Raw genomic sequence first — 57671 nt, 5'->3', positions numbered from 1 at the left:
TCTCGGTGCTGGTGGTCGCAACGTGCGGGCTGATCTACGAACTGCTCGCGGGCACCCTCGCCAGCTACCTGCTGGGCGACAGCGTCACGCAGTTCTCGACGGTGATCGGCACCTATCTGTTCGCCATGGGCGTGGGCAGTTGGCTGTCCCGCCACGTCAGGCGCGACGAGATGGGCGTCTTCGTCCGTGTCGAGATCCTGATCGCCGCGCTCGGCGGATGGTCGGCGGCAGGGTTGTTCCTGCTCTTCCCGCTGGTAGGGGATTTCCGCATCGCGCTCTACGCGCTGGTGCTGGCGATCGGCGTGTTGGTGGGGCTGGAGATTCCCCTCCTGATCCGCATCCTGCGCCACCGCTTCGCCTTTCGCGAACTGGTCTCCAACGTCCTGACCTACGACTACGTCGGCGCGCTCATCGCATCGCTGCTGTTCCCGCTGGTGCTGGTGCCCTGGCTGGGAATGATGCGCACGGGGTTCGTCTTCGGTCTCGCCAATGTCGCCGTGGCCCTCGCCCTGCTGGTCGCGCTGCGCGGGCAGCGCCGGATCGCGGTGGACGTCATCGCCGCGCTGGCCGTGGCCGCCAGCCTCGTTGCCGGACTTCTCGCCGCCGACCGGATGCAGCGCTGGTCCGAGGTCGCCTTCTACAGCGAGCCGGTGATCTATGCCCGCTCGACACCTTACCAGCGCATGGTGCTGACCCGGCGGGGAGAGGACCTGCGGCTGTACCTCAACGGCAACCTGCAGTTCTCCACCCGCGACGAGTACCGCTACCACGAGGCGCTGGTCTGGCCGGTGCTCGGCCGCGTCGCCCGCCCGAGCGCCGTTCTGATCCTCGGCGGCGGCGACGGTCTTGCCGCCCGCGAAGTGCTGCGCGACCCGCGCGTGCGGCATGTCACTCTCGTCGATCTCGACCCGGAGATGACGCGCCTGTTCCGCGACACGCCGCAACTGGCTGCGCTGAACGCCGGGTCGCTGTCCTCGCCCCGGATGCACGTCCACAATGCCGACGCGTTCCGCTGGGTTCGCGAGGCGCGCGGCACGTATGACGCAGTAATCGTGGACTTTCCCGATCCGACCGAATTCTCGCTGGGCAAGCTCTATACGGAGAGCTTCTACCGCGAAGTCGCCCGGCTGCTCGCGCCGGACGGCGTGATGACGGTGCAGAGCACCTCGCCGCTGATCGCGCCCGAATCCTACTGGACGGTCGCCACCACACTGGAAGCCGCAGGGCTGCGTGCGCGAGGCTACCACGCCTATGTTCCCAGCTTCGGCGAATGGGGCTTCACCCTTGCCGCGCATCGCCCCCTTGCCGAAGCCGTGCGCCTGCCGCCGCGCCTGCGCTTCCTGACCCCATCGAGCGAACGCGCGATGTTCGATTTCCCGCCCGACATGGCGCGCCGCCCGACCCCGGTGAACCGGCTCGACAACCAGGCGCTGGTGCGCAGCTTCGCGCGCGAATGGGGCCATTATGAAGGTTGATGCCAGTCGGCGCGCGGTTCTTGCAGGCGGCTCGGCGGCCGTTGGTGCCTCGCTGCTCAGCGGCTGCGCCCGGCCCGTGATGGCCGGAACCCTGGGCGGCGCCGACTGGCAGCGCGGCCACCGCCTTCGCGACGGCGCGTTTCCCGCGCCGGAAGGCCCGGTCGAGGACATCGACGTCGTCATCGCAGGCGGCGGCGTCGCCGGTCTGGCGGCGGGCTGGCGGCTGGCGGAAGCGGGTTTCGGCGACTTCGCCGTTTTCGAACTGGAGGAGCACACCGGCGGCAATGCCCGGTCGGGCCGCAATGCGGTCAGCGCCTATCCGCTTGGCGCCCATTACCTGCCGGTCCCGAATCGCGAGGCGAAGGCGCTGCGCCACATGCTGCGCGGCTTCGGCATGATCGTGGGCGATACGGCCGACGGCCCGGTCTACGATCCCTATCAGCTTTGCGCCGACCTTGAGGAACGCCTGCTCTGGCGAGGCGAGTGGCAGGAGGGCCTCTTCCCGCAAACCGGCCTCCCTCCCGCGCAGCAGGCACAACGCCGCGCGTTCGAACGGCGCATGGCGGACTTTCGCGGCGCTGTGGGCGCGGACGGACGGCCTGCCTTTGCCGTACCCTCCCCCCTGTCGAGCACCGACCCGCGCTTCACCGCGCTCGATCGGCATAACTTCGCCGAATGGCTCGACGCCGAAGGTTTCACCGCCCCGGCCCTGCGCGTATACTTGCGCTATTGCTGCCGCGACGACTACGGAGCCGAGCCGGAGCATGTCTCGGCCTGGGCGGGCATCCACTACTTCGCCGCACGGCGCGGCTGGGCCGCGAACGGCGACGGTGACCGCGAACTCACCTGGCCCGAAGGCAACGACCGGCTGGCGAGCCTGATGGCAGCGCGTATCCGGGCAAACCTGCGCCCGGCCTGCAGCGTGTTCCGCGTTGCCGCCACCACCGAGGGCGGCGCCGAACTGGACGTCTTCGACCACGCCGCAGGCCGCAGTCGGCGCCTGCGCGCGAAAGTCGCGATCCTCGCCATGCCGCATTTCGTCGCCGCGCGCGTGGCACCGACACTGTGCGCGAGCGGCGGTTTCTCCTACGCGCCTTGGGTCGTCGCCAACGTCACCCTTTCGCGGCCACCGGCGGGCAAGGGCGTATCCCTCGCATGGGACAATGTCTCGACCGCCAGCGACGCGCTCGGCTACGTGGTCGCCACGCATCAGACCGCCAGCGCCGCTGCGGGACCGACGGTGCTGACATGGTACATGCCCTTATCGCGCGAAACGCCCGAGGAGGCCCGCAAGATCATGATGACCCGCTCGCTGGAACGCTGGCAGGACATCGTGCGCGACGACCTGCTGGCCATGAACCCCGACCTCGACGGCGCGATCGAGAGCATCGACGTGTGGCGCTGGGGCCATGCCATGATCCGGCCCACACCGGGCTTCCTGTCCGACCCGGAGCGCCTTGCCGCCCGCGCCGCGCGGCCGCCGGTGCTGTTCGCGCATTCCGACCTCAGCGGCCTGTCGCTGTTCGAAGAAGCCCATCACCACGGCGTGACCGCCGCCGAAACGGCGCTGGCCCACCTTGGCCATGCCTTCCAGAGCATCGCCTGACCATGACTCACCGCGCCGGAACGAGCGTCCATCTCATCGCCGACCTAGTCGCAGCCGACGGCCTGGACGACGTCGAGCGGGTGGAACATGCCCTACGCGAAGCCGCTGCGGCAGCGCGGCTGACCGTCCTCGACGTGCGGCTGCATCACTTCGGCGCGGGCATGGGCGTCACCGGAGTGGCGCTGCTCGCCGAATCGCACATCTCGATCCACACCTGGCCCGAGGATGGCCTCGCCGCCGTCGACCTGTTCGTCTGCGGAGAGGAAGCCGATCCCGAGGCGGCCTTGCGTGTCATCTGCGCCCGTTTTCAGGCGAGCGTGCGCGAACGGCGGCTCATTCCCCGCCTGCGCCCGGCCGTCGCCGTCAATGGAGTTTCAGGCGAGGTCTCACCACGCGATTGACGTGGCCTACCGCGATCAGTGCGGTGCCTTTCAGCCAGCCATGGATCGCGATCAGATGCATGCGGTACAGCGACAGGTAGATCATGCGGGCAAGCCGCCCCTCCACCGCCATGCGCCCGCCGACGAGGTTGCCCATCAGCGTACCCACTGTCGAGAACCGGCTGAGCGACACCAGCGAACCACGGTCCCTGTAATCGAAATCCCTGAGCGGCTTGCCGTCCATCAGCCGCCTGAGGTTGTCGAACGCGGTCGCCGCCATCTGGTGCGCGGCCTGCGCGCGCGGCGGAATGGGGCGGTCGCGGCCGGGCAGCATGCAGAACGCGCAGTCCCCCAGCGCGAAAATTTTCGGATCGGTCACGCTCTGCAGGGTTGGGGAGACCACCACCTGCCCGGAGCGTGACAGTTCGAGGCCGTCGAGCCCGCCGGTGATCGGCTTGGCCTTGACGCCTGCGGCCCATACTTGGAGGTCGGCCTCGATCAGTTCGCCGTCGCCCGTGATCATGCCTGCGCTGGTGCTTTCGACGATGGGCGTCGCCGTGCGGACGCGCACGCCCAGGTTCTGCAGCTCGTCCCGTGCCGACTCGGCGAGTCGTTCAGGCAGCGCGGGCAGGATTCGCGGTCCCGCCTCGACCAGCGTGACCTTGAGGCGGCCACGGTCGAACACCTCCAGCCCGTAGTAGCCCAGCGCGTCGGCGGCATTGAAAAGTTCGGCGGCGAGTTCGACACCGGTGGCGCCGCCGCCTACGATCGAGACGCGCACCCGCGCGTCGCTCGCCTCGTCAACCAGCATCGCCCGCGAGACGCGCAGGCACTGGTCCAGCAGCCGGTCGCGGAAGCGGTCGGCATCGGCGCGGCGGTCCAGGAACATGCAGTTCTCCCGAACCCCCGGCGTGCCGAAATCGTTCGTCACCGAACCATAGGCGAGCACCAGGTAATCGTAGCGAAGTTGCTGAGCGCCAACGACTTCGTTGCCGCGATCGTCGAGGATCGGGGCCAGGTCGATGCGCTGCGCGGCTCGGTCGATCCCCGCCAGCGTGCCCTTGAAATAGCGGTAGCCCCACTTGTGGCAGTGGCCGCGATAGCCGACCTCGTCGAGGTTCGCATCGAGCGACCCGGCCGCCACTTCATGCAGCAGCGGCTTCCAGATATGCGTCCGGTTCTCGTCTACGAGGATGATGTCGTGGTGGGCGCGGCCATAGCGGGCACCCAGCCGGGTGGCGAGTTCGAGCCCGGCGGCGCCGCCGCCGACGATGACGATCTGGGTCTTCTGAGATTGCACGTGCGGTCCTTCATTCGGGGCATCTTGCCGCGCGAAATGTTATGTACTAACTGGTACACACGTTGAGCGGTTGTGTCACCGCCCGATTTTCCTGTCGCTCCAGGGTAACCTCAAGCCGATCGCGATTGCATTGGGCAAAGGGTCCCAGAGATGAAAAATTCGAGGAGAAGCCGCATGTCCGGCTCGATTGAAGGGGGCAACCTGCTTAGCCGCATATGGCTGGCGGTGCTCGGTATAGTGATCCTGGCCGCGGGCCTTTTCTTCGTCGTCGGCGGCGCGCGACTCGTGAGCCTGGGGGGTAGCTTCTACTTCCTGCTCGCAGGGCTGGCGCTCGTGGTGTCCGGCTTCCTCATCGCCCGCCGTCGCCCGACCGGCGCCGTGCTGTTCGGCGCGGTCTTCCTTGCCACGATCCTGTGGTCGCTGTGGGAAGTGGGCTTCGCGTTCTGGCCGCTGATCTCGCGCCTGCTGGCGCTGGGCGTCGGCATGACGGTGGTGGCGCTTTCCCTGCCGCTGATGCGCAAAGCGCAGGGCATGGTCCCCGCATGGCGCCCGGCACTGGGCACCGCCGCCATCGTCGGCATCGCCTCTGCAGCCGGTTTCGCCGCGATGTTTTCGCCGCACCCGACCGTGCCCTTCGCGGGCGTCGAAGCGGCGCTCACCCCGGTCGATGCCGCCGGCGAGCAGAAGAACTGGGCAGCTTACGGCAACACCGCCGGCGGCAGCCGCTTCGTCGCGCTGGACCAGATCACCCGCGACAACGTGAAGAACCTGCAGGTCGCCTGGACCTACCGCACCGGCGACGTCGCCGAGAGCGATGGCAATGGCGCCGAGGACCAGGACACCCCGCTGCAGGTGGGTGACACCGTCTACATCTGCACACCCCACAACAACGTCATCGCGCTCGATGCCGACACCGGCAAGCAGAAGTGGAAGGCCGAAGTCAACGCTTATGCCTCCGTCTGGATGCGCTGCCGCGGCCTCGCCTACTTCGATGCGAAGGCTCCGCTGCAGCAGCCCAGCCTGCCGGGCTCCACCCCGGTGACTGCGGCGACGCTGCCCGAGGGCGCGCCGTGCGAACGCCGCATCCTGATGAACACCATCGACGGCAAGCTGATGGCCTTCGACGCCGATACCGGCAAAGTCTGCACCGGCTTCGGCACCGATGGCCGCGTCGATCTGCTCGCGGGCCTCGGCAATGCGCCCGATCCGCAGTACCAGCTCACCGCCGCGCCGACGCTGGCGGGCACCACCATCGTCATCGGCGGCCGCGTGGCCGACAACGTCCAGATCGACATGCCCGGCGGGGTGATCCGCGGCTTCGACGTCATCACCGGCAAGCTGCGCTGGGCCTTCGACCCGGGCAACCCCGCCATCACCGGCATGCCCGCCAAGGGCCAGACCTACACGCGCTCGACCCCGAACGTGTGGTCGGCGATGTCGTATGATGCGGCATCCAACACCGTGTTCATGCCGGTAGGCAGCTCGTCGGTCGACCTGTTCGGCGTGCCGCGCACCCCGCTCGACCACAAGTACGGCGCCTCGGTGCTCGCCCTCGACGCGACCACCGGCAAGGAGAAGTGGCACTACCAGACGGTCCACAACGACTTGTGGGACTTCGACCTGCCGATGCAGCCCAGCCTGATCGACTTCCCGGTCAAGGGTCGCGGCAAGGTTCCCGCCGTCGTCATCGGCACCAAGGCGGGCCAACTCTACGTGCTCGACCGGCAGACAGGCAAGCCGCTCACCAAGGTCGTCGAGACCCCGGTGAAGGCCGCCAACATCCCCGGCGAGCCCTATTCGCCGACCCAGCCCAGGTCGGTCGAGATGCCGCAGATCGGCGCGCAGACGCTGACCGAGGCGGACATGTGGGGCGCCACTCCGTTCGACCAGCTGATGTGCCGCATCGCCTTCAAGGGCATGCGCTACGAAGGGCTCTACACCGCGCCGGGCACCGACAAGTCGCTGGCCTTCCCCGGCTCGCTGGGCGGCATGAACTGGGGCAGCCTGTCGATCGACCCCACCACCAATACCGTCTTCGCCAACGACATGCGCCTCGGCCTGTGGGTACAGATGTTCCCGCAGACCAAGGCCCAGCAGGGCAAGGCCGGCGCCGCGGGCGAGGCCGTCAACACCGGCATGGGCTCGGTTCCGCTCAAGGGCACGCCCTACTCGGTGACCAAGGACCGCTTCCTCTCGGCACTGGGCATTCCGTGCCAGGCTCCGCCGTTCGGCACCCTGACCGCCATCGACATGAACACCCGCAAGGTGAAGTGGCAGGTCCCGGTCGGCACCGTGGAAGACACCGGCCCGATGGGCATCCGCATGGGCCTGCCGATCCCGATCGGCATGCCGACGCTGGGCGGCACGCTCGCCACGCAGGGCGGCCTCGTCTTCATCGCCGGCACCCAGGACTTCTACCTGCGCGCCTTCGATTCGGGCAGCGGCAAGGAGCTGTGGAAGGGTCGCCTGCCCGTCGGCAGCCAAGGCGGACCGATGAGCTACAAGTCGCCGAAGACCGGCAAGCAGTACATCGTCATCACCGCCGGTGGTGCCCGACAATCCAAGCAGCGCGGCGACTACGTGGTCGCTTACAAGCTGCCCTGACCTGATGGGGGGCGGGCCGGTGGCCTGCCCCCCAATTCCAACGACCAGACAAAGCTGCCCCGCGCCGGAACTCGCCGCGCGCGGGAGCAGCAGCAGGAGGGGGCCATGGGCCGTCGCATCCATTCTCTCGCAGCGCTCGCCGCAGGCTGCGCATTCACTTTCCCGATGACCGCTCTGGCAGAAGACGCCGAGGCGGGCACCGCAACCAACGTCGTCGTGACCGGCGCCACCGCAACTGCAGGCACCGCGCAGGACCATCGGCCGACTTCCACGCAGGGCGCCTCCACCGCCAGACCTCTGCACGCGCCGCATCCGCGCGAGACGCTGACCGGCGACTGGGGCGGCGTGCGCACCGACCTGAAGGACGCGGGCGTCACCGTGCGCGCCGACTACGTCTCGGAAACCTTCTCCAACGTCGACGGCGGCCAGCGCCGGGGCACCGCCTATGTCCAGCAGATCCGCGCGGGCGTCGATCTCGACATGGACAAGATCGCCGGGATCGACGGCGGCGCCATTCACCTGACCATCAACGACCGGCGCGGCATCGGCATCTCGTCGGACTTCGTGGGCAACCGCCTGCCGATCCAGGAAGCAGCGGGCGGCTACTATGCACGCCTGAGCGAACTGACCTGGGAACAGAATTTCGATGGCGGCCGCCTGAACCTGCGCGCGGGCTTCTTTGCGATGGGCAATGACCTCGGCGGCCTGTCGATCGGCTGCAACCTCGTCAACGCGGCATTCTGCGCGCACCCGCTGTCCGAAAGCGGCAGCACCGGCTGGTATAACTATCCCAACGCCCGCTGGGGGCTGGCGGTGCGCTACAAGCTGCGCCCCGACCTGATCGTGCGCACCGGCGTCTACCAGACCAACCCCGACCTCGGGCTGGAGAAGAACGCCTTCAAACCGTTCGCAGGCAAGACTACCGGTGTCGTCCTGCCGCTGGAACTGGAGTACGATCCCGGCGCCACGCCCGGTAGTCACGTGATGCCCGGCCACTACAAGGTGGGCTTCTACTACGACACCGCCAATGCCGACCGGCAGGGCACCCCGGGCCGCGTGACCGGTCGCTTCGGCGGCTATGTGCTGGGCGACCAGATGATCCTGCGCGACAAGGGCGGCAACGGCAAGCGCGGCCTCTCGATCTTCGGCCACTTCACCGCCAACCCGGAGCAGTCGGCGCAGATCACCCGCTGGTACGCGGCCGGTTTCCTCAAGCTGGGCACCTTCAAAGGCCGCGACGCCGACACCCTCGCGCTGGGCGTGATCCACGCGCAGGTCAACGAGCGCCTGCGCGCGCTTCACGCCGAATTCCTCGGCCTCGCGGACGGCTACACCGCCCTGCCCGAAGGCGAGACGGCGATCGAGATGAGCTACGGCCTGCAGTTGACGCCTTGGCTCAATATCCGTCCCGACGTGCAGTACATCGTCGATCCGGGCGCCTTCTCCTACCGAACCACGCACGATGCGCTGGCACTCGGCGTGCAGGTCAAGATGCAGATCTGATTGTTAAAAAGGGGCTGAGGGCATTGCGCCCCCGGCCCTCGAAAGGCCATAGGGCGCGCCATGCAGGATGACGGCTTCACCGAACGCAACCGGCGAGAGATCATCGCGATCGCCACAGCCCATTTCGCGGACAAGGGCTTCGCAGGCGCCCGCGTGGACGAGATCGCCGCCGCGACCGCCACGTCGAAGCGGATGATCTACTATCACTTCGGCAGCAAGGAAGCGCTCTATCGCGCGGTCCTCACTGAAGCCTATCGCGGCATACGCTCGGCCGAACTCGCCGCCGGGCTGGACGACATGCCCGCGATCGATGCCCTGGCGCGGCTGACGGAACTGACGTTCGACTACCACTACGAGCACCCGGAACTCGTGCGACTGGTGATGGACGAGAACATGCGACACGCCCCGCATGTCGGCGAAGTGGTCGAGACGTACAACGAAACGGTACTGCCCGGCACCCGCGCCCTTATCGAACGCGGCGTCGCCGAGGGCACGTTCCGCCCGGGGCTGGACCCGGTCGACCTGCATATGACGATCAGCGCGCTGTCGTTCTACTTCGTGTCCAACCGCTATACGTTTGCGACCATCTTCAAGGTCGATACCACCAGCCCGGCGGCTGCGGCGAAGCGTCGCGAGCAGGTGGTCGCCAACGTCATCGCCTACTGCCGGGCCAGCTAACGCCTGGCTCGCCGGAAGAACGGGCGGAAGACAAAGCCTCCGCCCGTCGATCAGACCGCGATCACGCGCTCGCCATCTGCCCGGCTTCCTCGAGCAGGGCAGCGACTTCCTCCGGGTCGCCGAGGACGACGCCGATGCGCTGGTGGAGGCCGGTCGGCTTGGCATCCATGATGCGCGCCTCGCCGTCGATGGCGGTGCCGCCGGCCTGCTCGATGAGGAAGCTCATCGGATTGGCTTCGTAAAGCAGGCGCAGGCGCGCCTTGCCGGGCTTGCGGTGGTCGGAAGGGTAGAGGAACACGCCGCCGCGCTTGAGAATGCGGTGGATGTCCGCCACCATCGAGCCCGTCCAGCGCATGTTGTACTCACCCGCCAGCGGGCCTTCCTCGCAGCCGACGCGGGCATCGACGTAGCGCCGGATGGCCGGTGACCACTGCGCGCGGCGGGCCATGTTGATGGCGACTTCCTTGTTGCCGGATGCGATCTTCAGCGGGCCGTCGGTCATGCGCCAGGCGCCCATTTCACGGTCCAGCGTGAATTCGTAGACGCCCGCCCCCAGCGTCAGCACCAACAGCGTCTGCGGGCCGTAGATCGCGTAGCCCGAGGCCACCTGCTCGCTGCCCGGCTGGAGGAAGTCCTCCTCCGTCACCTCGCGCCCGGCCGAATTCTCCGGCGCGCGCAGGACCGAGAAGATGGTGCCGACCGACAGATCGACATCGACGTTGCTCGACCCATCGATCGGATCGAACAGCAGCAGGTATTCGCCCTTGGGATAGCGGTTCGGGATGCGATGGATAGTCTCCATCTCCTCCGACGCCATGGCCGCAAGGTGGCCGCCCCATTCGTTCGCGTCGAGCAGTATCTCGTTGGCGATGACGTCGAGCTTCTTCTGCACTTCGCCCTGCACGTTCTCCGAGCCGAGCGTGCCCAGCACGTCGCCGAGCGCGCCCTTGGAGATCGCGAAAGTCACCGACTTGCAGGCCCGGGCGACCGTCTCGATGAGGAGGCGCAGTTCGGAAGGGCAGGCGCTGTCCTCGCGCCGCTGCTGTTCGATGAGGAAGCGGGTCAGTGTGATCGGTTGCATCTTGGCCTTTCGCATGGCGCTGCGCCGGGACGGCGTATCTGAAGGTGCATGAAGACCGGCAGGGATGCGCCGTCACGCCTCCCCCGTTTCTCCGCGACGCGGCGACCATGCGCGAAACTTGCGCAAAACGCTACTTCAACCGCACCGGGTCACGATCCGACGGAGGCAATTCGCCGCAGCGACAACGTTGTCCTGTCCGGTTTTCCGGTGTTCGCGGATGCGCAAAAGAAAAGCGCGGCGGATCACCGCCGCGCGAAGATGTCTTCATAGCAGGCCCGTTCCGGCGCGCCCCCGCGAATCGGAGCGCATCACCGGCCGGGCAACTTCGCTCAGCGGGCGCTGGCGAGTTGCACGCGCGAGGGGGTGGAAGCCGTTGCCATGCGCGCTTCGATGCGGGTGCGGATGTCCGCCTTCACCGCCGCGCGGCAGTCCTGCGCCTTGCGTTCGGCCATGAGGTGGACGCGGGCCATACCCTCGCCGCAGACCGAGCGGGCAGCCTGGTCCATGCGGATCGCAAGGCGCTGCTGGCCATCGGTTGTGGCAAGGTCGAGACCCTTGAGGTCAAGCATGACCTGATCGCGGGCAAAGGGGTTTTCGTCGGTCGCTGCCGAAGCCGAACCGGCAACGGTAAGGGCACAGGCGGCGAGCGCCATCAGGCCAATCTTCATCATCATCTCCTGCACACATGTCGAGGACCACTCTGACGGCGGCCGCATACGTCATAGCGCTCTGCAGGGGAACTGACAATCTACCGATATTGGCCGGATTCAGCGGCCGCGTACCACCAGTGCGAGTTCGGTGACGTGGCCGAGCAGACCGATAGGCAGGTCGGCCTGCTGGGTGCCGGGCGCGTCGGCATCGCTCACGCTGACGGCGATGGTCCGCGCGATAGGGGCGGACCAGACTCGCACCGTCTGCAAGGGCAGCACGACCTTCCACGCCTTGCCACCCTCGACAGTCACAGGACGGCCGTTGATGTGCACCGGGGAAGAAGGATCGGAGCGGTGGCCGGAAACTTGCAGGCAGCTACTTTCACCGCACGGCACCAGCTTCGTGGCCGGGCCGGAGGCTGCCATGGCGTTGGAGGTGCCGATCGTAAAAGACGCCGCTGCCACCATCATGATGGCCATGCGGCGACGGTTTTCTGCGGAGAACACCTCCCGCCGCATCACGAATGCCCCTTGGGACGCGATGCGGGAACGGAACCTACTGCCTGCGCGCGTGCCGCGATGCCGTCCCGCAGCAACCTGAGAACCGCCGCGCCCATACTGGAAGGGCGGATTTCCTTGGCTCGAAACTGGAACTTCGTGGCTTTACGCATGCTCGGCAGTCACCTTTTCCCCAGGGAAACAAAGGTGACGCGCCGCCGATCGTCACGGCAGACACAAATTTGCAATGAAGGGCATAGATTTCATCTATGCGCGAGGAATCGCCCGAATGCGGCGGAAAACCTCGTCGATGAACAGTTGCGTGGCGGTATCCCGCTCCGGCTCCGCGCGGGCGAGGAGGAAGATTTCGTACGACGGCTCGAAGTCCGCGTGCAGCAGAGGCCAGAGCAGCCCCCGCTCGATCTCCGCGCGCACCGCCGGGACAGGCAGGAAGCCGATGCCCACGCCGCAGACTATCAGCCGCCGCGCCTCGTTGATGTCCTGCGCAAGTCCCGTCACGCGCGCACCCAGCCCGTAGCGGCGGCGCAAGTGGGTGACGATCTCGATCTCGTCCTCGCCGCCGAGGACGAACGCCTCGTCCTTCAACTCGCGCGGCTGGCTGATGCGATAGCCGAACATCGGGTGGCTGCGACCGCAGTAAAGCTGCTGGCACTCAACGAACAGAGGCTCGTAGACCAGCCCGCCGCGCACGCTGTTGTCATAGCCGATGCCGACCTCCACCTCGCCGCGTTCCAGCGCATCGAGCACCTGCCGCCAGGAGGAGACGCGGATTTCGATGCGAATGCCGGGATGGCGGCGGTGGAAGCTGGCGATGGCCTCGTCGAACTCGGCCGAGACGATGGCCGAAACGATCTGGATGCGCACGATCCCCTCGACCCGGCGGATGGCCTGCGCGATCTGGTGCGGCACGAGGCGCGCGGATGCCAGCATGTCCTCGCACAGCGCCATCATCGCCTTGCCCGCCGCCGTCATCTCGACGCCGTTCGCCGAGCGGACCAGCAAGGTGGTGCCGACGTGGTCCTCGAGCCGCTTGAGCGCGGCCGATATGCTCGGCTGCTGCTTGTTGAGTTCCCTTGCCGCCGCGCCGATCCCCCCGGCGCGCACGATGTCGACGAATGTGCGCATGAGGTTCCAGTCCACCCGGCTGGCGAATTTACGGTCGGTCAGCGGGGTGTCGTCGCTCATGGCAACAGGGGTAGCCGGTCCGAAAGCCGGGTCATAGATGCAATTTATGAAGCGTCCCTGATTGGATGGCACCCAGACGGTACTTAACGGCACCTAAGGGCACTCTACGCCTGATCACTCTCAATTGTATTGCTGTCATCGACCCATCTTATGACCGTCCAACAGGCGAGGTCTGGAGATGGATTCCCGCCTTCGCGGAAATGACGGCGAGTGTTCAGATCAAGCAAGATCACGGGCTACCTGGCCCCCTTGCACTACTTCGCGCGCAGTACCGCGTTCGACCACCATGTCAGCGTGTGCTCGTCATGCGCGGAGGTCCAGACGCCCTTGGGGGTCCAGCGCAGCGCCCCGCTGCCCGCCGCCTTGCCCTTGCGCGCGGCGACCGTCATCGCCTTCGGGTCGATCACCGCGAAGACCTGGTCGTCGGTGGTCCGCAGCCAGACTTTGCCCGCGCCGGTATCGACGTCGCCCCACTTGAGGTTTTCGCCGACCTTGATGCGGCCTGCCAGCGCATTGGTCGCGGGGTCGATCCGTGCGAGGGTGCCGTCGCCCTGCTCCTGCACCCAGACACCGCCCTCGCCCGCGGCGAGGAAGCCCGGCTCCTTGCCGAGTGGGATCTTCGCGGTGACGGTGTTGGTGGCGGTGTCGATGCGCTGGAGGGACTGCTTCGCGGCGCTCACCGCCCATACCGCGCCGAAGCCGTAAGTCAGATACCACGTGCCCGGATCGACCGGGACCGAGGCGATCACCGCGTTGGTCGCCGGATCGATGCGGGCGACGAGGCCCCCACGGTCGTCGGCGCCGTTGTCGCTGGCCACCCAGACCGAGCCTTCGCCCGCGACCACGTTGAGTTCGCCGCTCGAGGCGATGCCGGTGGGGATGGTGGCGACGATCTTCGCGGTCTTCACGTCGATGCGCTTGACCGCCTTTTCCTCGCAATCGGCGACCCACAGCGAGCCAGCGGTGATCGCCATCGCGCCGCAGGGGTGCGCCATCGCGACTTCGGCGAGCTTGCCCCCCTTACCGCCAGCGCGGGACCACTGCTCGACGCGGCCCTTGTTGGTCGCCCAGACGGTCTTGCCGTCCACCGCGAGGAAATCCGCGAAGCCCGGGACCTGAATGACCTCGGGTTCTTTTGCGTGCGCAAAGGCGGGAAATGCCGCCGTGGCAGCCAGAAGCATCAGACCGAACTTGCGCATGGATTTTGCCCCTTTGGTTGCTTGGAGCCCTCTCCCCTTCAGGGGAGAGGGTTGGGAGAGGGGAATGCTCCCGCGCTGGCCCCTCTCAACTGCGGCTAGCGGGACAAGCCCGCAAGCCTTCGTATCTCTCCCCGCAAGCGGGGAGAGAGGCTTATACCTTGCTCGCGATGAAGGCGCGCCAACCACCCAGATGCGTGATGTCCTCCGCCCCGGTCAGCGCGCGCGGTTCGGAGACGAAGCCCTTGACCGTGGTGCCGTCCGCCAGCGTCACGTTGCCGATGGCGAGCGGCGCGGGCACGTCGACGGTGAAGCTGCCGAACTCGGCGACGCCCAGTTCATAGACCTCGACCTTGATCGCGGCGCCCGCTTCATCATGCACCAGCGCGGGCTTGGGCGGCACGCTGTCGGCGATGGCGTAGAGCTTGTAGCTGGGCGCGGTCTCGAAGGCGCCGACGAACTCGGCATCGCGGCTGGTCAGCTGCCAGTGCAGCGGCATGTCCTTCAGATGGGCGCCGACGACGGCGAGCTTCACGGTCTGCATCTTTCCCTCCAGATCGAGTGGCGGTGGCGCGGGCAAGTCCGCGACCGCAAGGTAGGCGTCGGCCGCGTCCAGCAGGGCGCGGTCGGTGTCGGCCGGGCCGATCAGGGTGATCCCAAATCCGGTGGCATTGGCGCGGATACCGGCGGGAACGGCCAGCGCGGCCATGTCCAGCAGGTTCACGAAATTGGTGTAGAGCCCCAGGTTGCTGTTGAGCGCGATGGGCGCGGCCAGCATCTCGGAGACACGGTAGGTGGTGCCGGTGGTGGGGAAGGCCATCATGTCGATGTCGGCCCACAGGAGGTCGGCGTGGCGCTTGAGGTCGGCCATGCGGTAGATGCCGTTGAACAGTTCGACCGCGCTCATCGCCTTGCCGGGCTCGACCACCGCACGCACGGTGGGATCGACCGCGAGCGGGTTGGCGGCGAGGATACCCTCCATCGCGGCGGTCCGCTCGGCCACCCAAGGGCCGCCGTAGAGCAGCTGTGCGGCTTCGAGCAGCGGGGCAAGGTCGATCTCGACGAGTTCGCCCAGCGTCGCCAGCCTGGCGAGCGCCTTGTCGTAGAGGTATTCGGACTCGCCGTCGCCGAAGAACACGCGCTGTTCGCGGCGCGGCACACCGATGCGCCTCACGGCGAGAGGCTGGTCCGCGAGCGGCTTGGAGTAGGGATCGGCCACATCGAAGGCGGCGACCACGCCGTCCACCAGCCGGGCATCGGCGGTGTCGTCGGTGAAGACGGTGATGCAGTCGATGGTGCGGCAGGCAGGGACGAGGCCGCGCGTGGACCAGCGGCCCTTGGTGGGCTTCATGCCGATCAGGTGGTTGAACGCGGCAGGCACGCGGCCCGATCCGGCGGTGTCGGTGCCGAGTGAGAAGGCCACCAGCCCCGCCGCCACCGCGACCGAGGAGCCGGAGCTGGACCCACCGCTGACGTAGTTCAGGTTCGAGGCATTGCGCGGTATCCCGTAAGGGCTGCGCGATCCGTTGAGGCCGGTGGCGAACTGGTCGAGGTTGGTCTTGCCCACGCAGACCGCGCCCGCCGCCAGCAGCCGCTCGATCACGCCGGCATCGTCCTCGGGCTCGTAAGCGAAGGCGGGACAGGCCGCCGTCGTCTCGAACCCGGCGACGTCGATATTGTCCTTTACCGCGAAGGGCACGCCTGCCAGCGGCAGGTCCTCGCCCGCCGCGATGCGCGCGTCCACCGCAGCGGCGGCGTCGAGCAGTTCGCTGCGGGTGGCGCGGCTGATCCAGATCTGCGGCTGGACGGCATTGTAGGCCTCGACGCGGGCGAAAGTGTCCTCGGCCACGGCGACGGCGGTGGTCTCACCGGCCCTGACGGCGGCGGCGATACGGGTGGCGCTCAAACGGGTCATGCATGTTTCCTCAGGGCGAGCATCGGGGCGCCGGGCTGCAGCGACTGGCCTTCGCGCATGTAGAGCGCCGAAACCGTGCCGCTGCCCGGGCTTTCCACCGCGCATTCCATCTTCATCGCTTCAAGGACCGCGATCTTGTCTCCCGCCGCGACGGTATCGCCCGGCTGCACCAGCAGGCGGGTGACGCTGCCGCCATAAGGCGCCTCGACCAAGTCGGAGCCCTCGGGCAGTTCGATCGCCTCCTCGGCGGGCAGGTCCGCATCGGCGAGATCGGCGGCGTGGTCGAATTCGCCGAGGCGCTCCCACTCGGCGCGTTCCTCGTCAAAGGCGGCCTTGCGGCGTTGTTCGAACTCGGTGATCCCGGCGGCGTTCTCGGCCAAGTAAGCGCGGTAGTCGGCGAGGCGGAATTCGCTCGGCTCGATCCTGAGCGCGCGGCGACCGGCGGGGAATTCGCGGCGCCAGTCGGCCAGTTCCTCCGCGCTGACGGGGTAGAAGCGGATCTGGTCGAAGAAGCGCAGCAGCCAGGGCTTGCCTTCGGTGAAGGCTTCGGTCTGGCGATAGGTGTTCCAGACCTGCACGGTGCGCCCGAACAGCTGATAGCCGCCCGGCCCCTCCATGCCGTAGATGCACATATAGGCGCCGCCGATGCCCACGACGTTGGGCGGCGTCCAGGTGCGCGCGGGGTTGTACTTGGTGGTGACGAGGCGATGGCGCGGGTCCACCGGCGTCGCGACCGGCGCGCCGAGATAGACGTCGCCCAGCCCCATGACGAGGTAGTTCGCCTCGAAGATCAGGTTCTCGACCGCGGCCTGATCGGGCAGGCCATTGATGCGGCGGATGAACTCGATATTGTCCGGGCACCACGGCGCATCATCGCGCACGGTGGCCATGTACTTCTCGATCGTCTCGACGATCGCCGGATCGCGCCAGCTGAGCGGCAGGTGGACCACGCGCGAGGGGATCGTGAAGTCCTCGAGGTCGCCAAGCCGCTCCTCGGCGGCGATCAGCATGGCGAGCGCCGCCTTCTGGTCCATCTCCGTGCCGTCGAAATGCAGCTGGAGCGAGCGGATGCCGGGCACGATGTCGATGATGCCGGGCGCGGCAAGGCGTTCCAGCTCGGTCATCAGCGCATGGACGCGGATGCGCAGCTCGATGTCGAGCACGATCGGGCCGTATTCGACGAGGATGTTGCGGTCGCCCTGCTGGCGGTAGACCGTGCGGGGACGGCCGGGGGCCCCAGAATTCTCGGCCGGAATTTCCGCGAGGATCGGTGTCAGCGTCTCCACGCCGCGCGCCGGGGTGGCTGCGGGCACCGCGCCGGTCGCCACGAAATTGCGCTGGGCGGCGTCGGCGGCTGCGGCGTCCTCGATGGTCACCGGGGCGAAGCGCAGCTTGTCGCCGGGAGCGAGCTGGCCGATCTTCCAGCGGTCCGCCGCGATCACCACGAAGGGGCACACGAACCCGCCGAGCGACGGCCCATCGAGGCCGAGGATGATCGGCATGTCGCCGGTGAAGTCCACCGCGCCGATGGCGTAGGGGTTGTCGTGGATGTTGGAGGGGTGCAGGCCCGCCTCGCCGCCGTCAGTGCGTGCCCAGCGCGGCTTGGGGCCGATCAGGCGCACGCCGGTGCGGTTGGAGTTGTAGTGGATCTTCCACTCGGCATTGATGACCATTTCCACGTCTTCGGGCGTGAAGAAGTCCGGCGCGCCGTGCGGGCCGTAGAGGACGCGCAGGGTCCATTCGTTGCCGATCGCGGGCAACGTGACGGCGGCCAAGGCCGCCTCGGTCGGGTCGGAGCCAAGGTGGATCGTGTCGCCCGCCAGCAGACGGCGCGCGGCGTGGCCGCCGAACTGGCCAAGCTCGAAAGTGGCGCGGCTGTCGAGGTAGGGCGCGATATCGAGCCCGCCAGCGAACAGGATGTAGCCCCGGAAGCCGCCGGAGGAGGAGCGGCCCATCGCGAGGGTCTGTCCGGCGGCGACGTCGATTGCGACGCCGCGCTCCACCGGCACGCCGTCGAGCGTCGCGCCGAAATCCGCGCCGGTCAGGCAGATGCGCGCGTCGGAGACGAAGGCCAGCGTCGGGCCGGTGACGGTGGCTTCGAGGCCGACCGTGCCCTCCGGATTGCCGAGCAGCCGGTTGCCGAGGCGGAACGACTGGTCGTCCATCGGTCCCGAAGGCGGCACGCCCACGGCCCACAAGTGCTGGCGGCCGGGCCAGTCCTGCACGGTCGTCGCGGTGCCGCCGCTGACGACGCGGAAGGCGCGCGGGGTGAACACCACGCCGTCGAGCACCTTGGTCGAGACTTCGCCGCTGGTGAAAGCCGGGGTGCGCACCACGTCGCGCAGCCAGCGCACGTTCGTCTCGATGCCGTCCACGCGGGTGGCGTCGATCGCGCGCCGGGCGGCTTCCACCGCTTCCTCGCGGGTGGGCGCGTGGACGATCAGCTTGGCCAGCATCGGGTCGTACCACGCGCTGACGGTGCTGCCCGCCGAGCACCACGTCTCGACGCGGATGTCCTCGGGGAATTCCAGCGCGGTCAGCGTGCCCGAAGTCGGGCGATAATCGAGCGAAGGGTCTTCGGCGTAGAGACGCATCTGCACCGAATGGCCCTTCATCGTCGGCGCGGGCGCATCGAGGAAGGCGAAATCGCCCGCCGCGCCGCGCACCATCCATTCGACGAGGTCGATGCCCATCACCATCTCGGTGACGCCGTGCTCCACCTGCAGGCGGGTGTTCATCTCGAGGAAAAAGAACTCGGCGCGGTCGGCGTCGTAGAGGAACTCCACGGTGCCTGCCGAGCGGTACTTGGCAGCCTCGCCCAGACGCACGGCGGCGGCGTAGAGCGCGGTGCGCACCGCATCCGGCAGCAAGGGCGCGGGCGCTTCCTCGACGACCTTCTGGTTGCGGCGCTGGAGCGAACAGTCGCGCTCGCCCAGAGCCATGACGCGGCCCTCGCCGTCGCCGAACAGCTGCACCTCGATGTGGCGCGCGCGGCCGATGTAGCGTTCGAGGAAGACCCCGGCATCGCCGAAGTTGCTCTGCCCCTGCCGCTTCACGGTGGCGAAACCGTCGCGCAGTTGCGCCTCGTCGGTGCAGACGCGCATGCCGATGCCGCCGCCGCCTGCGGTGGCCTTGAGCATGACCGGGTAGCCGATCGACGCGGCGGCGCTGACAGCCTCCTCCTCGTCGGTCAGCAGGTCGGTGCCCGGCGCCAGCGGCACCTCGTGCGCGGCCGCCAGCGCGCGGGCGCTGTGCTTGAGGCCGAAGGTACGGATGTTGTCGGTGGTCGGGCCGACGAAGACGATGCCCTCCGCCGCGCAGGCCTCGGCGAACTCGACGTTCTCGGCCAGGAAGCCGTAGCCGGGATGGATCGCCCCTGCCCCGGTCTCCTTCGCCGCGGCGATGATGGCGGGAATGTTGAGGTAGCTTTCCGAAGCCTTCGCCCCGCCGATGAACACGGCTTCGTCGGCTTCGGATACGTGGTTGGAGTTCTCGTCCGCCTCGGAATAGACCGCGACGGATTTCAGGCCCATCCTGCGCAGCGTGCGGATGATGCGGGTGGCGATCGCGCCCCGGTTCGCGATCAGGACGGTGTCGAAGCTCATGCGGTGACGATCATCCGGACTGGAGTGGGGTTGAAGCCGTTGCAGGGGTTGTTGACCTGCGGGCAGTTGGACACGACGACGATCACGTCCATCTCCGCCCGCAGGTCCACGGTCAGGCCCGGCGCGGATATTCCGTCGACGATGCCCAGCGACCCGTCGGGTTCGACAGGAACGTTCATGAAGAAGTTGATGTTGGAGACGATGTCCCGCTTGCCGCGCCCTTCGAGGAGGTTGGCCTCCAGGAAGTTCTCGACGCAGGCGTGTTCAGATTTTGTGTGATGACCGTAGCGCAAGGTATTGGATTCGCAAGAGCACGCGCCGCCGATGGTGTCGTGGTAGTCGACCGAGGTAGCGGCGATGGTCATCAGCGCATTGCCCTCGTTCGAAAGCAGCTTCGTGCCTTCGCGCAGGAACAGGTTGCCCTGCGCCGCGACGGTATCCTGCGCGGAGTAGCGCTCGGCATCGTCGGCGGCGGAATAGAGCAGGAAATCGACCGCCTGATTGCCTTCGAGGTCGACGATGCGCAGCGTCTGCCCGGCCTTGACGTGATGCAGCCAGGGCGCGCGGGCGGGGACGACGATGTCGTGGATGACGGTGCCGGTGAGGCCGGACATGTGAGGATCGGTGCTCATGATCGCGTGTCCCTTGTTCAGCGGCGGAAGTAGTCTTCGACGTTCTCGAAGGCGCGCAGGCCTTCGGGCGTCGCGGAGCGGACGGGGTCGTCCTCGCCCGTCACCGGACCGCGCCATGCCGAGGCGCGCAGCGGCGTCACGGTGTATTCGGGGCGCGGATCGAGGACGTGGGGGACGTTGGCGATCACCACGATCACGTCCATCTCGGCACGCAGGATCACGGAGCGGCCGGGCTCGAAGGGGCCGACCTCAGGCGTAATCGCGCCGTCCGCCTCGATCCGCGCGCCTTTGAACAGCGTCACGCAGGGATGGACATCACGGCGGCCGAGCCCATGCTTGGCGGCGCCGAGAAGGAAGCGGTCGCGGCCGCTCGGGAAGGCACCGGAGTTGCGGCCCTCGCCGTACTTGGCGAGGTTGATCGCGGGGTTGGAGGTGCCGCAGAAGGTATCGTGCGTGCCGGCGTCGTCAGCGACGATGCTCATCATCACGCGGCCCATGTCGGAGAGCAGCAGCCTGCCTTCGCCGAGATAGGCGTTCCACTGGACCTTCACCGTGTCCGCCACGTTGAGGCGCTCGGTTGGCATCTCGGCATTGAACAGCAGGATCGAGGCGCAGGCGTCGCCCTTTCCGTCGATCAGCCGCAACCGGGAGCCGCGCGTCAGGCGCCGCGTGGCGTAACCGCCCGCCGCGATCGTTTCCTCCCACACGAGGTCATTGGCGCCGACATCTGCAGGCAGGTCGTCGGCCACGGGAGGCAGCACCGGCATGCTCTCGACCACGGTGCCGCCCTGGGCACGCGCATGGTCTCGGGCTGCGAGCGGATCGGCCAATGTTTCGGTCATGAATGCGCTCCGATATTCTTGAAGTCGTCTCCGCTCTGGTCGTAGAGCGGCGGCAGGAGGGCGGTGGTGGTGACCAGCTCAAGCTGCTGCACCCCGCGCACCCGGCGGATGGCGTCGCACAGTTCCTTCAGCCGCACGGCCGGACCCTGCACGAGAAGAACTTCGAGGGACTGGTCGTCCTCCAGCACGACATGCTGCGAGGAGATCACTTCCTTCAGGTAACTGGCTTGCGTCTGGGAGAGCTGGTGCCGCACGCGGCCCCGCTCGCTGCGGTAGACGAGGGTGATGGTGCCCGCGAGCATCTCCTCGGGCCGCATCAGCGAACCGTGCTCGGCCAGAGCATGGCGGATCAGTTCGGCGATGAGCTGGGAGCGGGAAGGCAGGCCGCGTTCCGCCACCATCATGTCGAGCTGTCTGAAGAGGTCTGCCGGAAGGCTCATGCTGAGCCGAGCCAGGCTTGCGGAGTCTGTGCCCATGCCCATTCTCTTTTCAGGTATTACGATTTACGTCAATCGTAATATTTAAACTAATTGCATTCTTTCTTTTCCGTCATCCCCGCGAAGGCGGGGACCCATCTGATGACTGTGCAACAGGCACCTTCAGGAGATGGATTCCCGCCTTCGCGGGGATGACGGAAAAGGGGGTAGACGCGATCACCCGGCAGTCTCCTCTTCCGTCTCTTCCGCCCGCTCGCGCATGGGCAGGTCGTAGACGACCGTGGCTCCAAAGCGGTGCGGCGCGTGCGGATCGTGCCGGCGCTTGTCGAGCGCAAGGACGCGCGTGCCCAGCGAGAATGCCTCGCGAATGTCGTGCGTCACCATCACGATCGTCAGCGAATACTTGCGCCACAGATTGCGGATGAGCGCGTGCATGTCGGCACGAATACCGGGGTCGAGCGCGCCGAACGGCTCATCGAGCAACAGGATGCGCGGCCGCTTGACCAGCGCCTGCGCGATGGCAAGGCGCTGCTGCATGCCGCCCGACATCTGCGCGGGGTAGAGGTCGAGGCTATGGCCGAGGCCCACCGCCGTCAGCATCTCGGTCGCCTCTTCGACGGCGGCGCGGCGGGCGCTGCCGAACAGGCGGCCGAGCACCGGGGCCTTCTCGCATTCCAGCCCGAGGATCGTGTTGCGCAGCGCGGTCAGGTGCGGAAACACCGAATAGCGCTGGAACACGACGCCGCGATCCGGTCCGCATTCGGGTTTGAGCGGCGTGTCGTCGAGGGTTATGACGCCCCGGCTCGGCCCTTCCTGCCCCAGTATCAGGCGCAGGAAACTGCTCTTGCCCGCGCCGGATGGGCCGACGATCGAGACGAAGGCGCCTTGCTCGATGTCGAGGTTCAGCTTTTCGATGATGATCCGGTCGCCGTATTCGACCCAGACGTCGCGGAAGCTCAGGAGGGTGCTCAATGGCTTTCTCCATGTGCCCAGGGAAACAGCCGGTGGCTGAGGAAAGTCAGCGCCATGTCCATCGCGATGGCCAGCAGCGCGATCCACGCGACGTAAGGCAGGATCACGTCCATCGAGAGGTAGCGGCGCACAAGGAAGATGCGGTAGCCGAGCCCCACGTCGGACGCGATCGCCTCGGCCGAGATCAGGAACACCCAGGCCGGGCCGAGTGCGAGGCGGATGGCGTGAAGCAGGCGCGGCATGGCTTGCGGCAGGGCGACGCGGATCATCACCTGCCAACTGTTGGCGCCCAGCGTCAGCGCCTTGATCACCTGCTCCCGGGGAAGCGCGGAGACGTGGGCGGCGATGTCGCGGATCATGACCGGCGCGATGCCGATGACGATCAGCGCGACCTTGGAGGTTTCGCCGAGGCCCAGCGCGATGAACAGGATCGGCAGGAGCGCGATCGGCGGGATGACCGCGATGCCGGTGACCAGTGGGCCGAACGTCGCGCGCACCGGCGGCAAGACGCCGAGCGCAAGGCCCACCACCAGCGCCATCAGCGTCGAGATGCCAAGGCCGATGCCAAGGCGCTGCAGGCTCGCGAGGGTGTCCGCCCAGAACACCAGCTGGCCGGTGAGCTGGTCGGGCACGAAAAGCAGCGCCGACATGCTCTCGGCCATGGAGCCTGGCAGCGGCAGGATCTTGTCGGCCGGGTTCACCGCATGGCGGCTCGCGGCCATGACGATGTAGACCAGCAGGAGCAGCAGGATCGGAACCGCGCCGAGAAGCACCCGCCCCCCTCGCCCGACCTGACGATTCACCCAGCGCATTGTCGTGATCCCACCTGTGGAGTGTTGTTTTTATCCCGCCTCACCACCGCGACCCTCGCGCGGTAACGGACGGTTCTAGAGCTTGCCGTCGGCGGCCATCTTCATGAAGCTGTCGTCGAAACGCAGCGTCACGCGCTGCGCATCGCCCAGCGTCTTGCCGCCGGGGAAGGACATGCCCACCGCATCGGCCGAACTGGCGCCCTTGAACAGCCCCTTGGAGAAGCTGAAGTCCCGCACGCGGGTCATCGTGGTGACGAGCGCGGGCGCGTCGGTCGCGGCGACGGCAGCCTTGGCGTCGGAATAGAGGAAGGTCGTGCTGAGCTGGCTGTCGAACGCTTCCGGCGTGGCGCCCGCGAGCTTGGCCATCGCCGCGCGGGCGGCCTTGCCCTCGGCGTCCTGACGCGTCATCAGCGCGGTCGTCTCGTACCAGATGCCCGCCAGCGCCTTGCCGAGATTGGGGTTGGCTTTCAGCGTGGCGGTATCTACGCAGAGCAAGTCGAGGATTTCGCCCGGAATATCTGCCGAGCTGAACACCAGCTTCGCGCCCGGCTGCGCCTTCATCGCATTGAGTTGCGGGTTCCACGCCACCGCGACCTTGACGTCGGGGCTGGCGAAGGCGCCGACGATGTCGGCATCGCCGGTGTTGACCGTCTTCACGTCCCTGAGCTGCATGCCGACCGAGTTCAGCCCGCGCGCCAGCAGGTAGTGCGACACCGAAAGCTCGACGAGGTTGACCGACTGGCCCTTGATCGCCTTGAGGTCGCCGCCCTTCATCAGGATGCCGTCATTGCCGTTGGAATAGTCACCGACGATGATCGCGCTGGTGTCCTTGCCGCCTGCTGCCGGAATCGTCAGCGCATCCATGTTGGCGACGGTGACGCCGTCCAGCTTGCCCGCCGTGTACTGATTGACCGACTCGACGTAGTCGTTGACCTGGACGATGTTGATCTTGAGCCCGTACTTGTCGGCCCACTTCTTCACGATGCCGGCCTGCTGGGCATAGGGCCAGGGCATCCAGCCCGCGTAGATCGACCATCCGATGTTGAATTCGGTACGCTTGGGCGCTTCGCTCGGCGCCTGCGAGCAGGCGGCGGTGAGAAGTACTGCCGGCATCGCGGTGGCCATCAACGCGGCCTTGGCAATGCTGCGGATCGATACGATCATGACTCGGTCCCCTTTCGCAGTGCAACATTGCTGCGATTCGGATCGTTGTCCATCAAAAATTATTACGGTGCGCGATTTTTGTAATACTTGCTCGCACCATTGCCCTTGTGCATCATGCGCGAGTCTTCAGGCCGCCACTTCGTCCTTGGGCTCCTGCTTGCGCGGGGTTTCGGCAACCTTTGCGGCGACTTCGTCCTGCTCGTGAAGCGGCGGCAGGAGCGCGGTGGTGGTGACCAGCTGCAGCTGGTGAACGCCGCGAATGGCGCGCAGGGCGTCGCACAGTTCCTTCAGCCGCTCGGCCGGGCCCTGCACCAGCAGGACTTCCATCGACTGGTCGTCCTCGAGGAAGACGTGCTGCGAGGAGATCACTTCCTTCAGGTACTCCGCCTGGCTCTGCGCCAGCTGGTGGCGCACCCGCCCCTTGTCGCCCCGGTAGACCAGCGTGATCGTTCCCGCGAGCATCTCTTCCGGCCGGGTCAAAGCCTCATGCTCGGCAAGGGCGTGGCGGATCAGTTCGGCAATCAGCTGCGAGCGCGAGGGCAGCCCGCGCTCCTCCACCATGGCATCCAGCTGGCGGAACAGGTCTGCGGGAAGGCTCATGGAGAGCCGGGCAAGACTGGCGGGATCGGTGCTCAAGCGGCGCCCTTTCTGGAACAACAACAGCCCTCCCCTATACCAACCTTGCCGCCGATGACAGCAGCAGTTGGAGGCGCAGTCGGCTGTGGAGTGATACTCTCATCGCACAAAAATAATACCGTTGTCACGTTTCGTAATATCGATAAGCTGACCCGAGATCGAGCCGGTGTTCACCCGCTCGCAGCCAGTGTGGGGGCATTTCTTGGCACAGAGTCCTACCCGTAGCACGGGGTTTTCCGGCAGTTCGCAGGCCGCCACCGGGCGCGCCTATCCCAACGGCAACCCGGCGCTGGGGTACAATCCACCCGGCGTGCGTAATACCGACAGCGCCGTGCCGCTCCATCGCAGCAAGCCGGTCATGCACGACTATGCCTGCGATGGCCCCGCGGCGGGCAGCCTGTCGTTCCGCTGGACTTACGGCTCCAACGTCGCGGCGAAGAACCGCGACCCGCGCGTGCAGGTGGTGCAGTACAACGAAGATACCTTCGTGCTGCGCCAGAACGTGTGCGTCCACTGGGAGGCGCCGTTCACGTACCTGCTGTTCGGCAACAAGGGCGCGCTGCTGATCGACACCGGCGCCACCGCCAACGCCGGGCATTACCCCCTGCGTGAGACGGTGGATGCGATCATCGCGCGCTGGGCAAAGGCGCGCGGGCGCAGCAAGGTGCCGCTGACCGTCGCGCTCACCTCGGCCGAGGACATCGCGCAGAACCAGGGCCTCGTGCAGTTCGCCGACCGGCCGGACACCACGATCGTCCCCAAGCCGCTGGCGCTGATGCAGAAGACCTACGGCATCGCGAACTGGCCTTCGGGCACTGGCAGGATCGACCTCGGCGATCGCGTGATCACGGTCGTCCCGACCCCCGGCACGCACAAGGACGGGGTCAGCTTCTACGATCCCTACTGCGACCTGCTGTTCACCGGCGACCTGCTGTTCCCCGGCAAGATCAACATCGGCAACGACACCGATTTCGTCGCCTCGCTGGAAAGGCTCAAGGCTTTCGCCGCCGCCAATTCGGTGAAGTGGCTGCTGGGTGGACACATCGAGATGATGTTCGTGCCGGGCAAGTATTATGCCCGCTTCACCACCTATAAGCCTTACGAGCGGGTGCTGGAAATGACGCCCGACCTGATCGACGACGCGCTGCAGCACGCGCGCGAGATCAAGGGCAAGGACATGATGCTAATCCGCCCGGACTTCGCGCTGTTCAACGGCGTCAGTCCCGACCAGCGTACTTCGGTCTGGCCGGAAGGCGTGCCGAACATCAACCCGCCCCGCCCGTTCTGAGTTAAGGAAACCGCACCGTGGATCGCCGCTCTTTCCTGACCTACAACGCCGCCATCGCCGCCGTGCCGCTGACCGGTGCCGCGCTGACCGGGCTGTCCGACGCCGCCTCCGCCGCGACACGCCCGCCGCCGATCGACTTCAAGGCCAACCTGCCCGCGACCGGCACTTTCCCGGACAAGTGGATCTGCGGCTCGTCGTCCTGCATGGACAACACCGATCCGCCGGTGCAGGTCCACTGGTACAACCCGCACACCGCGATCCTGCGCCAGAACAAGGCCTATAGCTACGAGGCACCCTTCGCGCCGCTCTACTTCGGCAACGACCGGGTGCTGTTGCTCGACGAGGGCTTCGTGCAGTTGCGCAACGACTGGGACCTGCGCGGCGTCGTAGACCAGTGCATCGACGAGTGGTGCGCCCGCAACGGCCGCGATCCGGCCAGCCTCGAACTGCTGGTGGCGTTCAGCCATCTTCACGCCGACCACTACGCCGCGACCAACCAGTTCGCCGACCGCCCCAATACCCGCTACATGGGCCTCACGCACGAGGAGATGGTCGGCTTCTGGGGCATGACCAATTTCCCCGAGGAGCGCGTGACCCTCGACCTCGGCGGGCGCGAGATACTGATCTGGGGCTCGCCGGGGCACGTCGTTTCCGAGTTCGCGTACTACGACAGCTACACGCAGATCCTCTATACCGGCGACATGTTCTATCGCGGCCGCTGCTACATCAGCTTCTGGGAACCGTGGTACGACAGCATGAAGCGCCTGATCCAGTTCTGCGACACGCACCCCGTCACGCACGTCATGGGTTGCCACGTCGAGATCAGCAAGGACGGCGAGGACTACGCCTACGGCATGACGTACCAGCCCGACGAGGCCCCCGTGCAAATGACCGTGCAGCAACTGCGCGAGGCCTGGGCCTACGCGCAGAAGATCACCGAGCCCGGCATCTACTTCACCGGCACCGTCTTCCTGTGCAACCAGACGCGCGGGACGACTACCATCGACAAGAATCCCTACCGCTACTGACGGCGACCCGAATCGGCGGCGCGCCGGGTACGCGCCGCCGAGCGCATCTGCGGACGACAAGCGTGTTACGCAGATGCACAAAAACCACGCTACAGCGTGATTTTTCGCCTCACGTCGTCAAAACGCACGACCCTCAATTAATACGCTTGACGAGAAACGTAATATCCATAGCTTGTATCACATCGCCGGTCAGAGCGAAGAAACGGGGAGAGAGAATCTTGTAACAGCAGGCCGGTCCACCGGTCTGGATGGGGGGTTTCGATGGAACAACTGCCAGTCCGCAACACGGTTCTCTCGAACGATGCGGCTGCCTTCGCGCCTGATGCCACGGTGGCTGACGGGGGCGTGAAGCAGAAGATCTTCAACCTCGTGCCCCCGGCGTTTGTCGCCGTGATCGTCGCGTTCTGGGCCTTCGCGCCCAAGGCGCTGACCGACAACGGCTGGTCAATCATCGTCACCTCCGCACTGATCACCCTCGTCGTGCTGGGCCTCGAGTTCGTGCACGAGCGGCACGCCGGATGGCGCATGAACTGGCGCGAGTTCTTCACCGACCTGTTCTACGTCGTGCTGAGCGCCACCGTCATCTCCTGGACCGCGACCGCGCTGGCCGAGGAGCCGCTGCAGGCGGTCAAGACATCGCTCGGCATCACCACGCAGTGGGCGATGCACATGCCCTGGCTGCTGCAGGTGGCGCTGGTGGTCTTCATCATGGAGTTCGGCCAGTACTGGATGCATCGCCTGATGCACAATTCGACGCCGTTCTGGCTGACCCACGCGCCGCACCACCACATCACCCAGCTCAACGCCGCCAAAGGCGCGGTCGGCAATCCGATCGAGCTGTTCCTGATCAGCCTGAGCGTGCTGGCGCTGTTCGACCTCTCGCCGACCGCGCTGTTCTGCGGCTTCAACATCCTGAACGTGGTATCGACCTTCGCGCACGCCAACGTGCGCTCCGATCCGCCGCTGTTCTATTCCTTCTTCTTCACCACGATCCGGCATCACAGCCTGCATCACTCGACCGATTACGAGAGCACGCGCTGCAACTACGGCAATTCGCTGATCCTGCTCGATCGCATCTTCGGCACCTACAAGGAGGGTGAAGCCAGCGTCGTCGGGCAAGACGATCTCAGGCGCCTGTCCATCCGGGAGCAGTTCCTGTTCCCGTTCCAGCCCCTGATCGAACGGATCAGGGCAGGACGCGGCGAAACCGCACAGCCTGCCAACTGAAAACGGCCGACCGAGCCGCAGTAATAATTCAACGCATCACGGGAGCGAACACCTCGGCGGCATTCACGGCCGAGGGCAGTGCAAGCGCGTCGGCACGACATCCGCAAAGCGATGGCCGGCGTACGAATGAGGGTCCTCACATACACACCCACCGGGCGCGACCAAGGAGCGGGCCGGGACCGGGGCACGTCAACCGAAACTGGGGAAGCACATGACTTATCGCGCGAAATTGAGAGCAGGGCTTCTGTCCGCAACCATGATTACGAGCACCGTGCTCGCGATGCCCGCCGTGGCGCAGGAAGCGCCTGCCGCTTCCGGTGCCGCTTCCGATGAAGGCGACGCCATCATCGTCACCGGCACCCGCCGCGCCACCACGATCATGGACACGCCGATCAACATTTCGGCCATCGGCGCGGACCAGATCGCCCGCCAGCGCATCAACGACGTGCGCGGCCTGGCGGACTTCACCCCCGGCCTGACCATCTCCGACACCGGCCCGCGCGGCACCGGCACGATCGTCATGCGCGGCCTCAACGCGTCGGACACCCAGCCCGACGGCGCCAGCTACGACAACGCCATGGGCATCTACCTCGGCGAAGTTCCGCTCTACTACGACTTCAAGCTGCTCGACATCCAGCGAGTCGAGACCCTGCTCGGCCCGCAAGGCACGCTCTATGGCCTGGGCACCATGGCGGGCGCGATCCGCTACATCCCCAACCGTCCGAACACGGAGGAATGGGAAGGCGAGGCGCACGGCCGCACTTACGTCAAGTCGCACGCCTCCAAGCTCGGCTACCAGGTCGACGGGATGATCAATATCCCGATCGTGAAGGACCACATCGCCTTCCGTTCGTCGACCGGATACTATTACGACCCCGGCTTCATCGACTATCCGTTCCTGCTGAACGAGCCGGGCGTATCCGATCCGCAGCCGAACGGCACCGCTCGCCCGACCGGCGCGGCTTATGACCCGAACCTGCACAAGGGCAAGGATCTCAACTTCGAGAAGACCTTCACCACCCGCAACCAGCTGCTCTTCCAGACCGACGACGACTTCAAGGTCATCTTCACTTACGCCTTCCAGCGCACGAAGACCGAGGGCTCGCAGGCCAACAACGCAGGCGTCCTGGGTTCGGGCAAGTACGAGAGCGCCGCGCGCTACGCTGAGCCGATGAACCGCCGCGCGCACCTCCTGAGCATGGAGATCAACGCCAACGTCTTCGACATCGCCGACCTCGTCTGGACGAGCGCCTACACCAACGTGAAGTCGAAATCGCGCGCCGACAACACCGACCTGCTGCTCGACCTCGACTACGACTACGAACTGTTCCCTGCGTTCTCCAGCTGGAACGAGAGCTACAGCCGCCGCCAGCAGGTCAACCAGGAAGTGCGCCTCGTCTCCACGCACGGCGGCCCGTTCAACTGGGTTCTCGGCGGGTTCTACAACGAGCAGAAATTGCAGCGCGATTACGCCGAGCACGTCCCCGGCCACCCCTGGGTAAATCTGGCGAAGAATCCGGACGAACTGGAATACGTCTCCTACACCCGGTCGACGGTCAAAGAGCAGGCGATCTTCGGCGAAGGCACCTTCCACGTCACGCCGGAATGGCAGGTTACCGGCGGCGCACGCTACTTCAAATACAGCTCGGAGATTTCGGGCGCGCAGACCCTCCCTCTGCTGCGCAATCAACCGCTCAGCCCTTACGACAAGACTCCCTCGGGCGGAAAGGCCGGTCAGGACGGCTGGGTGTGGAAGTTCAACTCTTCCTACAACTTTACGCGCGATCTGATGGTCTATGCCACCTACAGCAAGGGCTATCGCATCGGCGGACCGAACACGGTCGCGCCTTGCGACAACCCGCTGCCGCCGGGCCAGAACATCTGCGCCCTGCCCGACGAGCTGCAGTACGGGCCGGACTCGACCAAGACCATCGAGGTCGGTTTCCGCGCCCAGTTGTTCGACCGCAAGGTGACGTTCAACATCGACGCCTACAGCACCAAGTGGACCGGCCTGCAGGTTGCCTCGGCAACCGTTAACGGCGCCACCGGCATCATCGTCAACGGCGGCCGCGCCTTGTCGAAGGGCATCGAAACCTCGTTCCAGATCAAGCCCGTCCCGGCACTGACGATCCAGGGCAATTATGCCTACAACGATGCCCACCTGACCGAAGACATCCCCGGTGTCCTCACCATCCGCGAGGTGCCGAACGACTACAGCTTCCGCTTCGTCCAGCTCGATGCGCTGTCCGGCGACCGTCTGCCGAACTCGGCCAAGAACTCGGGCAGCCTGGGCGCCACTTACACGGTGCCGATGGGCAACGGCGAACTGTCGGCCAACTGGACGGCGACCTATCGCGGCAGCATCGTCAGCCGTCTCGGCTGGGACCGTGCCTATGGCGACAAGCTCAGCGGCTACGTCCTGCACCGCGCCTCGTTGTCCTATGACACCGACAAGTTCGGGGTCAGCGTGTTCGCGAACAACATCTTCGACAAGTACGCCGTGGTCTCGGTCGGCAACGACCGTTCGCGCATCGGCGTCAACGACGGGGTGGCGGTTCGCTACTACAGCCAGACCGTACTGACGCCGCGCGTCGTCGGCGTGGAGGCCCACATCAAGTATTGAGCATTCGTAGAGGCGCTTTCCCACAAAAGGAGAGCGCCTCTACGACCAGATTCCGCCGGTTTCTTTGTTGCGCCGCAGCGCAATTTTTCTGTAGGCGGACGGGCGATCCGGCGCTAGTCCACCGGGCATGACAGAACCGGCGCGGGGCTCTCCGACGCCGCGAAAGGACCGCCTGATGAAGACTCGCATTCTTGCCGCGCTGCTGCTGTGCGCCGCGCCCTTCGCCATCGCCGCCACCGATCCGGCCCCCGCAGGCATCGACGAAACCGCGATGTATACCTCGGTGAAGCCGGGCGACGAGTTCTACCTCTTCTCGAACGGCGCTTGGCTGGCCAAGGCCGAAATCCCCGCCGACCGCAGCCGCATCGGCTCCCACACCGTCGCCGCCGACGAGACCGAGCGCCAGCAGATCGCACTCATCCAGAAGATCCTCGGCGCCAGGCAGAAGCCCGGCAGCGACGAGGCGAAGATCGGCGACTACTGGCGCGCCTACCTTGACACCGCGACGATCGACAAGCTGGGTATCGCCCCGCTCAAGGCCGACCTGACGCGCTACGCGGCGATCAAGGACAAGGCCGCGCTGGTCAAGGTGCTGGGCGACCAGACCGAGGCCGACCTCGACCTGTTCAACAACAACAACGACATGTCGACCGAGAACCTGTTCGGCCTGTTCATCACCAAGGCGCTCAAGAGCGACGAGGTCGTGCCCTACCTGTTCCAGGGCGGCATCGCCCTGCCCGACCGCGAATACTACGTCTCGGCCGAACCGCGCATGGTCAAGATCAGGGCCGACTACCTCAAGTATATCGCCGACCTTCTGCGCCTGTCCGGCCTCGACCAGCCCGAGGCGCGCGCCGCGCGCATCCTCGCGCTCGAAACCAAGATCGCGCAGGCCCACCCGAGCAAGGCGGAAACCGCCGACTTCACGCAAGGCGGCACCCTGTGGACCCGCGCCGAGTTCGCCGCGAAGGCCCCCGGTATGGACTGGGACGCCTACTTCACCGCCGCGCACATGCCCTCGCAGCAGACCTTCGACGTCTACAGCCCCGGCGCGATCACCGGCCTCGCCGCCCTCGTCGCTTCCGAGCCGCTGGCCGCGTGGAAGGACTGGCTGGCCTTCCACCGCATCAATACGCAGACAGATGTGCTGCCCACGAAGTTCGACGCGCTGCACTTTGCGTTCTTCGACACCAACCTTTCGGGCACCCCGGAGCAGAAGACGCGCGAAAAGCGGGCGCTGGCTTCGATCAACAGCGACCTCGGCATGCCCTTTGGCAAGCTCTACGTGCGCGAATACTTCCCGCCGGCCGCCAAGGCGCAGGTGGAGGACATGTCCGCCCGCATCAAGCAGGCTTTCGCCCGCCGCATCGACGCGCTCGACTGGATGAGCCCGGCGACGCGTACCGAGGCCAAGGCCAAGCTGGAAGGCATGGTCGTCGCGGTCGGCTATCCCGACGTGTGGCCCGACACCTCCATGATCATCATCAAGCCGGGGCAGGCCTACGCCAACCGCATGTCGGCGATCCACGGCTACACGCTCCAGCAGATTTCCAAGCTAGGCAAGCCGCAGGACCGGGGCGAGTGGTGGATGACGCCGCAGCTCGTCAACGCGGTGAACCTGCCCGTGCAGAACGCGCTGAACTTCCCCGCCGCGATCCTGCAGAAGCCGTTCTTCGATCCGGCCGCCGACCTTGCTTCCAACTACGGCGCAATCGGCGCGGTGATCGGGCACGAGATCAGCCACAGCTTCGACGCCAGCGGCGCGGCGGTGGACGGCAACGGCATCCTGCGCGACTGGTGGACCAAGGAAGACCTCGCCCACTTCGAGGCGCAGACGCAGGCTCTGGTCGTGCAGTACGACGCCTATCAGCCGTTCCCCGACCTGCGCCTCAACGGCAAGCTGGAACTGGGTGAGAACGGCGCCGACGTCGCCGGCCTCGCCGCCGCTTACGATGCCTACCGCGAAGCGCTGGGCGGCAAGGAACTGCCGGTGATCGACGGCTACACCGGCGACCAGCGCTTCTTCATCGCCTTCGCCCAGAGCTGGGGCGACAAGACCCGCGAAGGCGCGCTGCGCCGTCAGGTCATCGGCAACCCTCACGCCCCGGGCCAGTACCGCGCGCTGACCGTGCGCAACATCGATGCCTGGTACAAGGCGTTCGACATCAAGCCGGGCGACAAGCTGTACCTGCCGCCCGAAAAGCGCGTGAAGCTGTGGTGATGTGAAAAGGGCGGGAGTGGAAACAAACACCCCGCCCGCTTTATCCGTCATCCCCGCGAAGGCGGGGACCCATCTGATGCTGGTGCAACTTGCGATGTCGTCAGATGGGTTCACGCCTTCGCGGGAATGACAAGGAAAAGGTTCAGAGCCAGCGGTTCCTAAACCCCGCGCGGGGCGTGCTGGCGGTGGATGTTGCGGAACGAGCGGCTCTTGAACAGCCACTTGCCGTCGATCTTGACGCAAGTGTCCTCATAGACGCCGCGATCGCGCATGGTGATCCCGTCCTGGTCGTAGACCTCGGAGGTGTAGCTGCGCATCACCGCGCTATCGCCGCTGACCTCGACCGAGCCGGGCCATGCCTCGAACATGATGCCGGGATAAGCCTTCATCGCCTCTATCCACATCGCGACGATCGCCGGACGGCCCTTGGTGGTGCCGAGTTCCGGATAGTCCGGCAGCGACCATTCCGCATCTTCGGCCCATGTCGCGCCCCAGGTTTCGGCATCACGGCGGGTCACCGCATCGGCATAAGTCTCAAGCAGTTCACGAATGGCGAGGCGGTCCTCGGACGGGCCGGTGAAGGGCATTTCAGTATTCTCCCAAATCGTTTCAGGCAGATGCTAGCCCCTGCTCCGGCGCGCGAAACTATGCCTTGTGCGAGTAATTACGCCCCCACCGGCCGTTCGTTCGGCCCCGGCGCCTCGTCCGGCACGGCCACCTCGATCATCCCGCCCTCGATCCGCAGCGGGAACACGCGCAGGTCCGCGTAGGCGCCGCCGATGCAGCGTCCGGTCGCGGCTTCGAAGCGCGCGCCGTGCAGCGGGCACATGATCGCCCCGCGGCGCACGCGGCCGGGCGAGAGCAGCGCCGCCTGATGGGTGCAGCGGTCGTTCACGGCGCGAAAGCCGTCCTCGACCTTGACGATCAGCACGCTCCAGCCGCCCAGCATGATCGCCGCCTTGCCTTCCTCGGGAAAGTCGGCCTCGGCGATGACGGAGTGGAAGGTTTCGCTCATGGTAGCCATCGTATCCAGAACTCAGATGCAAACCAGCGTCTTGCCGATGGTACGGCCGGACATGAGGTCGATGAAGGCGGCGGGCAGGTTCTCGAACCCGTCGCGCAGATTGGCGAGAGGGCGCAGCTTTCCTTCGGCCACCCACTGGTCCAGCTCCGCCTGCGCCTCGGCCAGTACCTGCGGATAATCGTACGTGATGAAGCCCTGCATCTTGATGCGGTTCACCACCAGTTGCCACAGCGTCTTGACGCCGTAAGGGTGATCGGCATCATTGTACTGGCCGATCATGCCGCACACCGCGACGCGCCCGTGGAGGCGCATCAGCGGCAGGATCGCTTCCAGCATCTCGCCGCCGACGTTGTCGAAATAGACGTCGATCCCCTCGGGCGCGACTTTCGCGATCTCGGCGGCGATGTCGGGCGTGGCGCGATAGTCGATCGCGGCGTCGAAACCGAGTTCGCGGATGACTTCGGCCTTCTCCGGAGAACCGACGATGCCGATCACCCGGCATCCCTTGGCCTTGGCGATCTGACCCACCGTCGAACCCGTCGCCCCGGCGGCGGCGCTGACCAGCACGGTCTCGCCCGCCTTGGCCTCACCCACCGCGAAGAGGCCCACCCACGCGGTCAGGCCGACCGGGCCGAGGGCGCCCATGTAGTGGTGAAGATCCGTGCCCGGCTGCTGGTGCACCGTCTCCAGCCCCCAGCTCTCGCCCGAGAGGATATAGTGATCCTGCCACGTGGCGAAGGCGCGCACAAACGTCCCGACCGGGTAATCCGCATTGTTGGACTGCACGACCTCGCCAAGCGACATGCCGTTGATCGGCGCACCCAGCGCGACCGGCTCGATGTAGCTGGGCCGGTCGTCGAGGAAGCCGCGGATCGCCGGGTCCACCGACCCGACCCGCATGGCCACCAGGAACTCACCGTCACCCGGCTCGGGCATCTCCGCCTCCGCGAGTGTGAAGTCCTCGGGCACCGGCATCCCGTCGGGGCGCCGCGCCAGCAATATCTGTCTTACCTTTCCCATCCCCCTTGCTTACCCGCGCCGGGCCCGAGCGGAAGGCTGTTCTAAACGCTAGGTTCGTGTCTCGAGACCGGGAGGCAAACTCCCGGGCAAACAGATGTGGAGCAGGATTCATGAGCATGTCCCCCGAAGCGATCGCCGAGCTTGTCGATGCCCTCTACGCTGCCGCAGGCGCCGGCGATTGGGAGACGGCGAACGCGATGCTCACCGACGACTTCGTGGCTTATGAGGCCGATGCCCTGCCGATGGCAGGCGCCTATCGCGGCAAGAACGGCCTCAAGGACCTGTTCGCGAAGGCGATGGGCATGGCCGACGTCGTCGGGCTCGACCGCAGCGACCTGCTGACCGGCAAGGACAGCGCGATCGCGGTGCTGACGATGCGCTTTGCCGATCCCTCGCTCAAGCCCGCCGAACTGTGCGAGATGTTCCGCTTCCGCGACGGCAAGTGCTGCGAGATCAAGCCCTATTACTATGACCCCGCCGCCTTCCACGCCGCAGCGGCAGCCAAGGCGGAAACCGCCTGACGTCTGGTCAAGAGCGGTCAGCATGAGCCTGCCCCCGTATGAAGTGGTCGCCGATGGCTACGACTTCATCGAGGCGCCGCGCGTCTCGGCGGATGGAACGGTCTGGTTTGCGGATCTCACCGCTACGGGCGTGTACCGCAAGCGGCCGGGATACGCGACAGAACTGATGCTGCCGGGCCGTCTGTGGGTGGGCGGGATCGTGTTCGACGACGGCGGAGACGTGCTGTGCAGCGGGCGCGGCGGCATCGTCGCGCTCGATCCGGCGACCGGCACCACGCGCGATGTCCTCACGCGGATCGAGGGCGCGCCCCTCGTCGCGGTCAACGACATGGAGGGCGATGGACGCGGCGGCCTTTTCGCGGGCACCATCGATTTCGAGGCGATCTTCGAAACCGGCAAGAAGCCTTCCCCCGGCCTGTTCTTCCACTTGTCCGGCGACGGTGAAGTCACGGTGCTGCGCCGCGACGTCGTCGCATCCAACGGCATCGCGGCAAGCCCTTGCGGGACATGGCTCTATCACATGGAAACCACGCGCGGCATCTGGCGCTACCCGCTGCTACCGAGCGGACTGCCCGGACCTGGCGTGTTGCTCGTCGAACTGGAGGACGGCGACGGGCTGACGCTGGATGCCGCCGGAAACCTCTGGGCGGCTTGCTGGAGCACCGGCCGCCTGCTGCGTTTCGCCCCCGATGGGACGCAAACCGCAGAAATGCGGCTGCCGTATCCGCACGTGGTCAGCGTCGCTTTCGGCAGCGCGGACCCGGACTGGCTCTACGTGAGCACCGGCGGCAATGCCGACGCGCCTCGCTCCGGCGCGGTTTTGCGCATCAAGGTGGAAGGCCCCGGCCTGCCCGGACCGACGACGCGGCTGCGCATGCTTTGCAGGGAACCCTGAACGGCCAGGTGCGCCATCACGCATTTTCCCGCCAGTCCGGCAACCGTGTCGCCCGCGCCGCATAAGCAAGCACGGGGGCATGCATGCGCGCCAGCCAATAGGCCGCACGGCGAAAGGCAGGGGACTCCAGCCCGTTCTGGAGCACTGTGGCACGGATGATCTGGCGGCCGGTCTGGCCCGCCAGCAACCTGTGATAGGTCCCCGCGTCACGGCCCGCCAACACGCAGCGCGCCGCAAGGAAGCCGCTGCGCAAGGCGATCGCCATGCCGTCGCCGGTCAGCGAAGGGGTCATCGCCCACCGATCACCCAGCAACATGGCCGTGCCCGTGGCATGCCCTCGGGGCGGCGGGCCATAGCTTAGGTTGGCAATGGCAAGCGGCCGCTCGAACAACGGCTGCGCGTCGGCGAGAACCCGTTGGAGGAACCCGGTGCCCTCCAGCCATGCTCGCACGCCCTGCCAGTCGCCGCCAAGCTGCGCGAAGGCATCGGCGCGCAGCACCAGACACAAGTTGGCCCGGCCGTCTTCGATCAGTTGAAGGCCCGCATAGCCGCCCTCCAGCAGCACCAGCACGATCGCTCCCGCCAGATGCTGCATCGCGGCCGGAGAGAGGCGATAGTGCATCTTGAAACCCACATGCCCGTTCGCGATGCGCGCGGCAGGTCTTTCGCCCCGGATCGGCAGCTTGCCGGTGGCGACCAGAACATGGCGCCCATGATGCTCACCGACGCTGGTGCGGGCCGTGTGCCCATCCAGCCCCGTCACGCGCACCCCGCGTTCGATGCGCGCCCCGCTTGCCGCAGCCCGGCCGATCAGCGCTTCATCGAGGGCATGGCGACTGAGGCCCAGCGCAGCGAACGGCAGCGCAGTCTCTACCGCGCGGTCGCCCCACACAAGGCGCATGCGCTGGATCGGCACTGCGCCCAGATCCAGCGGCTCGACTCCAAGCTGCCGCAGATGGGCCACGGCCTCGACCGACAGGAATTCGCCGCAGACCTTGTGGTGCGCCCCGGTCTCGCGCTCGAGCAGAAGCACGTCGCCTCCCCCGCGCGCGATCAGGCAGGCGGCGGCGCTGCCCGCCAGCCCGCCGCCGAGGATCAGGGCATCGGTCATCTTAACCCTCGATCGTGAAGCGGAAGCTCTCCGCCGCCATTCCCGGACCGAAGGCCAGCGCCAGACCCGGCCCCTGCGCGCCGCTGGACAGCATCTGCGCCAGAATGAACATCAGCGTCGCGGACGACATGTTGCCCCGATCACGCAGCACCGATCGCGAAGGCGCGAGCGCTTCGGCGCCGAGGCCGAACCCCTGCTCCACCGCGTCGAGAACGGTGCGCCCGCCCGCATGGACCGCCCACAGCGCGAAGTCGTCCGGCGATCCGCCGCGCAAAAGGCCGTGCGTGTCCCCACGCTTCACTTCGGAAGCAAGCGCGGCCGCGATGCGGGCGGGCACTTCCCCGCCCAGATGCATGTCGAACCCCTGATCGCGAATGTTCCAGGTGATGGCATCGGTCGTGCCCGGGATAGTGACTGCCCGGAAGTCCCGTAAAGCGATGCCGCCTCCTTCCGCCGTCACCAGCGCCGCAGCGGCGCCATCGCCGAATAGCAGCATGGAGAGCAGGCTCGGCAGGTCGTCGCTGCGCTGGAAATGAATGCTGCACAGTTCCAGCGTCACCACGAGGACGCGCGCGACAGGCTCGGACCGGACGATGTGATGCGCCAGCCGCAGCGCATTCACCGCCGCATAGCAGCCCATGAAGCCAACCACGGTGCGCTCCACGCCGGGATCGAGCCCCGCCCCCGCGACGATGGCCTGGTCGAGGCCGGGCGCCATGAACCCGGTGCACGAAGCGACGATCAGATGGGTGATACCCTCCCGCGCGATATCGAGGCCGAGCGCCGCAATGGCATCGAGCGCAAGGCGCGGCGCATCGCGCTCGTAACGCTCCATGCGACTGCCGGTCGATGGCCATGGGCCGCTGCCGTAGAAGCCTTCCGTGTCCGTGACGGTGCCGTCCTGCAGCGTCACCGGCTCGAGGAAGGAAAAGCGGCGCTCGATCCCCGAACGCGCGGCCATGCGTTCGAACACCTGGCGCGTGCGCTCGTCCGCGATGCCGGATATGACGAAGCGCAGGAAGGCGTCGTGCACCTCGAACGGCGGATTGGCGGTGCCGATGCGATTGATGCGGGCGATCGTTGTGGTCATGCGCGGCGGCCCACCAACACGGCGTTGAGCCCGCCAAAGGCGAAGCTGCTCGATACCAGAACCTCCGGCGCGAACGCCTGCGCTGCAAGGACGAGCGGTAGGTCGCAGTCGGGATCGGGACCGAGGTGATTGAGCACGGGAGGGGCGATTCCTTCGTTAAGCGCGACAAGGCCGAGCAGGAACTCGATGGCTCCGGTGGCGCCGATCATGTGGCCGTGGGCAGATTTCGTCGCGATGACCCGGTGATGCGCCAGCGCCGGGCCGTAGACCCGGTGCATCGCGGCCGCTTCGGCGGGGTCGTTCAGCGCGGTGCCGGTGCCGTGCGCGGAAACGAGCGCTGAAGTGTCGAATCCGATACCGGCGTCCTCATGCGCGGCGCGGATGGCGGCGGCGATGCCCTCCACGTCCGGCGCGGTCATGTGGGAGGCGTCGCTCGATGCGCCGTAGCCCGCCAGTTCGCCATGGATCCGGGCGCCGCGCTCCAGCGCGTGGCGTTCGCTCTCCAGCACCAGCACCGCGGCGCCCTCGCCCAGCACCATGCCGCGCCGATCGCGCGAGAAGGGGCGGCACGTATCGGACGCCAGCACGCCGAGAGACTGCCAGCCCGTGAGGGAACCGCGCGTCAGGCACGCCTCTGCGCCGCCAGCGATGACGACGTCCGCTCGCCCGGCACGGATCATGTGCATCGCCTCGCCAAGCGCCTGCGCCGAGGAGGCGCAGGCGCCGGAGAACGTCAGCACCGGCCCATGCACGCCGAGCAGCATGGACAGTTGCGCAGCCGGCGCCGCCACCATGGAACTGGGTATCGTCTGTGGATGGACCTTGCGCTGCCCCGCCCCGAACAGCCGCTCGTAGGCGGTCTCGATCGTGGCGTTCCCGCCGCTGCCGCAGCCGAGGAGGATGGCGCTTCGCCGCGCCAGCGACGGGTGTTCGAGCAGGCCCGCATCGGCCACCGCCTCAAGTCCCGCCTCGAGCGCGAAGGCGGAAAGCCGGTCGAGCTTCCCCAGCCGCCGCAACCGCTCCGGATCGACGGTGCCGAGCAGGGAGGGTGCGCCGGTCTCATCATCCGCCCATGCCGCGATGCCGTCGGGCGCGGGCGGCTGGAGTGGGCGGATCGCACCGTCGCCTTGCCGCACGCGCTCCCAGTTTGCAGCAACGCCGCGCCCGAGCCCGCTCACGCAGCCCAAGCCGGTTACCAGCACGCGGGTTCTCATTGCGCGGCCGTCATTGAGGCAGGGGAACACCGATGCGGTCGAACAACTGCCGCAAGGTCATCTCCCGTGTGAGTTCCTCCGGCTGAAGTTCGATCCCGTAACGGTCCTCAAGTTCGAAGAGCATGGAAACCAGATCGATGGAGGAAATGTCGAGCGTGCCCAGCGTCTCGTCAGGCTGAAGCCGTTCGATCGGAAGTCCTGTTTCCTGCGCGATCAGGGCCAGAATATCGTCGCAGGTCATCCACGTTTCTCCTTGATGCAGGTTCAGTCGCGGCGTGAAGGTTTGGCTGGCTCTGGAGTGCCGGCCCCACGCGATATCTTCGTGAGACTGCGCGCTTTTTCCAGCCCCGGCAAGTCTCGAAAGACAACAGCGATATCGCTTCAATCCGGCCTCGAAAGGTGAGATACTCGACCGGCTTTCCGGAGATGGGAACATGATCGCCTTTCGCATGACCGATGTTCGTCTGGTCGCCGTCGCCATCCTGATGCTGGCGCCGCTGGAAGCGGCATCGCAAGGTGGTCCGCCCGCAGCAGACTGGAGCCATGCCGAGACGCTGGCCGTCGAGCTTTCCAGCTTCAAGTTCGCGCCTTCCACCATCACGATGAAGCAGGGCCAGACCTACGACCTGCACCTGACGAACGTGTCGTCGGGCGGCCATGATTTCGCGGCCCGGGAATTCTTCGCGGCCGCGCAGGTCATGGACGGCGACCGGGCCAGGATCACCGGCGGCAAGGTATCGCTCGATGCCGGCCAGAGCATCGACGTCCATCTCGTCGCGCCCGCCGCCGGCAGCTACAAGGTGCGCTGCACCCACCTCATGCACAGCACGTTCGGCATGACCGGCGAGATCGTGGTTCAGTGAACGACCTGTCCACCCGGTCACGCCGGGAAGAGCAAATGGATGCATCGGACCTCGACCCGCTCATATATGCCGAGGTGCTGCGCGATCTGGCGCGGGTCAACCGCTGGACCTTCACCACCCGTTCGACGACCGCGTTCCTGAACCGCGCCCTCGGCGAGGCCCGCTCGTTCAGCCTGCTCGACGTCGGTTTCGGCCATGGCGACCTGCTGCGCACGGTGGCGAAATGGGCGGCCGGGCGGGGGATCACCGCGACGCTCGTGGGCGTGGACCTCAATCCCGCCAGCGAGGGTCTCGCCCGCGCAGCGACACCGGCGGGGCTGAGCGTAGAGTACCGCACCGGCGACTATGCCGACCAGCCGGAGAGCTTCGATTTCATCGTCAGCAGCCAGGTCGCCCATCACATGAGCGACGATCAGCTTGGCCGCTTCCTGCGCCACATGGAAATCAGGGCGCGCAGGGGATGGCTGATCTGCGATCTCCATCGCCACCGCTTCGCCTATTACGGCTTCCCGCTGCTGGCCCGTGTCATGGGCGTCCACCGCATCGTGCGCGAGGACGGGCAGCTTTCCATCGCCCGCTCGATGCGGCCCGGCGAATGGCCCGCCAGGCTCGCCGAAGCGGGTCTGGACCCGCAGCAGGTGCGCATCGTCCGGCGTGCGCCCTTCCGCATCGCGATCGAGCGCACCTTTCAGCCCGGTGTCGGACGGCTACCGGAAGGCGAGACACAATGATCACGCGCGCTCGCACGGCGCCCTGTGCATTCCGATAAATCGGGAGAGAAAACTATGCTCTCGATACCAATACAATCAATCCCAAGTCCTGCAAATCGGCCATTGTTTACAATAACGCAGTAATACTAATGCCGCGCCCATCTGGACGCCGGTTGCCGCATATGATGTATTTTCCTGCACAGGAGGCCCAACCTCACATTCCCGGCCTCACATTCTGGAAATCGTATGCCGACGCTTTCGATTTGCATTCCCACCTACAATCGCTCTGCCTGCCTGGCGGAACTGCTCGACAGCATCCTCGCAGAGAACAGCGCGGACGTGGAAGTGGTGGTCGGCGACGATGCCTCTCCCGACGATACCGAGGCGGTGGCTGCGACTTATGCCGACCGCCTCGCCCGCTTCACGTACTTCCGCCACCCCGTCAACGTCGGGGTGGACGGCAACATCGCCGCCGTGGCCGCCCGCGCGACGGGAGACTACGTCTGGCTGATGGGTGACGACGACCGGATCGAGCGAGGCGGCATCCGACGCGTGCTCTCCGCGCTGTCGGCATGGCCGGATGCCATCGCCCTCACCGTCGGCGTGGTCGACTACGACGTGACGATGCGCCGTATGACGGGCATCAGGAAGATGCCGCGGACCCAGTGCTTCACTGGGGTCGGACCGGCATTCAGCCATCTGGCGGAACTGCTCGGCTTCATCTCGGCGACGCTGATCAGGCGCACCCATTGGGCGGCGGCGGCCGCCGATCCGCGTGCCAGGGCGATGACGAACCTCTACTCGCAAGTCTACATCGCGGGCCTTGCGGTCGGCGCGAGAGGCCGCTGGGGCGTGGTCGAGGAGCCCTGCGTGGGCTTCCGGTCGGGCAACGACCAGCTCAAGCGCCGGGTCGGATGGCTGGAGCGGCTGAAAGTCGATGTGCGCGCCTATGACGAGATCGCGCAGCTCCTGTTCCCTGACGATGCCCGCGTCCGCCGCGCCATGGCCCGGCGAATCTTCGACACACATGTCATTGCTCGCATCGTCAATGCCAAGACCGAAGGCACGACAGCGCGCGACGCTCTGCTGGCGGGGCTCTACCTGCTGCGCCGATACTTCGCGCTGCCGCGCTTCTGGGCTTTCGCGGTGCCGCTGCTGGTCACCCCGGGCGCAGCGGTCAGGGCGATCCGCCGCGCATACCAGGGCACGATCCGCGAATCCGGCAGCGGCCGTGCCCGCCAGTTCGCGCTCAACCCGGCAGTACGGCCGTAACGGACAAAACAGGGAGATACCGTCATCGGCCTTTTCAAGCCCATCGCGCTCAGTGCGCCCGTGGTCGACGATCCCGATGTGCCGGGGGATTTCGGTCCCTTGCGCATGATCGACGCCGCCGCGCCGGACGCGCTTTCCCATCGGCTGACGGCGTTCGCGCCCAAAGGGCGCCGGCGCCTGCTGGCCTATGAACCGCGCCTGCCCACGACCGATGCGGTGGCGCCCTATCTGCGCCAGATCGACCAGGCCCGCATGTATTCCAACCAGGGACCGCTGGTCAGGTCGTTGCAGACGCGCCTGCAATCGTCCTTCGGGCTGGTCGACGGCAGCGTCGTCACCGCCAGTTCCGGCACTGCGGCGCTCGTCGCCGCGATCATGGCGCATGCAGGGACCGCGACCGCGGAGCGCCCTTACGCCGTATGCCCGGCCTATACGTTCGTGGCGACGGCGGCGGGGGCGAGCCAGTGCGGCTACCAGCCCTATCTTGCCGACGTCTGCGAAGAGAGCTGGACGCTCGACCCGGACCGGCTGGCCGATCACCCTCTGCTCGAACGGTTCGGCGTGGTGATCCCGGTCAGCGCCTATGGCCGCGCGATCGACGTGGCGCGCTGGGCGCAGTTCCAGCGCGATACCGGCGTGAAGGTGGTCATCGACGCCGCCGCCGCTATCGAGGCCGTCGCCGACGGCGCGATGACATGCGACGCAAGAGTACCGCTCGCGCTCAGTTTCCATGCCACCAAGGCTTTCGGCTGCGGCGAAGGAGGCTGCGTCCTGTGGCCCGATCCGGCTTTGGCCGCCAAGGCATCGCAGGCGACCAACTTCGGCTTCATGGGATCGCGCAACAGTCAGAGCGCCAGCCTGAACGGCAAGATGAGCGAGTATCACGCTGCCGTAGCCCTCGCCGAACTCGACGGCTGGTCGGCCAAGCGCGCCGATTTCGGGCGCGCCGCAAGGGCCTATCAGGCAGCGTTCGCACAGGCCGGGCTGCCCGCCGAAGACCTGCTGACGACGCCGCATGTCGCATCGAACTACGTGATCCACCGCTGCACCGATGCGGCAACGGCCGAAGCCCTGCAATCGGCAACGGACCTAGCGGGCGTCGAGACGCGGTTCTGGTACGGTCGCGGCCTGCACCTGCACGACCACCTCGCCGATGCCCCCCGCGACGCATTGCCGGTCACCGAAAGCCTTTCCGGCTCACTGCTCGGACTGCCCATGGGTTCCGGGCTGGCATCGGCGGAAATCGCCCGCGTGGTGGCGGTGATCAAGACGGAACGGCTCCGCACGGCAGCCGTGGAGGATGTCCCGTTCCCGGACTGCGCTTCGGTGCCCGCTACGGCCTGAACCCGGTCAGACTGAGACGGCGACGGAGCCTTGAAACTCCGCCGCCGCCACCGTGGCCCCACCCCCCAAGGCCCGGTCCGCAAGACAATTCGCGCCCAGTGCCGCGACGCAGATCAAGGCCGCCTGATCCTGCCAGCATCGACGCTGCGCCATCATATGTCCGGCTGCGATCGCGCGGTCTCGCCACGCGGAATCCGGCAGCACACTGCGCACCGCACGCAGCATGGAATCGACCGACAGCGGGTCGCAATAGGTCATCCCCCGCCCGCAGCGCTCCCACATCGAGGGGATGTTGGAGACCACCACCGGACAGCCGAAATGCGCGGCCTCGACTGGCGGCAGCGGGCACGCTTCGTAAAGCGAAGGGAACAGCAGGAAACGCGCGTCACGGTAGATCAGCGCAAGACTGGCGGCATCGTTGACCTGGCCCACGAAGTGGATCTGGCCCGCGACATCGGCAGGCACTTCGCATCGCGGCCGGCGCAGCACCCTGCCCGACGAGCCGACGAAGACGAAATGCAGCCCGTCCTCACGCGCAAGGCGAATGGCGGCCTCCAGCGTGCGCGCGAAATTCTTCCGGTGCGACAGCGAGCCGACGTAGAGCCCGTAGCCAGGCGGCGGCATTACTTTCCCCTGACCGGAGGATGGCACGACATCGGCGCTCCAGCCACCATTGGGCGCGACGCTTATCCTCGGCGCCGCAGCCGGAGCCAGCCGTGCCAGCCGCTCGCGCTCGGTTTCCGAAACCGTGACGATGGCGCGCGCGCCGCGCATCAGCAGCGGCAGTATCAACCGGTGACCCACACGGTACGTGAGTTTGTAGGCATGCGGATGGTCGAGAAACGAGACGTCATGGATCATCACCACCACGTCGGCCTCGCGCCCGATCAGCGCCAGCGCTGGCGCGCTGTTGCCCAGGCACAGCAGAGTACCGCTACGGGCATGGCGAGGCAGGTCGAGTTGCTCCCACTGCACCCCGGTGTGGCGACCGACCGTCTCGACCCTGATGTGATCCAGGGAAAGGGGCTGGACCCATGGTCCCGGCGGCACCAGCAGCGTGACGTCGGCGACGATACCCCCGCTGCCCAGCATCCGGTCCAGCGCGACCGTGATCTCGCGGGCCGCGCGCTGTACCCCGGTCGCCTGCTGGACGAGGAAGCGGCCATTGATGAACAGGCGGCGCGCCGGTGCCGCGCCGCGCGATCGCGGAGCATGGGAAACGCCGATGCCTGGATTTGCGTCGATCAATGCCTGGCTCGCCACTACATGCCCCCATGTTGCCGCCTTGTGTCTGGCCAGACAAAATCGCGCATCCGGGCGACTGCTCCAATTGCACCATTGGGATTACCCCCAATTTGCGCAGCCGAAGCTGCTCGCAATTTCTCGAGTGAGAATGCCGAGATTAGTTTGTGATTTGTCCAAATGCCAAACCCGCTATCCGATCGGATTAATCAATCATGTCCATTTGCGAGGCCGACAGAACTATGGAAACTTTCCTAAGCAATTCATTTCATCGACTTGCGGTACTTCGACAAGGATGCACACATCGTGGACAGGTCCGGACCGAAGATCGTCCCTCACTTCGTAAATAGCGTAGCCGCGCCGGACACGGGCACGCCTGCATGACCAGGCTGCAAACGCAGGTCCGCGCGGAAGATATCGCCGGTCATCACTTCGATACGGTCGTCATCGGTTCCGGCTTCGGCTCCGGCTTCTTTCTCCACGAAGCGCTGCGCCACGCGCGCACGGGTAGGGTTCTGGTGCTGGAATGGGGCGAGATCCGCAGCCATGCGGACCAGTGGGAAGACGGCAGACAAAGCCGTATCGCGCCCGGGTCGACCTTCGCCAATACCGGCGATCACCCGTGGAACTTCACGATCGGCTTCGGCGGGGGCACCAACTGCTGGTTCGCGCAAACGCCCCGCTTCCACCCGAGCGACTTTCGGCTGCACTCGCTGTACGGGACGGCACGCGACTGGCCGTTCGACTACGCGCAGCTCGAACCGTTCTACTGCGAGGCGGAGGAGATCATGGCCATCTCCGGCGACGAGGCGATGGGCCGGGTCCTGCCCCGCTCGCGGCCCTTCCCCCAGCCGCCGCATCATCCCTCGACGCCGGACGCCCGGCTGAAACGTGCCCGGCCCGATCTCCACTTCGTCATGCCGACCGCCCGCGCCCGCGTGGCGACGGCGACCCGGCCGTCCTGCTGCGCCAACCATCGCTGCTCGCTGTGTCCGGTCGATGCGAAGTTCACCGCCAACAACGGGCTGATGGACACTTTCCAGCACGCCTCCGTCACAGTCTGCCCCGGCGCCGAGGTCACCCATCTAGACGCTTCCGGCGGGGTGGTGCGCTCGGCGCAGTTCCGCTCCGGGGGACGGGAGTTCACGGTGCACGGCGACCTTTTCGTGCTGGGCGCCAACGCCATCCACTCGCCCGCCATCCTGCTGCGATCCGGAATCGAGCAGGGGCCGGTCGGCAAGGGCCTGCATGAAGCCTACGGCATCGAGGTGGAAGCCATGCTCGACGGGATCGACAACTTCGATGGCAGCACGATCACCACGGGCTTGGACTATGGCGCCTACGACGGCCCGTTCCGCAAGACGTCCGGCGCGGCGCTGCTCTATTTCGAGAATCGCTGGAAATTCGGCTTCAGGACGGAGCCGGGCCGCTGGCGTCAGAGCTTGCCGATCGTCATCGTCGCCGAGGAACTGCCGGACGAAAGATGCGCGGTCGAGATCGATACTGACGGACGGGCCAAGGTCGTCGGCGGCGAACCTGGAGCCTATGCAGTGGCGGGCGCCGAGCGGGCCTTCGAACAACTCCCCGATATCCTGTCCGGCATTCCGGTGGAGCGCATAGAGCGCCGCTCCGTCCGGCCGACTGAAAGCCATCTGCAAGGCAGCTTGCGCATGGGCACCGACCCGGGCGATTCCGTGGTCGATGGCGGACAGGTCCATCACACGCTGCGCAATCTCGTCGTCGTGGGATCGAGCGTATTTCCGACCTGTTCGGCCAGCAACCCCAGCCTGACGGTCGCCGCCATGTCGATCCGCGCCGCGCGGCAGGTGCTGGCATGACCGAAATCACGCGCCGCACCGCGCTGGCAGGCATAGGCATTGCGGGCGTCGGCATCACCGGCGGGGTCGCGGGGCTCGTCGCCCGCGGCGGTAGCGGCGCTGCGCTGCGCGCCGTCCTCCACCGCCTGGCCGGCCCCTTCACCATGAGCGACGCCGACTTCGCCCTTTTCGCGAAGGATTTCGGCGCCCGCCACGGGTATCTGGGCTACATGGAAGCCGGAGCGCTGCACCTGCTGGAAGTCTTCGGCGGCGCCAGGTGGTTCGCGCTGCGGCAACCCGGGATCGCGGAGCGCTTCGATGCTTTCGACCGCAAGCTGCTGACGGAGTTCGTCCTCGCCACCAGGCACGACGGGTCCGACGATCCCGGCCATCTGGAGTACCACGGGCTCTTCGCGGACAACCCCTGCAGCAACCCTTTCGCGCAGTTGGGGTAAACCGTCTCCCTCCAAAGGGTTAGTGCGATGCCTCGGGCGGCGCGAAATGATGACGACTTCATAGAATTGGCTTCGGACAATTGATGACCCGATACAACGCAGTGGGCGCAGCTACGCGGCGCGTCCCTTGGTTTTCCGATTCACAAGACGGATTTTCGAAGGGGTCGATATGCACGATACTTCAAAAACCGAGCGCGACACCGTCAGGGACTGCCTTGATCGCCTCGCGCGTACCAGCGCCGACATCGACTACCGCGACTTCGCGCCCGTGTCGCACCAGCTCGCCGCCACTTACGCGCGACTGGCGGAGCGCGGGCTGCCTGCCAGCACCGTCGCGGTCGCCATGCTGGGCGCTACGGTGAACTTCTACGAGTGCTTCGGACTGTCCGCCGAACTGCCCGAGCAGCTACGCGCGCTGGCCGATCTGGTAGAATACGGCAGGCCGTTGTCCTGACCATCCGCACACCGTGCCCCGCCCTACCCCTTCGGTAGCCCCCCATTCGCACCTCTTCGCCAGAGCGCTGCGATTTCATACTCTTGGCCTTGTTGCAGTGCAGTCGCGGTCGTCCGATCCGCGCCGCGGGATGCAGTCTGTCCGCAACCGGAAACAGGATCGTCCATGGAAGCCGCCGAACGATTGATGCTCGACGATCCGCGCGACGCTCAACACCTCTCGAATCCGCCAGACACCCCCGATCAGCCGGAGGAAACCATCGACCATTCCGCCGATGAAACCCCTGCGGCCGCCCGCGTCGCCATACTGAACGTCAAGTACAGCCCGAACCTGGGCGACGGGATCATCGCGGAATGCCTGGAAGGCGAATTGCGCCGCGCCCGGCCGCGCATGGAGCCGGTTTCGATCGACCTCGCCGGGCGCACCCGCTTCAGCGCCGCTCATGGGCGCCGCCGTACGACTGCACTATCGATCATCGAGCGCCTCCCGGCCGGTCTGCGTGCCCTGCTCGTTCCCGCTCTGCTGCTGGTGCTGGTACGCTATCGCCTTGCGCCGCGCTGGAAGACGGCGCTGGCCGCCTGCGACGGCGTGATCATCGGCGGCGGTGCGCTGTTCCAGGATGTCGACCAGAACTTTCCGGTAAAGATCGCCGAAGCCCTCAAGCTGACCAATGCCCGCCGACTGCCGGTGGCGATCGCAAGCGTCGGCGTCTCTGCGGAATGGTCCACCGCCGGACGCACACGGCTGGCCGAGCAACTGCGGGCGGCGCGTCTGCTGCACATATCGGTTCGCGACGACCTCTCCGCCGAAACCTGGCGCGCGACCATGGGCACCCAAGGCATCGGACCGGCCACGATCGCACCGGACCCCGGCCTTCTCAGCGCCCGACATTACGGTACACCGAGAATATCCGGGCCGCCGCGCGTCGGGCTCTGCGTGACGGCCCCTATCGCCCTGCGCCTTCATCACGAGGGTGCCCACGACGACGGGCAGTTGGAAGCATGGATGCGCGCCGTGGCGCGCCAATTGACGGCGCTTCGGCGCGACGTCGTCCTGTTCACCAACGGCAGTCCGGAGGACCGCCTGTTCCGCGACCGCCTGAAGGCCCGGATCGGCCGCGAGCCGGGCATCGACTTCGCCCCCGACTTCGCCGAGCCGCGTGAACTTGCCCATGCCCTGTCCGGTTTCGACTGCGTGCTCGCCCATCGCCTCCATGCCTGCATCGTCGCCTATTCCTACCGGGTGCCGACGATAGGTTTTGCCTGGGACAGCAAGCTGCGCAGCTTCTTCCAACTGACCGGACGCGGCGCCTTCGTCATCGACCCGCGTGAGACGAGCCCGATGCACGTCGCCGACCTTGCGGTGACGGCCATCGAGCAGGGCGTCGACGAGAAAGTCCATACCGACCTGCTGCAAGGCGCGACCGATGCCATTCATGCGCTGACCGGCCAGCTTGCGGTGGCCGGATGATCGACCGCATCGTCATCATCAACGACCTTGCCCACGCCAAGGGCGGCGCTTCGCAGCTTGCGCTGGAGGCAGCGGTGCAGTTCGCGCGGCGCGGACAGAAGGTGACGCTGCTGTGCGGCTCCGGCGGCAACCCCGATCTCGAGGCCGATGGCATCGAGGTCGTCGCCCTCGGCCATGGACGGCTGCTGGAGGGCAGCCGAGCCAAGGCAATGGTACACGGCCTCTACAATCGCCCCGCAGCGGCAATGGTGGCCCAATGGATCGCCAGCCACGACACCCCGCGAACGGTCTATCATATCCACGGCTGGTCGCAGATCCTCTCGCCCGCGCTGTTCGCAGCGATGCGGCCAGTCCGCGAGCGCATGCTGGTCCACGCGCACGACTTCTTCCTCACCTGCCCCAACGGCGCGATGTTCCATTTCGGCCGGGACGCGCCCTGCCCCGCCACGCCGATGAGCGCGGCCTGCCTTACCTCCGCCTGCGACCGGCGCGGCAAAGTCTCGAAGCTGTGGCGCAGCGCCCGGCAGGGCATCCAGAACGGCGTCATCGGTGACCAGCCGCCTCCCGTGCTGCTGATCCACGGCGGCATGGCCGGATTTTTCGCGCGCTCCGGTCTGACGGAGCGCGACATGGCGGTACTGCCCAATCCGGTCGTCCCGTGGACTCCCGAGCGCATACCCGCCGAGGAGAACCGGGGCGTCCTGTTCGTCGGCCGCATGGAAGCGACCAAGGGTATAGACCTGGCGGCCGAAGCCTGCCGCCGCGCCGGAGTGCGGCTGACCGCCATCGGCGACGGCGACATGCTTGCCGACTTGCGCCGCCGTTACCCGGAGATGGCCTGGCTCGGCCGCCGCAAGCCTTCGGAAATCGGCCAGTTCGCCCGCGATGCCCGAGTAGTCGTCATGCCCAGCCGCCATATCGAGCCGTTCGGCCTCGCCGCCGTGGAAGCTCTGTGGAGCGGCCTGCCCGTCATCGCCTCACGCGATGCGCTGATCGCGCCGGACATCGTAGCGGCGGGCGCCGGCCTTGCCGTCGATCCGCGCGACATGGGCGCCTTCGCCGCCGGTCTCGGTGCGATCTTCGCCGACGACGCGCGGGCACGCGAAATGAGCGAGAACGCGCACCGCGCCACCCGCGCCCTCGCGCTGTCGCCCAATCGCTGGATCGACGCCCTGCTCGATGGCTACGCCGGGCTCCTCGACGACGGCCGCACCGGTCTTCTCGCGGCGGTGCGGCGCAGCGTGAGCGACGCCCCCGAATACCCCCCGACCGCCATCATCCTGCCATTCCGCGACCGCCGCGCGGCCGGGGGAGTATAGTCCCATGCGCATCCACGTCGTATTCGCCACCGTCGGCCGTGCCGCACTGCTCGCCCGCACGGTGGACCGCATTGCCGAGCAAAGCCGACTGCCGGACGGCATCCTCGTATCGGCCACCGGACCGGACGACGTAGCGGGCATCGATCGGGCACGCATGCCCGCCCGCGTGATCTTAGGAGACAAGGGCCTGTGCCGCCAGCGCAACGCGGCCTTGCGTTACCTGAGCGACAAGACCGACGTGATAGTGTTCCTCGACGACGATTTCGTCGTCCATAACGACTACCTCGCGGTGATCGAGGAGACGTTCGCCGACCAGGGCATCGTCGGGGCGACCGGGGACCTGCTGGCCGACGGCATCCACGGCGAGGAAATCCCCTTCGACGCCGCCGCGCTGAGGCTGGACGGCCACACCCTGCCCGCCTTCACTCCGCTCCGGCCGCGACAGGCGCTCTACGGCTGCAACATGGCCGTGCGCGCTTCGGCCATCGACGGGCTGTGGTTCGACGAGGCGCTGCCGCTTTACGGCTGGCAGGAGGACATCGACTTCACCCACCAGCTTGGCAAGCGCGGCAGGCTGGTGTCGGGCGATCGGCTGACCGGCATCCACCTCGGCACCCGCAGCGCCCGGTCGCCGGGCAAGCGGCTGGGCTATTCGCAAGTCGCCAACCTCGTCCACTTGTGGCGCAAGGGTACGATGCAGCCCAACCTCGGCCAGCGGCTACTGGTACAGAACCTTGCCTCGAACGCGCTGCGCAGCTTCTATCCCGAACCGCACATCGACCGGCGCGGGCGCCTGCTGGGCAACCTCATCGCGCTTCGCGACCTCATGACCGGCCGCATCGATCCGCGCCGCGTCGAGACGATGTGACCATGCCGCGCCCCATCTACTTCAACGGCAAATTCTATTCCGGCGGGCTGAACGGCGTCCACCGCGTCGCCGACCGGCTGATCCGCGAGTGCGACCGCATGCTGGCGCTGATCCCCCTTGAACACCGGCCCCGCGCCTATCTGATGACGGCGACAAAAGCCGACTGGGTGCCGCCACTACAAGCCATAGAGCGACGCGACTACGCGCGAACCGACCAGTTCTGGGAACAGGTCATTCTGCCGCTGGCGAGCCGCGACGGGGTGCTGGTGAACCTCGCCAACCTCGCGCCGATCGCCCACCGCAACAAGATCACGATGATCCATGACGTGCAGTTCCTGTTCTCCGACTGCGGCTATCCGGCCCGCCAGCGGATCGGCTATCGCTGGCTGACGCCGCTGCTGGGGCGATCGAGCAAGGCGACGCTGACCGTCTCGGAATTCTCCCGCCGCCTGCTGCATCAGCATGCCATCGCCGATCAGGGGCGCACGCGCGTCATCGCCAACGGGGCCGACCACATCCTCGATGCGGCCGAGGACAACGGCCTGCGCGAACGCCTTGGCCTGATACCGGGGAGCTACGCCGTCCTGTTCGGCAGTCCCAAGGCCTACAAGAACAACACGGTCGTCTTCGACGCCTTCTCCTCCGGCGCCGCCGCCCCGACCCGGCTGGTGGTCGTCGGCCCGCAGCGCGAGGCGCTCGCCGCGGCGGGGCTCCGTCCGCCCGAGGGCACGATCTTTGCCGGACGGCCTGATGACGGCGAACTCAAGAGTCTTCTCGGCGGCGCAGTGGCGATCCTGTTTCCCTCGCGCACCGAAGGCTTCGGACTTCCCCCGCTCGAAGCGATGCTGTGCGACTGCCCCGTCATCGCCAGCCCGGCCGGCGCGATCCCCGAGGCTTGCGGAGACGCCGCGATCTACGCCGGCACCGACCGCCCGGACGAGTGGGCCGAGGCTATCGTGCGCCTGCGCAACGATCCAGCCCTGCGCGCCTTCAAGATCGCACAGGGTCGCCGCCGCGCCGCGCGCTTCACCTGGAAGGCGGCGGGCTCGGGCCTGATGGACGTCATCAAACAGGTTTCAGGAGGACAGCCGCGATGAAGCACGCAGGCCCGACCATCGACGTGGTGATCCCGACCTACAACCGCCGGGACCTGCTGCCCGAGGCCATCGCCAGCATAAAGGCGCAGACCCTGCCGGTCGCGCGGATCTTCATCGTCGACGACGGCTCGACCGACGGCACGATCGAATGGGTCCGCACGCTGGCGCAGGACGATCCGGCGATCGAACTGGTCGAGATGCAGCACGGCGGCGCCAATGTCGCGCGCAATGCCGGGATCGCGCGGGCGCAGTCGGAATGGGTCGCCTTCCTCGATTCCGACGATGCGTGGGAGCCGGAAAAGCTGGAGCGCCAGTTCGCGCTGCTGGAGGAACGGCCCGATCTGGTCGGCCTGTTCTGCGGATTTCGCCTCGTCGGCATCAAGGTGGAGAAGATCCACCGGCCGCGCGACAACCCCTCGCTGCTCGACTTGCGCTGCGCCAATGGCCTCGGCAGCACGTCGGGCGCGGTGATCCGGCGATCGGCGCTGCAGGAGGCAACCGGGTTCAATCCGGAGCTGCCCAGCTGCCAGGACTGGGACTTGTGGTTCCGTTTGCGCCGTATCGGACCCATGGGGGTTGCGCGCCTGCCGCTGGTGCGGTTCAACTGTGGCCCGCACGAGCGGATCACGACCAATATGAACAAGGTGCTCTCCGGCCACCGCGCCATCTTCGCCAACCTCCTCGCCGACGTCGAGCGTGCGGGCGAACGGGCGCGCATCCGGTCGCAGCACAAGCTGGTGGAAGCCGACATCAAGCGCCGCTTCGGCAGCAACGGCGCGGCGCTGTGGCTGATCCTGCGCTCGTTTTTTCAGGCCCCCAGCAAGCGCGCTCTGGCGGTCGGCTGGCGCACCACGCGCGGCATCTGGGACGACCTGCGCCAGCCACGCCCGGCCAGCGCCGCATGAGCAAGGTCGGTGTAGCGCGCGGCGCCGCAGCCCTCGGGGCAACGCGGATCGCCACCAACCTCGCCAATCTCGGCGCGCTGGTCGTGCTGGCGCGGTTGCTCACGCCGCAGGACTTCGGCCTCGTCGCCATCTGCACGACGGTGCTGGGCGTACTGGTCGCGCTGACCGAGCTTTCGGTCGGATCGGCCCTCATCCAGCGCGACGAGGTGACGCCCGCGCACATCGACAGCGCCTGGACCATGTCGTTGCTGCGCGCGGCCCTCATTGCCGGCGGCTTCGCGCTGGCGTCCGAACCGCTGGCCCGGCTCTACGGCGACGACAGGCTGGCGCCGCTCTTCGTGCTGTCGGGCATCACCGGCGCACTGGCGGGGCTCACCAATCCGCTCGTTTCGCTGCGGATGCGGGCGATGAATTTCCGGCCGATGATCATGCTGCAGATCGTGCAGAAGCTGTCGGCGCTGGCGATCTCCGTTGGGCTGGCGCTGTGGCTGCGCAACTACTGGGCTATCGTGGTGGGATCGGCGATCGGCGGCGCGCTGGGTACGGTGCTGAGCTACCTCGTCGTGCCTTACCGGCCGCGCTTCACCCTCTCGCGTTCACGTGACCTGCTGGGCTTCTCCAGCTGGCTGTTCCTCGGCCAGGTGATGAACGTGGTGAACTGGCGCTTCGATCAGCTGGTGATCGGCCTGTTCCTGCCGACCGCGCAGCTGGGCGCCTATTCGATGGCCGACAACGTCTCCGCCATCCCGAGCCGCGAGGCGACGACGCCGCTGGTCCAGACCCTGTTTCCCAGCTTCGCCCGCATGCAGGGCGACCGGGCCCGGCTGCGCACCGCCTACCAGACCGCGCAAGGCGCGATCGGCATCGTCGCCTTGCCGATCGCGGTCGGCTTCATGTTGCTCGCCGACCCGATGGTGCGCGTGGCGCTCGGGCAGAAATGGCTGATAACGGTGCCGCTGATCCAGGTGATCGGCTTCAGCTACGCGCTGCAGACGCTGGTGACCGGATCGCGCCCCCTGGCCATGGCCGAAGGGGCCACCCGCACGCTCTTCGTGCGCGACGTCTGGGGACTGGCGCTGCGCGTCCCTTGCGTGACGGTCGGGCTTATGGGCTGGGGCCTGATGGGGCTGGTCTGGGGACGGCTGCTGAGTTCGGTGCTGGGCCTGTTCATCACGTCCGCGCTCGTCACGAAGCTGACCGGACTCCCCATTCTCGATCAGATGAAGGCGCATCGGCGTACCATCCTGGCCGTGGTCGTGATGGCGGCGGCGGTACTGGCGGCCGATCACGAACTGCTGCAAGTCGGTGCGATGCCCATCGCACGCATCGCCGTGCTCGCACCCTTGGGCGCGCTGACCTACCTCGGCATGCTCCACCTGCTGTGGATCGGCAGCGGGCGAAGCGCGGGCGCGGAGGCCGAACTGCTCGGCCTCGCACGCACCGCGATCGCCCGCTTCAGGAAAGGGCGAAGGGCCCCGGCGATAACCGGGGCCTGATCCTCACGCGCCTACCGCGGAACGGATCGCCGCCACCGCCGGGCGCGGTGTCAGGTCGGTGTTGAACAGGCCGAAATTGGTGATCTCGCTCGTGCCCTTCCAGCAGAACAGCTCGTAGATGCTGATCGTGTGGACGTAGGACTGCGCCATCGCGGTCTTGACGTCGGACGCCAGCAACGTCGCCTGCTGGGCGATCGTGACCGGCGGCGAGGTATTGTTGCTGGCGCTTCCCCCCGTCGTGCGGCCCCACTCGGTGATGATGCCCTGGGTGGTCTTGCTCTCGACCACCTTCTGCTTGAACCCCGCCACGCGCCCGGCGACGTCGGACGGCGGCGTCGGGTAGATGTGGGAATTGGCCAAGTCGGTGTACGGCGCCTGCTGTGCCTGCATGAAGTCGTTGCTGGCGACCAGCGGGATCGAGCGCAGCACCGGGTCCACCTTGATGGCGGCATGGAAGTCCTTGATGAACGCCATCAGGGCCGGTGCATTACCGGTGCGGAAGCCCATGCGCTTGTCGGTCACGCCATTGTAGGTGACCGGATTGAGATCCGGCTCGTTGGGAAACTCGATGGCGAAGATCGAATTGGGAACGGTCGCCACGAACGCTTTCATGTCGGCGATGCTCTTGCGGATGTCCCGCACCGAAAGCGTGAAGCAGAACCGCACGCCCGCCCTTGCGAGGCCCACGTAAGTCGCCCAGCCTGCGGTTCCGCTGTAAGGCTCGCGGCAGCGCATCTTGCGCACGCCGCCCAGCTTGTCGAGCGCAGGCAATATGTTAGCCAGTTTGTAGGGCGATTGGGTGTCTTGCGGACGCCCCTGCACCATCAGCCGGCTGATGGAAGGGGTAGCGCCCCGTGCGATGGAAGGAAGGAGGGGAGCGGTCGCAAGCGCGCCGATCAGGTGACGTCGAGAGAGAGGGAAACCGTATTCGGACATTATTGTCGTTGCTCCAGAGGGCGAATCCGGATCGGCCGCATATCGGGCGATCATACCCTCCGGAAGGCGCAACGGGACGCGCGGCCCCGGGCTTGCGCCGGTCCGCACGGGAGCAGGAAATCTGACGGTTTCTTAACCTTAAAGCGGAGTATGGAGCAGTCTCTGGACGGCGACGCGGTCGGGCGGCAGGCATTGCCGCATATCCGGACGGGTCACGGCGGAGCAATCCCACAGCGCCAGGTCGCGGTGGCTCGCCGGGTCGCGGATGAAGACGAAGACCGGAAGGTCGCGCTGGAACGGCGACCGCAGGCGGTTGGCCTCCAGCATTGCGGGAGAGGGCCAGGCAACGACACGGCAATTGGCCTTGCCCGCGCAGCGGGAGAGCGCATCCATTGCCCACCGTCCCGGAGGTGTCGCCGGATCGATGGCGAGGAGTATCGCATCACCCTGAACACCGCCGGGGTTCCCTGCCATGACGGACGGATGTGCGGCGGTAAATGCGGGCTCCGTGACGGTAGGCAAGGACGCTGCGGTGGTTTCGACTTCTGCCTGTTCCGATCCCATGAGTGCCCCGAGCCGCTCGATCACGGGCTCCGGCGCATTCGGGCGGACAAGATGCCCTCCGGCGAACCGGTAGAACACATGCGCGCCGACCTGCGCGACTTTCGTGAGGCTCGGCGCCCAGTAGGGATAGACGTAGTCCGCATGGTAATGCGTAGCATCGCCCACCGCCGGGTCCACCGCTCCGGACAGCGCCGCCGCTGCGAGAACCCGCGCACGCCGCCAGGCTTCGGGCGCTGGCCGCCGCGTCATCGCGCCGTCGCAGGTGAAGGTGAACTGGCAGCCGGTCGATAGTTCGGACCCCTGAAACACCACGCCGCACACGCTCGCCGGGTAGACCCCGTGGCGCACGCGGTTGAGCACCACCTGCATCACCGCACGCTCCCCGGCGGCATCGTCGCCCGCCTC

The 57671-nt window shown here is 66.8% G+C and carries 51 protein-coding genes (2 of these 51 cut by a window edge); 26 read left to right on the top strand and 25 right to left on the bottom strand.

The window, feature by feature from the left end:
• The 3 genes in view from BES08_RS19225 to speD are tightly spaced (at most 2 nt apart) and all read left to right on the top strand, a layout consistent with a single transcriptional unit that may run on beyond the window.
• On the top strand, window positions 1–1475 hold the 3' portion of the coding sequence (locus BES08_RS19225) for a polyamine aminopropyltransferase (RefSeq protein WP_069709369.1). It extends 76 nt beyond the left edge of the window; the window shows 1475 of its 1551 coding nt (coding positions 77–1551); its start codon lies beyond the left edge, outside the window; its stop codon occupies window positions 1473–1475.
• Complete coding sequence (locus BES08_RS19220) at window positions 1465–3081, top strand: FAD-dependent oxidoreductase (protein ID WP_036525048.1); 1617 nt, start codon at window positions 1465–1467, stop codon at window positions 3079–3081. Before BES08_RS19225 ends, BES08_RS19220 begins: the two co-directional genes overlap by 11 nt.
• Window positions 3082–3083: 2 nt before the next feature.
• Complete coding sequence (gene speD / locus BES08_RS19215; protein WP_036525050.1) at window positions 3084–3482, top strand: adenosylmethionine decarboxylase; 399 nt, start codon at window positions 3084–3086, stop codon at window positions 3480–3482.
• Here speD and BES08_RS19210 read toward each other — a convergent pair.
• Window positions 3445–4761 carry an NAD(P)/FAD-dependent oxidoreductase gene (locus BES08_RS19210; protein WP_008833336.1) on the bottom strand — a complete coding sequence of 439 codons (1317 nt, stop codon included), beginning with the start codon at window positions 4759–4761 and terminating at the stop codon, window positions 3445–3447. The genes speD and BES08_RS19210 overlap by 38 nt on opposite strands.
• Window positions 4762–4935: 174 nt before the next feature.
• On the opposite strand from BES08_RS19210, the gene BES08_RS19205 reads away from it, so the two are divergent.
• The 3 genes from BES08_RS19205 to BES08_RS19195 all read left to right on the top strand — a co-directional run bounded on the left by BES08_RS19205 (window position 4936) and on the right by BES08_RS19195 (window position 9546).
• Window positions 4936–7365 (top strand): glucose/quinate/shikimate family membrane-bound PQQ-dependent dehydrogenase, encoded by a 2430-nt coding sequence (locus BES08_RS19205; RefSeq protein ID WP_036525052.1) that lies wholly within the window; start codon window positions 4936–4938, stop codon window positions 7363–7365.
• A gap of 105 nt (window positions 7366–7470) precedes the next feature.
• Window positions 7471–8868 (top strand): carbohydrate porin, encoded by a 1398-nt coding sequence (locus BES08_RS19200; protein WP_036525053.1) that lies wholly within the window; start codon window positions 7471–7473, stop codon window positions 8866–8868.
• Window positions 8869–8928: 60 nt separating this feature from the next.
• Entirely contained in the window at window positions 8929–9546 is a 618-nt protein-coding gene (locus BES08_RS19195) for a TetR/AcrR family transcriptional regulator (RefSeq protein ID WP_036525054.1), read from the top strand.
• 61 nt (window positions 9547–9607) lie between these two features.
• Here BES08_RS19195 and BES08_RS19190 read toward each other — a convergent pair whose 3' ends face one another.
• The 14 genes from BES08_RS19190 to BES08_RS19125 form a co-directional block, all read right to left on the bottom strand.
• Entirely contained in the window at window positions 9608–10627 is a 1020-nt protein-coding gene (locus BES08_RS19190; RefSeq protein ID WP_036525317.1) for a class 1 fructose-bisphosphatase, read from the bottom strand.
• A 329-nt stretch (window positions 10628–10956) separates the two neighbouring features.
• Window positions 10957–11295, bottom strand: a complete 339-nt coding sequence (locus tag BES08_RS19185; RefSeq protein ID WP_008831935.1) for a UrcA family protein — start codon at window positions 11293–11295, stop codon at window positions 10957–10959.
• A gap of 99 nt (window positions 11296–11394) precedes the next feature.
• A complete protein-coding gene (locus BES08_RS19180) occupies window positions 11395–11757 on the bottom strand; it encodes a hypothetical protein (protein ID WP_231958283.1) in 363 nt (120 codons plus the stop codon).
• Between the two features lie 285 nt (window positions 11758–12042).
• The gene (locus BES08_RS19175; RefSeq protein ID WP_036525059.1) at window positions 12043–12981 is read right to left on the bottom strand and encodes a LysR family transcriptional regulator; all 939 of its coding nucleotides are present in this window, start codon (window positions 12979–12981) and stop codon (window positions 12043–12045) included.
• A gap of 254 nt (window positions 12982–13235) precedes the next feature.
• A complete protein-coding gene (locus BES08_RS19170; RefSeq protein ID WP_036525061.1) occupies window positions 13236–14180 on the bottom strand; it encodes a Vgb family protein in 945 nt (314 codons plus the stop codon).
• A 151-nt stretch (window positions 14181–14331) separates the two neighbouring features.
• On the bottom strand, window positions 14332–16092 hold the full coding sequence (gene atzF / locus BES08_RS19165) for an allophanate hydrolase (RefSeq protein WP_036525063.1): 1761 nt from the start codon (window positions 16090–16092) through the stop codon (window positions 14332–14334).
• Window positions 16089–19697 (bottom strand): urea carboxylase, encoded by a 3609-nt coding sequence (gene uca / locus BES08_RS19160; RefSeq protein WP_069709368.1) that lies wholly within the window; start codon window positions 19695–19697, stop codon window positions 16089–16091. The genes atzF and uca overlap by 4 nt, the downstream gene beginning before the upstream one ends.
• Window positions 19694–20329 carry an urea amidolyase associated protein UAAP2 gene (locus tag BES08_RS19155; RefSeq protein ID WP_036525067.1) on the bottom strand — a complete coding sequence of 212 codons (636 nt, stop codon included), beginning with the start codon at window positions 20327–20329 and terminating at the stop codon, window positions 19694–19696. The genes uca and BES08_RS19155 overlap by 4 nt, the downstream gene beginning before the upstream one ends.
• 17 nt (window positions 20330–20346) lie before the next feature.
• Window positions 20347–21171 (bottom strand): urea amidolyase associated protein UAAP1, encoded by an 825-nt coding sequence (locus tag BES08_RS19150; RefSeq protein WP_036525070.1) that lies wholly within the window; start codon window positions 21169–21171, stop codon window positions 20347–20349.
• Window positions 21168–21647 (bottom strand): CopG family ribbon-helix-helix protein, encoded by a 480-nt coding sequence (locus BES08_RS19145; protein WP_197524482.1) that lies wholly within the window; start codon window positions 21645–21647, stop codon window positions 21168–21170. The genes BES08_RS19150 and BES08_RS19145 overlap by 4 nt, the downstream gene beginning before the upstream one ends.
• Window positions 21648–21824: 177 nt before the next feature.
• Window positions 21825–22580: an ATP-binding cassette domain-containing protein gene (locus tag BES08_RS19140; protein WP_036525072.1), complete on the bottom strand. Its 756-nt coding sequence runs from the start codon at window positions 22578–22580 to the stop codon at window positions 21825–21827.
• The gene (locus BES08_RS19135; RefSeq protein ID WP_008831945.1) at window positions 22577–23392 is read right to left on the bottom strand and encodes an ABC transporter permease; all 816 of its coding nucleotides are present in this window, start codon (window positions 23390–23392) and stop codon (window positions 22577–22579) included. Before BES08_RS19135 ends, BES08_RS19140 begins: the two co-directional genes overlap by 4 nt.
• A gap of 75 nt (window positions 23393–23467) precedes the next feature.
• Window positions 23468–24556, bottom strand: a complete 1089-nt coding sequence (locus BES08_RS19130; RefSeq protein WP_036525075.1) for a putative urea ABC transporter substrate-binding protein — start codon at window positions 24554–24556, stop codon at window positions 23468–23470.
• Window positions 24557–24682: 126 nt separating this feature from the next.
• Window positions 24683–25156, bottom strand: a complete 474-nt coding sequence (locus BES08_RS19125; RefSeq protein ID WP_051586773.1) for a CopG family ribbon-helix-helix protein — start codon at window positions 25154–25156, stop codon at window positions 24683–24685.
• 238 nt (window positions 25157–25394) lie between these two features.
• Here BES08_RS19125 and BES08_RS19120 point away from each other — a divergent pair, with 238 nt between their 5' ends.
• The 5 genes from BES08_RS19120 to BES08_RS19100 all read left to right on the top strand — a co-directional run bounded on the left by BES08_RS19120 (window position 25395) and on the right by BES08_RS19100 (window position 33579).
• Window positions 25395–26480: an MBL fold metallo-hydrolase gene (locus BES08_RS19120; RefSeq protein WP_036525077.1), complete on the top strand. Its 1086-nt coding sequence runs from the start codon at window positions 25395–25397 to the stop codon at window positions 26478–26480.
• A gap of 17 nt (window positions 26481–26497) precedes the next feature.
• Window positions 26498–27508, top strand: a complete 1011-nt coding sequence (locus tag BES08_RS19115; protein ID WP_036525079.1) for an MBL fold metallo-hydrolase — start codon at window positions 26498–26500, stop codon at window positions 27506–27508.
• Between the two features lie 261 nt (window positions 27509–27769).
• The gene (locus BES08_RS19110; protein WP_231958281.1) at window positions 27770–28735 is read left to right on the top strand and encodes a sterol desaturase family protein; all 966 of its coding nucleotides are present in this window, start codon (window positions 27770–27772) and stop codon (window positions 28733–28735) included.
• Between the two features lie 256 nt (window positions 28736–28991).
• Window positions 28992–31358 carry a TonB-dependent receptor gene (locus BES08_RS19105; protein ID WP_155986211.1) on the top strand — a complete coding sequence of 789 codons (2367 nt, stop codon included), beginning with the start codon at window positions 28992–28994 and terminating at the stop codon, window positions 31356–31358.
• A 175-nt stretch (window positions 31359–31533) separates the two neighbouring features.
• Window positions 31534–33579, top strand: coding sequence for a M13 family metallopeptidase (locus BES08_RS19100; protein WP_036525323.1), 2046 nt, complete (start codon window positions 31534–31536; stop codon window positions 33577–33579).
• A gap of 158 nt (window positions 33580–33737) precedes the next feature.
• Here BES08_RS19100 and BES08_RS19095 read toward each other — a convergent pair whose 3' ends face one another.
• The 3 genes from BES08_RS19095 to BES08_RS19085 form a co-directional block, all read right to left on the bottom strand.
• A complete protein-coding gene (locus BES08_RS19095) occupies window positions 33738–34166 on the bottom strand; it encodes a nuclear transport factor 2 family protein (RefSeq protein ID WP_036525083.1) in 429 nt (142 codons plus the stop codon).
• A 77-nt stretch (window positions 34167–34243) separates the two neighbouring features.
• On the bottom strand, window positions 34244–34594 hold the full coding sequence (locus BES08_RS19090; RefSeq protein WP_008830733.1) for a Rieske (2Fe-2S) protein: 351 nt from the start codon (window positions 34592–34594) through the stop codon (window positions 34244–34246).
• 21 nt (window positions 34595–34615) lie between these two features.
• A complete protein-coding gene (locus BES08_RS19085) occupies window positions 34616–35623 on the bottom strand; it encodes an NADP-dependent oxidoreductase (RefSeq protein WP_036525085.1) in 1008 nt (335 codons plus the stop codon).
• 110 nt (window positions 35624–35733) lie between these two features.
• Between BES08_RS19085 and BES08_RS19080 the strand changes: the two genes are divergently transcribed.
• Together BES08_RS19080 and BES08_RS19075 are read left to right on the top strand one after the other, a co-directional pair.
• Window positions 35734–36144 (top strand): nuclear transport factor 2 family protein, encoded by a 411-nt coding sequence (locus BES08_RS19080; protein WP_231958278.1) that lies wholly within the window; start codon window positions 35734–35736, stop codon window positions 36142–36144.
• 22 nt (window positions 36145–36166) lie between these two features.
• The gene (locus BES08_RS19075) at window positions 36167–37039 is read left to right on the top strand and encodes an SMP-30/gluconolactonase/LRE family protein (RefSeq protein ID WP_036525088.1); all 873 of its coding nucleotides are present in this window, start codon (window positions 36167–36169) and stop codon (window positions 37037–37039) included.
• 16 nt (window positions 37040–37055) lie between these two features.
• Here the strand turns inward: BES08_RS19075 and BES08_RS19070 are convergent, their stop codons facing one another.
• The 4 genes from BES08_RS19070 to BES08_RS19055 are packed head-to-tail and all read right to left on the bottom strand — an operon-like array spanning window position 37056 to window position 40695.
• A complete protein-coding gene (locus tag BES08_RS19070; RefSeq protein WP_036525091.1) occupies window positions 37056–38150 on the bottom strand; it encodes an NAD(P)/FAD-dependent oxidoreductase in 1095 nt (364 codons plus the stop codon).
• Between the two features lies 1 nt (window position 38151).
• Window positions 38152–39240 carry a type III polyketide synthase gene (locus BES08_RS19065; RefSeq protein WP_036525093.1) on the bottom strand — a complete coding sequence of 363 codons (1089 nt, stop codon included), beginning with the start codon at window positions 39238–39240 and terminating at the stop codon, window positions 38152–38154.
• Window positions 39237–40442: a beta-ketoacyl-[acyl-carrier-protein] synthase family protein gene (locus tag BES08_RS19060; RefSeq protein WP_081798979.1), complete on the bottom strand. Its 1206-nt coding sequence runs from the start codon at window positions 40440–40442 to the stop codon at window positions 39237–39239. The genes BES08_RS19065 and BES08_RS19060 overlap by 4 nt, the downstream gene beginning before the upstream one ends.
• A gap of 22 nt (window positions 40443–40464) precedes the next feature.
• Window positions 40465–40695 (bottom strand): acyl carrier protein, encoded by a 231-nt coding sequence (locus BES08_RS19055; RefSeq protein ID WP_008831589.1) that lies wholly within the window; start codon window positions 40693–40695, stop codon window positions 40465–40467.
• 193 nt (window positions 40696–40888) lie between these two features.
• Here BES08_RS19055 and BES08_RS19050 point away from each other — a divergent pair, with 193 nt between their 5' ends.
• From BES08_RS19050 to BES08_RS19035, 4 genes are all read left to right on the top strand, one after another.
• Window positions 40889–41317, top strand: coding sequence for a cupredoxin domain-containing protein (locus BES08_RS19050; protein ID WP_008831590.1), 429 nt, complete (start codon window positions 40889–40891; stop codon window positions 41315–41317).
• 35 nt (window positions 41318–41352) lie between these two features.
• Window positions 41353–42048, top strand: a complete 696-nt coding sequence (locus tag BES08_RS19045; RefSeq protein WP_008831591.1) for a methyltransferase domain-containing protein — start codon at window positions 41353–41355, stop codon at window positions 42046–42048.
• Between the two features lie 225 nt (window positions 42049–42273).
• The gene (locus BES08_RS19040; RefSeq protein WP_036525100.1) at window positions 42274–43299 is read left to right on the top strand and encodes a glycosyltransferase family 2 protein; all 1026 of its coding nucleotides are present in this window, start codon (window positions 42274–42276) and stop codon (window positions 43297–43299) included.
• 60 nt (window positions 43300–43359) lie between these two features.
• Complete coding sequence (locus BES08_RS19035; RefSeq protein ID WP_051586774.1) at window positions 43360–44643, top strand: DegT/DnrJ/EryC1/StrS family aminotransferase; 1284 nt, start codon at window positions 43360–43362, stop codon at window positions 44641–44643.
• 6 nt (window positions 44644–44649) lie between these two features.
• On the opposite strand, the gene BES08_RS19030 is transcribed toward BES08_RS19035, so the two are convergent.
• Window positions 44650–45891 (bottom strand): glycosyltransferase family 4 protein, encoded by a 1242-nt coding sequence (locus tag BES08_RS19030; RefSeq protein ID WP_231958276.1) that lies wholly within the window; start codon window positions 45889–45891, stop codon window positions 44650–44652.
• Window positions 45892–46265: 374 nt separating this feature from the next.
• Here BES08_RS19030 and BES08_RS19025 point away from each other — a divergent pair, with 374 nt between their 5' ends.
• The 9 genes from BES08_RS19025 to BES08_RS18985 all read left to right on the top strand — a co-directional run bounded on the left by BES08_RS19025 (window position 46266) and on the right by BES08_RS18985 (window position 55766).
• Window positions 46266–47723, top strand: coding sequence for a GMC oxidoreductase (locus BES08_RS19025; RefSeq protein ID WP_036525107.1), 1458 nt, complete (start codon window positions 46266–46268; stop codon window positions 47721–47723).
• Window positions 47720–48157 carry a hypothetical protein gene (locus BES08_RS19020; RefSeq protein WP_008828445.1) on the top strand — a complete coding sequence of 146 codons (438 nt, stop codon included), beginning with the start codon at window positions 47720–47722 and terminating at the stop codon, window positions 48155–48157. Before BES08_RS19025 ends, BES08_RS19020 begins: the two co-directional genes overlap by 4 nt.
• Window positions 48158–48326: 169 nt before the next feature.
• Complete coding sequence (locus BES08_RS19015) at window positions 48327–48611, top strand: hypothetical protein (protein WP_008828446.1); 285 nt, start codon at window positions 48327–48329, stop codon at window positions 48609–48611.
• A gap of 165 nt (window positions 48612–48776) precedes the next feature.
• On the top strand, window positions 48777–50081 hold the full coding sequence (locus BES08_RS19010) for a polysaccharide pyruvyl transferase family protein (protein ID WP_051586775.1): 1305 nt from the start codon (window positions 48777–48779) through the stop codon (window positions 50079–50081).
• A complete protein-coding gene (locus tag BES08_RS19005) occupies window positions 50078–51400 on the top strand; it encodes a glycosyltransferase family 4 protein (protein WP_036525110.1) in 1323 nt (440 codons plus the stop codon). The genes BES08_RS19010 and BES08_RS19005 overlap by 4 nt, the downstream gene beginning before the upstream one ends.
• A 4-nt stretch (window positions 51401–51404) precedes the next feature.
• A complete protein-coding gene (locus BES08_RS19000; protein WP_036525113.1) occupies window positions 51405–52268 on the top strand; it encodes a glycosyltransferase family 2 protein in 864 nt (287 codons plus the stop codon).
• Window positions 52269–52270: 2 nt separating this feature from the next.
• Window positions 52271–53365 carry a glycosyltransferase family 4 protein gene (locus BES08_RS18995; RefSeq protein WP_036525116.1) on the top strand — a complete coding sequence of 365 codons (1095 nt, stop codon included), beginning with the start codon at window positions 52271–52273 and terminating at the stop codon, window positions 53363–53365.
• Window positions 53362–54270, top strand: a complete 909-nt coding sequence (locus BES08_RS18990) for a glycosyltransferase family 2 protein (protein ID WP_051586776.1) — start codon at window positions 53362–53364, stop codon at window positions 54268–54270. Before BES08_RS18995 ends, BES08_RS18990 begins: the two co-directional genes overlap by 4 nt.
• Window positions 54267–55766, top strand: a complete 1500-nt coding sequence (locus BES08_RS18985) for a lipopolysaccharide biosynthesis protein (RefSeq protein WP_036525119.1) — start codon at window positions 54267–54269, stop codon at window positions 55764–55766. The genes BES08_RS18990 and BES08_RS18985 overlap by 4 nt, the downstream gene beginning before the upstream one ends.
• Before the next feature lie 3 nt (window positions 55767–55769).
• Here BES08_RS18985 and BES08_RS18980 read toward each other — a convergent pair whose 3' ends face one another.
• Together BES08_RS18980 and BES08_RS18975 are read right to left on the bottom strand one after the other, a co-directional pair.
• Window positions 55770–56537, bottom strand: coding sequence for a calcium-binding protein (locus tag BES08_RS18980; RefSeq protein WP_231958274.1), 768 nt, complete (start codon window positions 56535–56537; stop codon window positions 55770–55772).
• A 303-nt stretch (window positions 56538–56840) separates the two neighbouring features.
• Window positions 56841–57671, bottom strand: the 3' portion of a protein-coding gene (locus BES08_RS18975) for a cell wall hydrolase (protein WP_036525335.1). Its footprint extends 300 nt past the window's final position; 831 of the gene's 1131 nt are visible here — the last part of the coding sequence; the start codon falls outside the window, past its right edge; its stop codon occupies window positions 56841–56843.

The sequence above is a fragment of the Novosphingobium resinovorum genome (assembly GCF_001742225.1).
In the GTDB taxonomy this organism is placed as follows: domain Bacteria; phylum Pseudomonadota; class Alphaproteobacteria; order Sphingomonadales; family Sphingomonadaceae; genus Novosphingobium; species Novosphingobium resinovorum_A.
Note: the sequence above shows the minus strand (reverse complement) of the source record. Positions and strands in the feature narration are given on the sequence as shown.

Bases quoted from the DNA above. Each gene is read 5' to 3' on its own strand.
- BES08_RS19220 (WP_036525048.1), top strand. From the start codon at position 1,465: ATGAAGGTTGATGCCAGTCGGCGCGCGGTTCTTGCAGGCGGCTCGGCG.
- speD (WP_036525050.1), top strand. From the start codon at position 3,084: ATGACTCACCGCGCCGGAACGAGCGTCCATCTCATCGCCGACCTAGTC.
- BES08_RS19205 (WP_036525052.1), top strand. From the start codon at position 4,936: ATGTCCGGCTCGATTGAAGGGGGCAACCTGCTTAGCCGCATATGGCTG.
- BES08_RS19200 (WP_036525053.1), top strand. From the start codon at position 7,471: ATGGGCCGTCGCATCCATTCTCTCGCAGCGCTCGCCGCAGGCTGCGCA.
- BES08_RS19195 (WP_036525054.1), top strand. From the start codon at position 8,929: ATGCAGGATGACGGCTTCACCGAACGCAACCGGCGAGAGATCATCGCG.
- BES08_RS19190 (WP_036525317.1), bottom strand. From the start codon at position 10,627: ATGCAACCGATCACACTGACCCGCTTCCTCATCGAACAGCAGCGGCGC.
- BES08_RS19185 (WP_008831935.1), bottom strand. From the start codon at position 11,295: ATGAAGATTGGCCTGATGGCGCTCGCCGCCTGTGCCCTTACCGTTGCC.
- BES08_RS19180 (WP_231958283.1), bottom strand. From the start codon at position 11,757: ATGGCCATCATGATGGTGGCAGCGGCGTCTTTTACGATCGGCACCTCC.
- BES08_RS19175 (WP_036525059.1), bottom strand. From the start codon at position 12,981: ATGAGCGACGACACCCCGCTGACCGACCGTAAATTCGCCAGCCGGGTG.
- BES08_RS19170 (WP_036525061.1), bottom strand. From the start codon at position 14,180: ATGCGCAAGTTCGGTCTGATGCTTCTGGCTGCCACGGCGGCATTTCCC.
- atzF (WP_036525063.1), bottom strand. From the start codon at position 16,092: ATGACCCGTTTGAGCGCCACCCGTATCGCCGCCGCCGTCAGGGCCGGT.
- uca (WP_069709368.1), bottom strand. From the start codon at position 19,697: ATGAGCTTCGACACCGTCCTGATCGCGAACCGGGGCGCGATCGCCACC.
- BES08_RS19155 (WP_036525067.1), bottom strand. From the start codon at position 20,329: ATGAGCACCGATCCTCACATGTCCGGCCTCACCGGCACCGTCATCCAC.
- BES08_RS19150 (WP_036525070.1), bottom strand. From the start codon at position 21,171: ATGACCGAAACATTGGCCGATCCGCTCGCAGCCCGAGACCATGCGCGT.
- BES08_RS19145 (WP_197524482.1), bottom strand. From the start codon at position 21,647: ATGGGCACAGACTCCGCAAGCCTGGCTCGGCTCAGCATGAGCCTTCCG.
- BES08_RS19135 (WP_008831945.1), bottom strand. From the start codon at position 23,392: ATGCGCTGGGTGAATCGTCAGGTCGGGCGAGGGGGGCGGGTGCTTCTC.
- BES08_RS19130 (WP_036525075.1), bottom strand. From the start codon at position 24,556: ATGATCGTATCGATCCGCAGCATTGCCAAGGCCGCGTTGATGGCCACC.
- BES08_RS19125 (WP_051586773.1), bottom strand. From the start codon at position 25,156: ATGAGCCTTCCCGCAGACCTGTTCCGCCAGCTGGATGCCATGGTGGAG.
- BES08_RS19110 (WP_231958281.1), top strand. From the start codon at position 27,770: ATGGAACAACTGCCAGTCCGCAACACGGTTCTCTCGAACGATGCGGCT.
- BES08_RS19105 (WP_155986211.1), top strand. From the start codon at position 28,992: ATGATTACGAGCACCGTGCTCGCGATGCCCGCCGTGGCGCAGGAAGCG.
- BES08_RS19100 (WP_036525323.1), top strand. From the start codon at position 31,534: ATGAAGACTCGCATTCTTGCCGCGCTGCTGCTGTGCGCCGCGCCCTTC.
- BES08_RS19095 (WP_036525083.1), bottom strand. From the start codon at position 34,166: ATGCCCTTCACCGGCCCGTCCGAGGACCGCCTCGCCATTCGTGAACTG.
- BES08_RS19090 (WP_008830733.1), bottom strand. From the start codon at position 34,594: ATGAGCGAAACCTTCCACTCCGTCATCGCCGAGGCCGACTTTCCCGAG.
- BES08_RS19085 (WP_036525085.1), bottom strand. From the start codon at position 35,623: ATGGGAAAGGTAAGACAGATATTGCTGGCGCGGCGCCCCGACGGGATG.
- BES08_RS19080 (WP_231958278.1), top strand. From the start codon at position 35,734: ATGAGCATGTCCCCCGAAGCGATCGCCGAGCTTGTCGATGCCCTCTAC.
- BES08_RS19075 (WP_036525088.1), top strand. From the start codon at position 36,167: ATGAGCCTGCCCCCGTATGAAGTGGTCGCCGATGGCTACGACTTCATC.
- BES08_RS19070 (WP_036525091.1), bottom strand. From the start codon at position 38,150: ATGACCGATGCCCTGATCCTCGGCGGCGGGCTGGCGGGCAGCGCCGCC.
- BES08_RS19065 (WP_036525093.1), bottom strand. From the start codon at position 39,240: ATGACCACAACGATCGCCCGCATCAATCGCATCGGCACCGCCAATCCG.
- BES08_RS19055 (WP_008831589.1), bottom strand. From the start codon at position 40,695: ATGACCTGCGACGATATTCTGGCCCTGATCGCGCAGGAAACAGGACTT.
- BES08_RS19050 (WP_008831590.1), top strand. From the start codon at position 40,889: ATGATCGCCTTTCGCATGACCGATGTTCGTCTGGTCGCCGTCGCCATC.
- BES08_RS19045 (WP_008831591.1), top strand. From the start codon at position 41,353: ATGGATGCATCGGACCTCGACCCGCTCATATATGCCGAGGTGCTGCGC.
- BES08_RS19040 (WP_036525100.1), top strand. From the start codon at position 42,274: ATGCCGACGCTTTCGATTTGCATTCCCACCTACAATCGCTCTGCCTGC.
- BES08_RS19025 (WP_036525107.1), top strand. From the start codon at position 46,266: ATGACCAGGCTGCAAACGCAGGTCCGCGCGGAAGATATCGCCGGTCAT.
- BES08_RS19020 (WP_008828445.1), top strand. From the start codon at position 47,720: ATGACCGAAATCACGCGCCGCACCGCGCTGGCAGGCATAGGCATTGCG.
- BES08_RS19015 (WP_008828446.1), top strand. From the start codon at position 48,327: ATGCACGATACTTCAAAAACCGAGCGCGACACCGTCAGGGACTGCCTT.
- BES08_RS19010 (WP_051586775.1), top strand. From the start codon at position 48,777: ATGGAAGCCGCCGAACGATTGATGCTCGACGATCCGCGCGACGCTCAA.
- BES08_RS19005 (WP_036525110.1), top strand. From the start codon at position 50,078: ATGATCGACCGCATCGTCATCATCAACGACCTTGCCCACGCCAAGGGC.
- BES08_RS19000 (WP_036525113.1), top strand. From the start codon at position 51,405: ATGCGCATCCACGTCGTATTCGCCACCGTCGGCCGTGCCGCACTGCTC.
- BES08_RS18995 (WP_036525116.1), top strand. From the start codon at position 52,271: ATGCCGCGCCCCATCTACTTCAACGGCAAATTCTATTCCGGCGGGCTG.
- BES08_RS18990 (WP_051586776.1), top strand. From the start codon at position 53,362: ATGAAGCACGCAGGCCCGACCATCGACGTGGTGATCCCGACCTACAAC.
- BES08_RS18985 (WP_036525119.1), top strand. From the start codon at position 54,267: ATGAGCAAGGTCGGTGTAGCGCGCGGCGCCGCAGCCCTCGGGGCAACG.